Origin of the sequence: Achromobacter sp. LC458 (genome assembly GCF_001005835.2) — a bacterium.
Classification (GTDB): Bacteria; Pseudomonadota; Gammaproteobacteria; order Burkholderiales; family Burkholderiaceae_B; genus Achromobacter; species Achromobacter spanius_B.
This window is the reverse complement of the sequence record NZ_LBHW02000011.1, coordinates 1-55,251: the sequence shown is the minus strand read 5'-3', so window position 1 is coordinate 55,251 and position 55,251 is coordinate 1. Positions and strand designations below refer to the sequence as shown.

53 protein-coding genes are annotated in these 55,251 nt (G+C 65.4%); 28 read left to right on the top strand and 25 right to left on the bottom strand.

What is annotated here, in order from left to right; translation table 11 throughout:
* Positions 1-86: 86 nt before the first annotated feature.
* From YH64_RS11615 to YH64_RS11605, 3 genes are all read left to right on the top strand, one after another.
* A complete protein-coding gene (locus YH64_RS11615; protein WP_046804390.1) occupies positions 87-1,922 on the top strand; it encodes a gamma-glutamyltransferase family protein in 1,836 nt (611 codons plus the stop codon).
* A 132-nt stretch (positions 1,923-2,054) separates the two neighbouring features.
* A complete protein-coding gene (locus YH64_RS11610; RefSeq protein WP_046804389.1) occupies positions 2,055-3,029 on the top strand; it encodes a tripartite tricarboxylate transporter substrate binding protein in 975 nt (324 codons plus the stop codon).
* Positions 3,026-3,538 (top strand): GAF domain-containing protein, encoded by a 513-nt coding sequence (locus YH64_RS11605; RefSeq protein WP_046804388.1) that lies wholly within the window; start codon positions 3,026-3,028, stop codon positions 3,536-3,538. The genes YH64_RS11610 and YH64_RS11605 overlap by 4 nt, the downstream gene beginning before the upstream one ends.
* Here YH64_RS11605 and phnE read toward each other — a convergent pair.
* The 3 genes from phnE to phnC all read right to left on the bottom strand — a co-directional run bounded on the left by phnE (position 3,535) and on the right by phnC (position 6,250).
* Complete coding sequence (gene phnE, locus YH64_RS11600; RefSeq protein ID WP_046804387.1) at positions 3,535-4,329, bottom strand: phosphonate ABC transporter, permease protein PhnE; 795 nt, start codon at positions 4,327-4,329, stop codon at positions 3,535-3,537. The two genes, YH64_RS11605 and phnE, sit on opposite strands and share 4 nt — an antisense overlap.
* 29 nt (positions 4,330-4,358) lie before the next feature.
* Positions 4,359-5,342 (bottom strand): phosphonate ABC transporter substrate-binding protein, encoded by a 984-nt coding sequence (gene phnD, locus YH64_RS11595; protein ID WP_046804386.1) that lies wholly within the window; start codon positions 5,340-5,342, stop codon positions 4,359-4,361.
* A gap of 65 nt (positions 5,343-5,407) precedes the next feature.
* Positions 5,408-6,250, bottom strand: a complete 843-nt coding sequence (gene phnC, locus YH64_RS11590; RefSeq protein ID WP_046804385.1) for a phosphonate ABC transporter ATP-binding protein — start codon at positions 6,248-6,250, stop codon at positions 5,408-5,410.
* A gap of 204 nt (positions 6,251-6,454) precedes the next feature.
* On the opposite strand from phnC, the gene YH64_RS11585 reads away from it, so the two are divergent.
* The 3 genes from YH64_RS11585 to YH64_RS11575 all read left to right on the top strand — a co-directional run bounded on the left by YH64_RS11585 (position 6,455) and on the right by YH64_RS11575 (position 8,221).
* On the top strand, positions 6,455-6,892 hold the full coding sequence (locus YH64_RS11585; RefSeq protein ID WP_046804384.1) for a GFA family protein: 438 nt from the start codon (positions 6,455-6,457) through the stop codon (positions 6,890-6,892).
* 602 nt (positions 6,893-7,494) lie between these two features.
* Positions 7,495-7,758 (top strand): translation initiation factor IF-1, encoded by a 264-nt coding sequence (gene infA / locus YH64_RS11580; RefSeq protein WP_006221179.1) that lies wholly within the window; start codon positions 7,495-7,497, stop codon positions 7,756-7,758.
* A 175-nt stretch (positions 7,759-7,933) separates the two neighbouring features.
* Positions 7,934-8,221, top strand: coding sequence for a hypothetical protein (locus YH64_RS11575; RefSeq protein ID WP_046804383.1), 288 nt, complete (start codon positions 7,934-7,936; stop codon positions 8,219-8,221).
* Between the two features lie 33 nt (positions 8,222-8,254).
* On the opposite strand, the gene YH64_RS11570 is transcribed toward YH64_RS11575, so the two are convergent.
* The 3 genes from YH64_RS11570 to mog form a co-directional block, all read right to left on the bottom strand.
* Positions 8,255-9,076 carry a peptidoglycan DD-metalloendopeptidase family protein gene (locus YH64_RS11570; RefSeq protein ID WP_046804491.1) on the bottom strand — a complete coding sequence of 274 codons (822 nt, stop codon included), beginning with the start codon at positions 9,074-9,076 and terminating at the stop codon, positions 8,255-8,257.
* Positions 9,077-9,129: 53 nt separating this feature from the next.
* A complete protein-coding gene (locus tag YH64_RS11565; RefSeq protein ID WP_046804382.1) occupies positions 9,130-9,468 on the bottom strand; it encodes a hypothetical protein in 339 nt (112 codons plus the stop codon).
* 63 nt (positions 9,469-9,531) lie between these two features.
* Complete coding sequence (gene mog, locus YH64_RS11560) at positions 9,532-10,164, bottom strand: molybdopterin adenylyltransferase (RefSeq protein ID WP_046804381.1); 633 nt, start codon at positions 10,162-10,164, stop codon at positions 9,532-9,534.
* A gap of 289 nt (positions 10,165-10,453) precedes the next feature.
* Here mog and YH64_RS11555 point away from each other — a divergent pair, with 289 nt between their 5' ends.
* From YH64_RS11555 to YH64_RS11545, 4 genes are all read left to right on the top strand, one after another.
* Positions 10,454-11,578: a D-alanyl-lipoteichoic acid biosynthesis protein DltD gene (locus YH64_RS11555; RefSeq protein ID WP_052945998.1), complete on the top strand. Its 1,125-nt coding sequence runs from the start codon at positions 10,454-10,456 to the stop codon at positions 11,576-11,578.
* 52 nt (positions 11,579-11,630) lie between these two features.
* Entirely contained in the window at positions 11,631-11,756 is a 126-nt protein-coding gene (locus YH64_RS30515; protein ID WP_255221300.1) for a hypothetical protein, read from the top strand.
* Positions 11,757-11,863: 107 nt separating this feature from the next.
* On the top strand, positions 11,864-13,339 hold the full coding sequence (locus YH64_RS11550; RefSeq protein ID WP_046804380.1) for an inorganic phosphate transporter: 1,476 nt from the start codon (positions 11,864-11,866) through the stop codon (positions 13,337-13,339).
* A gap of 139 nt (positions 13,340-13,478) precedes the next feature.
* The gene (locus YH64_RS11545) at positions 13,479-14,135 is read left to right on the top strand and encodes a DsbA family protein (protein WP_046804379.1); all 657 of its coding nucleotides are present in this window, start codon (positions 13,479-13,481) and stop codon (positions 14,133-14,135) included.
* A 4-nt stretch (positions 14,136-14,139) separates the two neighbouring features.
* Here the strand turns inward: YH64_RS11545 and YH64_RS11540 are convergent, their stop codons facing one another.
* The 3 genes from YH64_RS11540 to YH64_RS11530 all read right to left on the bottom strand — a co-directional run bounded on the left by YH64_RS11540 (position 14,140) and on the right by YH64_RS11530 (position 16,083).
* Positions 14,140-14,754, bottom strand: a complete 615-nt coding sequence (locus tag YH64_RS11540; protein ID WP_046804378.1) for a glutathione S-transferase family protein — start codon at positions 14,752-14,754, stop codon at positions 14,140-14,142.
* A gap of 70 nt (positions 14,755-14,824) precedes the next feature.
* Positions 14,825-15,139, bottom strand: coding sequence for a chaperone modulator CbpM (locus tag YH64_RS11535; protein ID WP_046804377.1), 315 nt, complete (start codon positions 15,137-15,139; stop codon positions 14,825-14,827).
* A gap of 2 nt (positions 15,140-15,141) precedes the next feature.
* Complete coding sequence (locus YH64_RS11530) at positions 15,142-16,083, bottom strand: DnaJ C-terminal domain-containing protein (RefSeq protein ID WP_046804376.1); 942 nt, start codon at positions 16,081-16,083, stop codon at positions 15,142-15,144.
* A 223-nt stretch (positions 16,084-16,306) separates the two neighbouring features.
* On the opposite strand from YH64_RS11530, the gene YH64_RS11525 reads away from it, so the two are divergent.
* The 6 genes from YH64_RS11525 to fabI all read left to right on the top strand — a co-directional run bounded on the left by YH64_RS11525 (position 16,307) and on the right by fabI (position 23,428).
* Positions 16,307-16,636 (top strand): DHCW motif cupin fold protein, encoded by a 330-nt coding sequence (locus tag YH64_RS11525; RefSeq protein ID WP_046804375.1) that lies wholly within the window; start codon positions 16,307-16,309, stop codon positions 16,634-16,636.
* A 176-nt stretch (positions 16,637-16,812) separates the two neighbouring features.
* On the top strand, positions 16,813-17,448 hold the full coding sequence (gene yfcF / locus YH64_RS11520) for a glutathione transferase (RefSeq protein ID WP_082134442.1): 636 nt from the start codon (positions 16,813-16,815) through the stop codon (positions 17,446-17,448).
* 261 nt (positions 17,449-17,709) lie between these two features.
* The gene (locus YH64_RS11515; protein WP_143215338.1) at positions 17,710-20,361 is read left to right on the top strand and encodes a DUF3141 domain-containing protein; all 2,652 of its coding nucleotides are present in this window, start codon (positions 17,710-17,712) and stop codon (positions 20,359-20,361) included.
* Complete coding sequence (locus tag YH64_RS11510; protein WP_046804372.1) at positions 20,358-21,302, top strand: phosphate acetyltransferase; 945 nt, start codon at positions 20,358-20,360, stop codon at positions 21,300-21,302. The genes YH64_RS11515 and YH64_RS11510 overlap by 4 nt, the downstream gene beginning before the upstream one ends.
* A gap of 105 nt (positions 21,303-21,407) precedes the next feature.
* Positions 21,408-22,601, top strand: a complete 1,194-nt coding sequence (locus YH64_RS11500; RefSeq protein WP_046804371.1) for an acetate/propionate family kinase — start codon at positions 21,408-21,410, stop codon at positions 22,599-22,601.
* A 26-nt stretch (positions 22,602-22,627) separates the two neighbouring features.
* The gene (gene fabI, locus YH64_RS11495) at positions 22,628-23,428 is read left to right on the top strand and encodes an enoyl-ACP reductase FabI (RefSeq protein WP_046804489.1); all 801 of its coding nucleotides are present in this window, start codon (positions 22,628-22,630) and stop codon (positions 23,426-23,428) included.
* 2 nt (positions 23,429-23,430) lie between these two features.
* On the opposite strand, the gene YH64_RS11490 is transcribed toward fabI, so the two are convergent.
* Positions 23,431-25,122 carry a SulP family inorganic anion transporter gene (locus tag YH64_RS11490; protein ID WP_185975369.1) on the bottom strand — a complete coding sequence of 564 codons (1,692 nt, stop codon included), beginning with the start codon at positions 25,120-25,122 and terminating at the stop codon, positions 23,431-23,433.
* Positions 25,123-25,462: 340 nt separating this feature from the next.
* On the opposite strand from YH64_RS11490, the gene YH64_RS11485 reads away from it, so the two are divergent.
* A complete protein-coding gene (locus YH64_RS11485) occupies positions 25,463-26,446 on the top strand; it encodes a tripartite tricarboxylate transporter substrate binding protein (protein WP_046804370.1) in 984 nt (327 codons plus the stop codon).
* 101 nt (positions 26,447-26,547) lie between these two features.
* Here the strand turns inward: YH64_RS11485 and YH64_RS11480 are convergent, their stop codons facing one another.
* The 3 genes from YH64_RS11480 to tkt form a co-directional block, all read right to left on the bottom strand.
* Positions 26,548-27,744 (bottom strand): phosphoglycerate kinase, encoded by a 1,197-nt coding sequence (locus YH64_RS11480; RefSeq protein ID WP_046804369.1) that lies wholly within the window; start codon positions 27,742-27,744, stop codon positions 26,548-26,550.
* Between the two features lie 93 nt (positions 27,745-27,837).
* Positions 27,838-28,848 carry a type I glyceraldehyde-3-phosphate dehydrogenase gene (gap, locus tag YH64_RS11475; RefSeq protein ID WP_046804368.1) on the bottom strand — a complete coding sequence of 337 codons (1,011 nt, stop codon included), beginning with the start codon at positions 28,846-28,848 and terminating at the stop codon, positions 27,838-27,840.
* Positions 28,849-28,862: 14 nt separating this feature from the next.
* Positions 28,863-30,899 (bottom strand): transketolase, encoded by a 2,037-nt coding sequence (gene tkt / locus YH64_RS11470; RefSeq protein WP_046804367.1) that lies wholly within the window; start codon positions 30,897-30,899, stop codon positions 28,863-28,865.
* A 217-nt stretch (positions 30,900-31,116) separates the two neighbouring features.
* Between tkt and YH64_RS11465 the strand changes: the two genes are divergently transcribed.
* On the top strand, positions 31,117-31,848 hold the full coding sequence (locus YH64_RS11465; RefSeq protein ID WP_046804366.1) for a 16S rRNA (uracil(1498)-N(3))-methyltransferase: 732 nt from the start codon (positions 31,117-31,119) through the stop codon (positions 31,846-31,848).
* Between the two features lie 95 nt (positions 31,849-31,943).
* Here YH64_RS11465 and YH64_RS11460 read toward each other — a convergent pair whose 3' ends face one another.
* From YH64_RS11460 to YH64_RS11445, 4 genes are all read right to left on the bottom strand, one after another.
* Positions 31,944-32,411, bottom strand: a complete 468-nt coding sequence (locus tag YH64_RS11460) for a barstar family protein (RefSeq protein ID WP_046804365.1) — start codon at positions 32,409-32,411, stop codon at positions 31,944-31,946.
* A complete protein-coding gene (locus tag YH64_RS11455; RefSeq protein ID WP_370512738.1) occupies positions 32,408-33,637 on the bottom strand; it encodes a patatin-like phospholipase family protein in 1,230 nt (409 codons plus the stop codon). The genes YH64_RS11460 and YH64_RS11455 overlap by 4 nt, the downstream gene beginning before the upstream one ends.
* Positions 33,618-35,906: an NADP-dependent malic enzyme gene (locus YH64_RS11450; RefSeq protein ID WP_046804364.1), complete on the bottom strand. Its 2,289-nt coding sequence runs from the start codon at positions 35,904-35,906 to the stop codon at positions 33,618-33,620. Before YH64_RS11450 ends, YH64_RS11455 begins: the two co-directional genes overlap by 20 nt.
* A 144-nt stretch (positions 35,907-36,050) precedes the next feature.
* A complete protein-coding gene (locus YH64_RS11445; RefSeq protein ID WP_046804363.1) occupies positions 36,051-36,965 on the bottom strand; it encodes a hypothetical protein in 915 nt (304 codons plus the stop codon).
* Positions 36,966-37,009: 44 nt separating this feature from the next.
* Between YH64_RS11445 and YH64_RS11440 the strand changes: the two genes are divergently transcribed.
* On the top strand, positions 37,010-38,170 hold the full coding sequence (locus tag YH64_RS11440) for a pyridoxal phosphate-dependent aminotransferase (RefSeq protein ID WP_046804362.1): 1,161 nt from the start codon (positions 37,010-37,012) through the stop codon (positions 38,168-38,170).
* A 125-nt stretch (positions 38,171-38,295) separates the two neighbouring features.
* On the opposite strand, the gene YH64_RS11435 is transcribed toward YH64_RS11440, so the two are convergent.
* Entirely contained in the window at positions 38,296-39,114 is an 819-nt protein-coding gene (locus YH64_RS11435) for a lytic transglycosylase domain-containing protein (protein ID WP_046804361.1), read from the bottom strand.
* A gap of 83 nt (positions 39,115-39,197) precedes the next feature.
* On the opposite strand from YH64_RS11435, the gene YH64_RS11430 reads away from it, so the two are divergent.
* Entirely contained in the window at positions 39,198-40,742 is a 1,545-nt protein-coding gene (locus YH64_RS11430; RefSeq protein WP_046804360.1) for a UbiD family decarboxylase, read from the top strand.
* A 136-nt stretch (positions 40,743-40,878) separates the two neighbouring features.
* Here YH64_RS11430 and YH64_RS11425 read toward each other — a convergent pair whose 3' ends face one another.
* The 4 genes from YH64_RS11425 to YH64_RS11410 form a co-directional block, all read right to left on the bottom strand.
* The gene (locus YH64_RS11425) at positions 40,879-41,229 is read right to left on the bottom strand and encodes a hypothetical protein (RefSeq protein WP_046804359.1); all 351 of its coding nucleotides are present in this window, start codon (positions 41,227-41,229) and stop codon (positions 40,879-40,881) included.
* A gap of 3 nt (positions 41,230-41,232) precedes the next feature.
* Positions 41,233-41,646, bottom strand: coding sequence for a phage holin family protein (locus YH64_RS11420; protein WP_046804358.1), 414 nt, complete (start codon positions 41,644-41,646; stop codon positions 41,233-41,235).
* A gap of 66 nt (positions 41,647-41,712) precedes the next feature.
* Complete coding sequence (locus YH64_RS11415) at positions 41,713-42,030, bottom strand: YqjD family protein (protein ID WP_046804357.1); 318 nt, start codon at positions 42,028-42,030, stop codon at positions 41,713-41,715.
* A gap of 84 nt (positions 42,031-42,114) precedes the next feature.
* Entirely contained in the window at positions 42,115-42,840 is a 726-nt protein-coding gene (locus tag YH64_RS11410) for a hypothetical protein (RefSeq protein ID WP_082134441.1), read from the bottom strand.
* Between the two features lie 227 nt (positions 42,841-43,067).
* Between YH64_RS11410 and cysG the strand changes: the two genes are divergently transcribed.
* Positions 43,068-44,486 carry a siroheme synthase CysG gene (gene cysG, locus YH64_RS11405; RefSeq protein ID WP_046804356.1) on the top strand — a complete coding sequence of 473 codons (1,419 nt, stop codon included), beginning with the start codon at positions 43,068-43,070 and terminating at the stop codon, positions 44,484-44,486.
* A 141-nt stretch (positions 44,487-44,627) separates the two neighbouring features.
* Here the strand turns inward: cysG and upp are convergent, their stop codons facing one another.
* Both upp and dacB read right to left on the bottom strand, forming a co-directional pair.
* Entirely contained in the window at positions 44,628-45,266 is a 639-nt protein-coding gene (gene upp, locus YH64_RS11400) for a uracil phosphoribosyltransferase (protein ID WP_046804355.1), read from the bottom strand.
* Positions 45,267-45,407: 141 nt separating this feature from the next.
* A complete protein-coding gene (gene dacB, locus YH64_RS11395; RefSeq protein ID WP_046804354.1) occupies positions 45,408-46,856 on the bottom strand; it encodes a D-alanyl-D-alanine carboxypeptidase/D-alanyl-D-alanine-endopeptidase in 1,449 nt (482 codons plus the stop codon).
* Positions 46,857-47,049: 193 nt separating this feature from the next.
* Between dacB and queA the strand changes: the two genes are divergently transcribed.
* From queA to YH64_RS11360, 7 genes are all read left to right on the top strand, one after another.
* The gene (gene queA / locus YH64_RS11390; RefSeq protein ID WP_046804353.1) at positions 47,050-48,108 is read left to right on the top strand and encodes a tRNA preQ1(34) S-adenosylmethionine ribosyltransferase-isomerase QueA; all 1,059 of its coding nucleotides are present in this window, start codon (positions 47,050-47,052) and stop codon (positions 48,106-48,108) included.
* Complete coding sequence (tgt, locus tag YH64_RS11385) at positions 48,105-49,241, top strand: tRNA guanosine(34) transglycosylase Tgt (protein WP_046804352.1); 1,137 nt, start codon at positions 48,105-48,107, stop codon at positions 49,239-49,241. Before queA ends, tgt begins: the two co-directional genes overlap by 4 nt.
* A 250-nt stretch (positions 49,242-49,491) precedes the next feature.
* A complete protein-coding gene (yajC, locus tag YH64_RS11380) occupies positions 49,492-49,836 on the top strand; it encodes a preprotein translocase subunit YajC (protein WP_006221220.1) in 345 nt (114 codons plus the stop codon).
* A gap of 113 nt (positions 49,837-49,949) precedes the next feature.
* Complete coding sequence (gene secD / locus YH64_RS11375) at positions 49,950-51,830, top strand: protein translocase subunit SecD (RefSeq protein WP_046804351.1); 1,881 nt, start codon at positions 49,950-49,952, stop codon at positions 51,828-51,830.
* A gap of 54 nt (positions 51,831-51,884) precedes the next feature.
* Positions 51,885-52,820 (top strand): protein translocase subunit SecF, encoded by a 936-nt coding sequence (gene secF / locus YH64_RS11370; protein ID WP_046804350.1) that lies wholly within the window; start codon positions 51,885-51,887, stop codon positions 52,818-52,820.
* A gap of 248 nt (positions 52,821-53,068) precedes the next feature.
* Entirely contained in the window at positions 53,069-53,746 is a 678-nt protein-coding gene (locus YH64_RS11365) for a VOC family protein (protein WP_120156746.1), read from the top strand.
* Positions 53,747-53,781: 35 nt separating this feature from the next.
* Positions 53,782-54,519 carry an alanyl-tRNA editing protein gene (locus YH64_RS11360; RefSeq protein WP_046804348.1) on the top strand — a complete coding sequence of 246 codons (738 nt, stop codon included), beginning with the start codon at positions 53,782-53,784 and terminating at the stop codon, positions 54,517-54,519.
* A 63-nt stretch (positions 54,520-54,582) separates the two neighbouring features.
* On the opposite strand, the gene YH64_RS11355 is transcribed toward YH64_RS11360, so the two are convergent.
* On the bottom strand, positions 54,583-55,251 hold a 669-nt coding region (locus YH64_RS11355; protein WP_143215337.1), incomplete at its 5' end, for a phosphatase PAP2 family protein.

The following is a 55,251-nucleotide window of genomic DNA, read 5'->3' as shown; positions in this document are numbered from 1 at the left end:
GTTATTGAATCATGCCCATAAAGATGATTCCAGTTATTTCACGACCCTATACTGCGGTCGTTCCCCGCCTGTCACCGAGCCGCCCCATGAGCGCATCCTTTACCACCCGTCCTGAAATTCGCGGCACCTTTGGTGTTGTGTCGTCCACACATTGGCTGGCGTCGCAGGTAGCCATGGGCGTGCTGGAACGCGGCGGCAACGCCTACGACGCGGCCGTGGCCGGCGGCTTCACGCTGCAAATCGTCGAGCCCCACCTGAATGGCCCGGGCGGCGAAGTGCCCATCCTGCTCTGGAACGAAAACGAAAAGCGCATGCGCGCGCTGTGCGGCCAGGGGCCCGCGCCCGCGCTGGCCACGCCGGCCGCGTTCCGCGCGCTGGGCGTGGAGATGGTGCCCGGCATCGGGCTGCTGCCGGCCACCGTGCCTGGCGCGTTCGGCGCCTGGCTGACGTTGCTGCGCGACTACGGCACGTGGGAATTGGCCGACGTCTTGCGCCCCGCCGTCGATTACGCCCGCAACGGCTTCCCGCTGGTGCCGCGCGTGTCGCAGGCCGTGCTGGCCGTGCAGGCGCTGTTTCGTGATGAATGGACCACCTCGCGCGACGTCTGGATGCCCGACGGCCGCGTACCCGCGCCCGATTCGCTGTTCTGCACGCCCGCCATCGCCGATACGTACACGCGCATCCTGGACGAGGCGCACGCCGCCAGCACCGACCGGCGCGGGCGCATCGACGCCGCGCTGGACTGCTGGTATCGCGGCTTTGTGGCCGATGCCATCGACGCCTACTACACCAATGAGCCGGTGCGCGACACCACGGGGCAGCGCAACCGTGGCCTGCTGCGCAAGTCCGACATGGCCGATTGGCGCGCCACCTACGACGAACCTGTTACCACCCAGTACGGCCGCTACACCGTGGCCAAGTGCGGCGTGTGGTCGCAAGGGCCGGTGCATTTGCAGCAGCTGGCAATGCTGCGGCATCTGGGCATGGACGGGCTGGACCCGACCTCGCCGCAATTCGTGCACCGCATTGCCGAAGCCGCCAAGCTGGCCTTCGCGGACCGCGCCGCCTGGTATGGCGACCCCGACTTCACCCCGGTGCCGCTGGCCGCGCTGTTAAGCGACGCCTATGCCCGCGAACGCGCGGCATTGATCGGCGCCAACGCGTCGCCGGATTTCCGCCCCGGCAGCCCGGCCGGCCTGGCGCCCCGCCTGCCGGACCTGGACGCCGCGGCCCGCACGCTGGCCGCCTCGGACACCCGCTTTGGCGTGGGCGAACCCACGTTCGCGGCCTTGCCGCCCGTGGCCGAATGGGCCGCGCGCGAGATATTCGTGGGCGACACCTGCCAAATCGACGTGATTGACCGCGACGGCAACATGGTGGCCGCCACGCCGTCGGGCGGTTGGCTGTCGTCCAGCCCGGTCGTGCCGGGCCTGGGCTTTCCGCTGACGACCCGTTTGCAGATGACCTGGCTGGACGATGGCGTGCCCGGCCAGCTGCAACCGGGCAAGCGCCCTTGCACGACGCTGTCGCCAGGCCTGGTGCTGCGCGACGGGCAACCTTATATGGCGTTCGGCACGCCGGGCGGCGACCAGCAGGACCAATGGACGGTGGCGTTCTTCTTGCGTCACGCCATGGGTATGAATTTGCAGGAAGCCATCGACGCGCCGTCCTGGCACATCGATCACTTCCCGGGATCGTTCTGGCCACGCACGCAAACGCTGAACCGCCTGACGGTGGAATCGCGTCTGCCCGAGGCCACCATCGACGCGCTGCGCGCGGCGGGCCACGACGTCAAGGTCGGCCCCGCCTGGTCCGAAGGGCGCATCAGCGCGTGCACGCGTGAACCGGGCATGGGCGGCGGCTTGCTGCTGCGCGCGGGGGCCAACCCGCGCGGCATGCAGGGGTACGCCGTTGGCCGGTGACAACAGGCGGCATTGAACACGCATACGCAAACCACAAACCGCAAACCGCAAACCGCAAACCGCATTCACGAATCACATCCACTTTTTCAAACAGCCGGCGTCCAGACCGGCACTTACACAGGGGTAATCACCATGAAACTGTCTTTCCAACGACTGATGCGCGTGTGTGCGCTAGGCCTGGCCCTGGCCACGCCCGCCTTGTCCCAGGCCGCCTGGCCTGAAAAGCCGATCACGCTGATCGTGCCGTGGGCCGCGGGCGGGTCCACCGACATTCTGGCCCGCGTGCTGTCCGAAGGGCTGACGCAATCGCTGGGCCAACCGGTCATCGTGGAGAACCGGTCGGGCGCGTCCGGCAACATCGGCACCACCTTCGTGGCGCGCGCCAAGCCGGACGGCTACACGCTGCTGGTGGGCTCGATGAGCACGCACACGATGAACCAGGCGCTGTATTCCAACATGCCGTTCGATGGCGTCAAGGACTTCACGCCCATCGCCGAACTGGCGCTGGTGACGAACACGATGGTGGTGCACCCCTCGGTGCCCGTCAGCAACGTGAAGGAATTCATCGCCTACGTGAAAGACCGCCCGGATGCGGTGGCCTATGCCTCGGCCGGCCAAGGGTCGACCAACCACCTGAGCGCCGCGCTGTTCGAGAAAGCCGCCGGCGTGAAGATGATGCACATCCCCTATCGTGGCGGCGCGCCCGCGGTGCTGGACACCGTGGCCGGTCGTACGCAGGTGCTGTTCAGCGCCGGCACGCAAACCCTGCCGCACGTGCAGTCGGGCAAGCTGAAGCTGTTGGCCGTGACCGAAGAAAACCGTTCGCCGCTGTTGCCCGAGGTACCGACCGTGGCCGAAACGCTGCCGGGCTATGAGCTGTCGGTGTGGTACGGCGCGTTCGGCCCGGCCGGCATGCCGCCGGAGCTGACCGCGCGCCTGAACCGCGAGATCAACCTGATCCTCAAGCGCCCCGACGTGATCAAGAAGATGGGCGACATGGGCGTGCTGCTGACGGAAACGACGCCCGAGCAGTTCGGCCAGATCCTGGCGCGCGATGCCGACAAGTACGGCAAGCTGATCAAGGAACTGGGGATCACGGCGGAATGAACGCCACGCCGACTTCCGTGACGCCGGCGGCAGCCGGCGTGTCGGCCATTGCACAAGCCTACGCCGCCGCGGACGCGACGGCGGCCTTGCAGGCCATTGACGCCTACGCCCATGGCCGGCTTGAACATGCCTTGTGCACCGTCAACCGCTTTGACGCCGACACCATGCGCGTGGTGCGCTTGTACAGCTCGAACCCCGACGCCTATCCGCCGGGCGGCAGCAAGGACAAGCGCGGCACGCCGTGGGGCCAGCACGTGCTGCTGGACCAGCGCGTGTTCGTGGGCGAAGGCGAAGCCGCCATCCGCGAATTCTTCAACGACCACGACGCCATCCGCGAACTGGGCCTGCAATCGGTCATCAACGTGCCGGTGTCGTATGACGGGGTTTGTCTGGGCACCGTCAACTTCCTGATGCCGCGCCCCAAGGTGTCGGACGCGGATATCGACCACGCTAGGCTGGCGGGCCTGTTGGCCCTGCCCGCCCTGCTGGCGCTGCGCCGCGCCGACTAGATCAGCGCGCGCCGGATGCGCGAGGACAACATGTCGATGGCCACCACGAAGGCCACGATGATGATCATCACCGCGCAGGTTTCGGCGTAGCGGAAGCTGCGGATGATTTCCCACAGCACCGTGCCGATGCCGCCCGCGCCCACGATGCCGACCACCGAGGCCGAGCGCACGTTGGATTCAAAGCGGTACAGCGAATACGAGATCCACAGCGGCAACACTTGCGGGATCACGCCGTACACGATTTCTTCCAACGCGTTGGCCCCGGTGGCGCGCACGCCTTCGACCGGACGCGGATCGATGGCTTCAACGGCTTCCGAGAACAGCTTGGCCAGCACGCCGGTGGTGTGCACCCACAAGGCCAGCACGCCCGCGAACGGACCCAGGCCCACGGCCACGATGAACAGCATCGCGAACACCATTTCATTGATGGCGCGGCACGCGTCCATCAGGCGTCGCATGGGCTGGTAGACCCACGCCGGCACCATGTTCGACGAACACAGCAGACCCAGCGGCACGGCCACCACGATGGCCAGGAACGTGCCCCACACCGCGATCTGCACGGTGACGATCATCTCGTCCAGGTACATGCGCCAGTCGCGGAAATTCGGCGGGAAGAAGTCGGCGGCAAACTGCGCCATGTTGCCCGAGTCGCGCAACAGATCCATCGGCCGCATGTCCGCGCCGCCCCATGACATCACCAGCAGTGCAAGAACAAAGGCCCAGACCAGCAAGACCGGCAGCGAAGAACGCGGCGCGGTGGGCAGGCGAGGGGAATGGGTGGCTAGGCTCATGGCGGTCCGATGGATGGCGATCAGGAAAGTTATTGCTTGGCGACGGCGGGTTGGCCCAGCGCGGCCAGCTTGCCGTCCAGGTCGGCCAACTGCTTTTGCTTTTCGGCCTGGCCCAGCGTGCTGTCGCCTTCTACCTTGGCCTTTTCACGGGCCAATTCGATCTGGCGGATGGGCACGAGCTGCTGGTTATCCGACGCGCGGAAGCCCTGGTACGTCAGCGCCTTCAGGTTGGCCAATTCGCGCTGGGCGTCCTTGCCCTTGCCGTAGTTGACGAAGAAGTCGCGGATGCGGCCCTTCAAGTCGGCCGGCAGGTCCGATCGCATGACCAGCGGATCAGCCGGAATCAACGGCGACTTCCACAGCACGCGCACGCTGTCGTTGGCGTCCTTGCCCGTATTCAGGCGATAGCGCTCCAGCGCTTCCGTGTTGTTGACGGCAACATCCACCTGCTTGTTGATGACCGACAGCAGATTGGTTTCGTGGTTGCTGGCGCGCACCGTCTTGAAGAACGTCTTGGGTTCGATCTTGTTGGCGGCCCACAGGTAGTACCCGGGCACGGCGGTGCCGGACGTGGAGTTGGGGTCGCCCGCGCCGTAGCTCAGCTTGCCGCCGTTTTTCAGCACGTCGTCCAGCGTCTTCAGGTTGCTGTCCTTGTTGACGATCAGCAGCGACCAATAGCCGGGGTTGCCGTCCTTGTCGATCACCGACGCGAACACTTCGCCCTTGGCGCGGTCCACGGCTTCAATCGCCGACTTGTTGCCGAACCAGCCCATCTGCACCTTGTTAAAGCGCATGCCTTCGATGATGCCCGCGTAGTCCGAGGCGAAGAAGGGTTTGACCGGCACGCCGATGGCGCGGCTCAGGTCGTCGATGACGGGCTGCCAGACCGACTTCAGGTTGGTCGACGATTCGGTCGAGATGATGCCGAAGTTCAACGTCTTGGCGTCTTGCGCGACGGCCTGGGTGGACAGCGCGGCGGCGGCGATCAGGGTAAAGAAGGTTCTGCGTAGCATGGATGACTCCGGGGTGGATACGGTGAAAAGGCCGTGGGGTCGCGGCGTTGCAATCAAGGATCGGATCAGGCGGCGTGCGCCAACCGCGACAGCGGCGCCAGCGCCGGCATGGCGGGCGACTGCTGCGTGTATTCGGGAAGCAGCTCGGACAGTTCAGAGCCGTACAGGTCGCGCAGCATTTCGGGGGTCAGGTCGGCGGCGCGGCCGTCGTACACCACCTTGCCGTGGCGCAACGCCACTACGCGCGGGCAGTAGCGCAACGCCACATCCACCTGATGCAACGACACCACCACCGCCACCTTGCGCGTGCGGTTGATGTGGGCCAGCGTGTCCATTACGCGGCGCGACGATTCGGGGTCCAGCGATGCGATGGGTTCGTCGGCCAGGATCACGCGCGCGTTCTGCACCAGCGTGCGGGCAATGGCGGCGCGCTGCTGCTGCCCGCCGGACAGCGTCGAGGCGCGCTGAAATGCGTAGTCGTCTATACCAACCTGGGCGAGCGCATCCAGGCCCTGACGCACCTCGGCGCGCAGGAACCAGCGGGTCAGGCTGCGCCACAGCGGCACGCGCGGCAACATTCCGGTCAACACATTGGTAATCACCGGCAGGCGGCCCACCAGGTTGAATTGCTGAAACACAAAGCCGATGCCGGCGCGCGCGGCGCGCACGTTGCGGCTTAGCCGGCCATGCTGCTGAATAAGCTGACCGTTGACGGTCACGCTGCCCTGGCCCGCATCCCCGGCCACAAAGCCGGCCAGATGGCGCAGCAAGGTGGACTTGCCCGAACCGGACGCGCCCAGCAGCGCCACCATTTCGCCGTCGGCGACTTGCAGGCTGACGTTGTCCAGCGCCTTGGCTCCGGCATGGAAGGTCTTGCTCAAGCCCTGTACTTCAATGGCGACCGTCATCGCTGATCCCCTTGTCTGTGGTCATGGGCGCATTCTGTTTTCGCGGCATGACAGCGCGATGACCCGGCGGACAATTCGGATGGGATAAAAACCGGGGTCAGCAACGCACTGAAAGAGATCCGTCACAATCGCCGCCGCCGACGGCTTGCAGCCTGGGTCGGCGCGGGTATATTCAGTAAATCCCCCACTCGCTTGGCGCTCATCATGATTACCGGTTCCTGCCTGTGCGGCCGCGTGGCTTACGAGATCAACGGCCCCCTCACCAACGCCCTGAATTGCCACTGCATCATGTGCCGCAAGTCCCACGGCGCGGCTTTCCGCAGCCGTGCTTCCGTGCAAGTGTCTGATTTCAAATGGACCAAGGGCGAAAACCACGTCACCTGGTATGCCTCGTCACCCGGCAGTTATCGCGGTTTTTGCGAAGCTTGCGGCACGCCTTTGCTAAGCCGCTTTGATCAGACGCCCGACACCTATGGCCTGCCGCTGGGCGCGCTGGACGACGACCCGGGCGTCAAGCCCGCCGCGCACTGCCACGTGGCCAGCAAGGCGCCATGGTTCGACATCACAGACGACCTGCCGCAATACCCGGACGACTTCCCCGGCGTAGTCGAACCGGACGCGCAGGCGCAAAACGTCACCTAGGCATTGAAGCGGCGCGATTTGCCCCCATAAATAGAACAGACCGCGCGGGCTTGTGTGTTTGCCCCCGGGGCGCCCATGAGTCGTCCAGCAGCAACTATCGCGGCTTTGCCGCAGATAAATACTGGCTAATCGGCGCGCTTTGCAGTAACATAAGTCCGTGATTTTTCCGCAAAAACCGGGCTTCGGTCACTCTGCGTGCCAACCTGTACTCCTTCGGGTCACCCCCCAAGATACCCAGGCTGCCCCCGGTTTGGTTGAACCTTGCCGGGCGACCTTCCTACTGTCGGCGACGTCACGACTGTCCCACGCGCCGCAGCCCTCTGCGCCGCAAGGCACGCAGCAAAAGTTCCAACCCGCTTCTTCCGGTGCTGTGCATTTGCACGGTATCGCGACCAAGCCGCGCCGTGCGCGCACATTGCCCACGCTGCGCGAGTATCCGTCATTTCAGACATCCACCCGGGATGCCGTGGCCATTACCCGCGCTTGCCCGAACGTTTTACGTTCAACCGCTGGACCTGGTTATCTGTGTCCAACGCGCTTGCCGCTTCGTGCGGCGCGTCATGCCGCCGGCCTGGCTGCGCGTATTGATCAAGGAGTAGAGAATGGCTAAAGAAGAACTCATCGAATTGGATGGCATTGTTGACGAAGTGCTGCCCGATAGCCGCTACCGCGTCAAACTGGACAACGGCATCGAAGTTGGCGCTTACGCCTCCGGCCGTATCCGCAAGCACCGCATCCGCATCCTGGCGGGCGATCGCGTCACCCTGGAAATGTCGCCGTATGACCTGACCAAGGGCCGCATCAACTTCCGTCACAAAGACGAGCGCGCACCCGCGCCGCACCGTCCCCAGCAATACCGCCGTTAAGTCAGGACCTCAGGGCCGGCCACAAGGCCGGCTCCCTGTCTTTATGTCGCACCGGTCCGGGGCCTTACCGCCCTTAAGGCCAAACCGCGACATGCCGTAATGCGTGGAACGTCCGTTCGTGAAAAAATGGCAACCCGGTCAGGCGCAATGTCTGGCGGGATACGCATGAAGCAAGATGGATTTCACAGAAGAATTGCAAGCCGCTGCTGACCAGCTTTCCCGGACGCGAAGAAAATTCGCCAAAGGGGAGGAAGGGCTGCGCCTGCTGCGTCAATCGCGCGAGGCGTTCATCAACAGCCTGCGCAACACCGGCCTGACCTACGCCGAAGCCAAGATCAAGTACGACAACTGCCTGGACGAACAGGAAGCCGAACAGCTTCATGTGCGCCAGCAGATGGAATATGCCGAGCGCATGCATCAGTTCGTGCTGAACAAAATCGCGCAGCAGGCCGCCACGGCGTAACGCGCCGGCCGGGCAGCCACGCCCGGCGCTGCATCAGGGCTTGAACGCCCCGATGAAAATGGCGGGATCGACCCGCGCATCGTTCAGGCTGACATTCCAGTGCAGGTGTGGCCCGGTGGCGCGCCCGGTGGCGCCGACTTTGCCAACCACGCCGCCACGCGGCACCTCATCCCCCACCTTCACGTCAATGGCCGACATGTGGCAGAACATGCTGATGAAGCCCTGGCCATGGTCGACGAACACCGTCTTGCCGTTGAAGAAATAATCCCCCACCAACACCACCACACCCGCCGCCGGCGACTTGATCGGCGTGCCCGCGGGCACGGCAAAGTCCAGGCCCGAATGCGGGTTGCGTTCCTGCCCGTTGAAAAAGCGGCGCAGCCCGAACGGGCTGGATAGACGACCACCGCTTACCGGGCGGTCCAGCAACAGGTTGCTGGGCGTGACGCCGGCGCGGTAGGTCCGGTTGGCCGCGCTTTGCTCGGCCATTTCGCGTTCGATGCGCTTCATGTCGTCCGGGTTGGGGTCGACCTGACGCGGATTCTTCAAGGTGATGTGCTGCGCCACGTATTCCTTGGCGCCAACTGAGAACGACACCTTGCGTTCGCCGTTGGCATCGCGCACCACGGCCTGCTGCTCGCCCGGTTTGACGCTAAGCGGAATGCCAAGCACGGCGATCCACTGCTTGCCCTCTTCGCGCACCACCATCACGCGGCGGTCCAGGAAGGTGACCTCGGGCGCACGGTCGGCATCGCCCAGCGGCAGGATGGCAACGCCGCCCGGCACGGGCGCGTTCAGCTTGCGCGAAATAAAGCCTTGCTGCGTGGCGGCGCGCGCCGGCAGGCCGCAAGCCATGGCCGCCACCGCAAGGCCCAGGCGCAGAACGTCGCGGCGCAGGATCAGACGGCTTACAGGCACAGGTTCGCCGGTTCGATGATGCTTTGGTCGCGGCGGGCGATGCGCGTGGACAGGCGCGCTTCGGTTTTGCCCTTCCAGGTAGTCGTGCTGAGCACGGCTTCCACGCCCAGGCTGTCTTCCTGGACCAGTTCAAACCCGTTACGGATTTCCTGGCGCTTGAAGTTGACGCCCATGTTCTTCCAGGCGTCGGCCACGCACGTCGTGTAGTCGTCGGCCGTGCGCTGGGTGGCGCCGTAGAAAACGGGGTCGCGCTTGCGCACGTCTTGCACGTTGGCGCAGGCTGACAAGGCGGTCAGGACGGCGAGGGACAGGGCGATGCGAACCTTCATGACGGTAGGACTCTTTAGGCAAATAAGTGGACGGAACGGCCAAAACTATAACGCAGCAGCCGGTCAGGACTGCGGGGCGCGACGGGCCGATTTGGGACGGAAGGCGTCGATGATCTCGGGGCGGGTCTCGGCGTACGGCCCGCCGATCAGGTCGATGCAATACGGGATCGCGGCGAAGATGCCCGGCGCGATCACCGTGCCGTCATCGCCCTTCAAGCCTTCCAGCGTTTCACGGATGGACTTCGGTTGGCCCGGCAAGTTCACGATCAACGCGGCGTGCGACGGCGTTTCGCGGATGACGGCCACCTGGCGCGACAGGATCGCGGTGGGCACGAAGCGCAGGCTGATCTGGCGCATCTGTTCGCCAAAGCCGGGCATTTCCTTGGTGCCCACGGCCAGCGTGGCCTCGGGGGTGACGTCGCGGCGGGCGGGGCCGGTGCCGCCCGTGGTCAGCACCAGGTCGCAACCGCAGATGTCCACCAGTTCAATCAGTGTTTCGGAAATACGCGCGGGCTCGTCGGGAATCAGGCGGTCCACCGCCTGCCACGGCGACACCAGCGCCGTCCCCAGCCATTCCCGCAAGGCGGGCAGGCCCTGATCCTGGTAAACGCCGGTGGCGGCGCGGTCAGAGACGGACACCAGGCCGATGATCAGGTCGTCGGGATGGCGGCGGGCGATTCGGGTGGGCGTGGTCATAGGCGGTGGCGATGGCTGAAAGCGACAAGGGGGAACGGGTCCGCCGGGCAATAAGGCGGGCGGCGCGGCGGTCAATCATGGAAATCCAGAAGACGGCCGCGATGACGATGCTATCGCATTCTTTCCCAGGAAAAAGGCGTCCTCGCCCCCACCAACCCGCCCGCGGACGTGTGGCAAAAAAGCGAATCGTCCGTGGCCCCGGTTTCGCGCGCTTGTTTGCGTCATAGGGCCTGGATAACATCCGCTAACAAAATACTTCCCTGGCTGGCCCGTCGCGCCTGTTGTCTCCATGTTCAAACGCACTTTACGGCAGCACGCGCTGGCCGCCGCGCTGGCCCTGACGGCCGCGGTCGCCGCGGGATGGCTCGCCTGGCATACGCTGGCATTGAAAACGGAACCCGTGCCCGCCGCCGCCCCGGGCATCTACATTCCCAACCTGGGCAATACGCTGCAAGAACAGACGCGCAACCTGTCGCGCCTGAGCCAGGCACTGCGCACCGGCGACCGGGTGGTGATCCTGGGGTCTTCCGAGCTGACCAGCAACGACCTGCGCTTTGTCCCCTACCGCTATCTGGCCGACGAGTTACAGATGCCGGTGCTGGCCTACGGCCATTCGGGCTTCCAGTCCCTGGGGATGCAGCTGGTGCTGGCTGCATTGGCCGATGACCTGTCGCCCACCTCGCGCGTGGTGGTGATGTTGTCGCCCGGATGGTTCGACGGCGATGGCGGGCTGGGCGCTGACGAATTCAAGGAACACGCCAACCCGCTGCTGCCCCGGCTGCTCAAGCAACCCGAAGGCCGCGCCGAACTGGCACGCTGGCTGCGCGACAAAGGTGATGCGGGCGTGGCTTGGTCGATGATGACCGAGCAGGCCTATGTTTTCAGGCAACGGCTGGTCGACCTGTGGACACCGGCCCATGCCGCCCCCGCCCCCGAGCGGGAACGCGAGGGCCCCGCTGCTGCTGCCCGCGTGGTGGATTGGGACGCACTGGCCGAAGAGGCGCAACGCGCCGAGCAGGACTTGATGACCGGCAACCGCTACGCGGTGCGGGACGACTTCTTCAACAAATACCTGCGGACCCTTCCCGAGGGCGGCAAAACCGCGTACCTGCCGCAACCCCTGACAGGCCGCGACGAACTGCGCGAACTGACCGCCCTGATGGCGCTGCTGCACCAGCATGGCGTGAATGCGCTGTTTGTCATGCAGCCGCTGCACCCGATGGTCTTCAAGGACCTTAACCGTTTCCAGCCCGTGCAAGAGGAAGTGGGCGCCCTGTGCCGGCGCTATGCGATGACGTGCATGGATATGTACGACGCCCCCTTTGAAGTGGGCATGCTGCGCGACGTGCAGCATCTGGGCGAGCTCGGCTGGCTGCGGGTGAACCAGAAGATTGCCCAGGTGTTCCGGCCATGACCCCTGCCCGCCCCGCCCCTGGCCAGACCTTTCCCGGTGGAGGGATGCCGCGATGAAAAGAACGCTGTGGCTGTGCCTGCTTTACCTCGGCGTGTTCGCCGTGCTGCTGATCCAGGCGGACACCTCCGCCAATCTGGGCAAGCCGATGGAGATCGAGTTCCAGTATTCGAAATTCTGACGGCGCGCCCCCCAGGGCGGGGAAAATTGGTTTTCCGACGCAACCAGGGCCAGGTCACAAATCTGCAATAATCGGCTCCTCACGCCGGAACCTCGCCCCCCGCCTCCATGTTCGACCTCTTCCACGGCCTTGATCTCTGGGTCGGCCTCAGTCTTGTGCTGGCCCTGACATTCGTCCTGGCCTTCGAATTCATCAATGGTTTCCACGACACGGCGAACGCCGTGGCCACGGTCATCTACACCAAGGCCATGCCGCCGCATCTTGCGGTCGTGCTGTCCGGGATCTTCAATTTCCTTGGCGTGTTGCTGGGCGGGGTGGGCGTTGCCTACGCCATCGTGCACCTGCTGCCGGTGGAATTGCTGATCAACGTGGACACCGGCCGCGGGCTGGCCATGGTGTTCGCCATGCTGGCCGCCGCCATCGCCTGGAACCTGGGCACTTGGTACTTCGGTATCCCCGCGTCCAGTTCGCACACGCTGATCGGCTCGATTCTTGGCGTGGGCCTGGCCAATGCACTGATCACCGACCTGCCGCTGGGCGAGGGGGTCAACTGGGGCAAGGCCGTGGACATCGGCATGTCGCTGGTGGCCTCGCCAATAGCCGGCTTCATCGTCGCGGGCGGCTTGCTGTTGCTGCTCAAGCGCTGGCTGCCCACCTCCAAGATGCACAAGACGCCCGAACAGCGCCGCGCCATCGACAACAAGAAGCACCCGCCGTTCTGGAACCGGCTGGTGCTGGTGCTGTCGGCCATGGGCGTGAGCTTTGTGCACGGGTCCAACGACGGGCAGAAGGGCATCGGACTGATCATGCTGGTGCTGATCGGCATCGTGCCGGCCAACTTCGTGCTGGATACGACCAGCACCACCTACCAGATCGAACGCACCCGCGACGCCGCGAACCACCTGAACGTGTTCTACCAACGCAACGAAGCCATGTTGGGTGACTTCCTGGCGCTGAAGCGGGCGCCGGCCGCGTCCGACCTGCCGCGCAACTTTCGCTGCGACCCCGAATTGACCGTGCCCACCATCGCCGCGCTGCACACGGACCTGGCCGGTGTCGCCAACTACGCCGACCTGTCGGCCGACAAGCGCATTGACGTGCGCCGCTACCTGCTGTGCCTGGACGACACCGCCAAGAAGGTGGCGCGCATCGAAGGGCTGCCCGCCCGCGAACGCGCCGACCTGCAACGCCTGCGCGCCGACCTGACCGCCACCACCGAATACGCCCCCTTCTGGGTGATCGTGGCAGTGGCCCTGGCGCTGGGCGCCGGCACCATGGTGGGATGGCGCCGCGTAGTGCTGACGGTGGGCGAAAAGATCGGCAAGCAGGGCATGACCTACGCGCAAGGCATGTCGGCGCAAGTGACGGCCGTGGCGGCCATCGGGCTGGCCAACGTGTTCAGCCTGCCGGTATCGACCACCCACGTGCTGTCCTCGGGCGTGGCCGGCACCATGATCGCCAACAAGAGCGGCCTGCAAGGCAATACGGTGCGCAACATCCTGCTGGCCTGGGTGTTGACGCTGCCCGCCTCGATGGCATTGGCGGCCGCGCTGTTCTGGATCGGCGTGCAGTTCACCGGCTGACCGGCTGACCGGCTGACCGGCTGACCGGTTGACCGGCTGACGTCTTTGCCGGCCGTGCGGGCAATCTGCACGGCCGATGCAACACTCTGGCGATCACGTCAGGCTTTTTCCGCCCGCAGCCCGCGTCTACCATCACGCCATGGCTACCCCGACCCCCACCCTGCATTACATCTTCGACCCGCTTTGCGGCTGGTGCTACGGCGCCGCGCCGCTGGTGGACGCCGCCTGCGATATCGCCGGCCTGCACGTGGCGCCGCACGGCGGCGGCATGATGACCGGCGGCAACCGCCAGCCCGTCACCGACGCCCTACGCCGCTATGTCATGCCGCACGACGAACGCATCGCCGGCCTGACCGGCCAGGTCTTCGGCAAGGACTATTTCGACGGCCTGCTGCGCGACAGCGGCGCGGTGTTTGACTCCGAGCCCCCCACCACCGCCATCCTCGCCGCCGAGCAGCTTGACGGGCGCGGGCTGGACCTGCTCAAGCGCTTGCAGCACGCCCACTACATAGAGGGCCGCCGCATTGCGGACCCGGCCGTGCTGGGCGTCCTGGCGCGCGACATCGGACTGGACGGCGCAGCGTTCGACGCCGCCTATGGCGCGGCGCAAGGCGCCGACACGGCAGCGCACATCGCGGCCAGCCGGCAGTTGCTAGCCCGGGTAGGCGGCAGCGGTTTCCCCACGTTTGCGCTGGAGCTCGGCGGCGTTTACACGCTGCTGGAACCGGCTCGCTACCTGGGCCGCCCAGGCCAATGGCAGGCCGACCTGCGGCAACGGATCCAAGCGGCGGCTTAGGCGGTCAGGACTCTTCGATGTCGCCGTCGCGTTGCAGGGCCCGGTGCATGGCCGGGCGCGCGGCCAGGCGTTCGATGTAGCCGTTGAACACGTCCGATTCGGCAATCACGTTCACCTGCATCATGTATTGCAGCGAACCGCCCAGCACGATGTCCACGGCTGAAAACGCGTCGCCCAGGAAAAAGGGCCGGGCTTGCAGCACGCGGGTCAGGACCTGTTCGACTTCGTCGGCCGACCCCCACCCCGGTGCGCCGGCATGATGCGGCTGCTTGAAGGCGCGTTCGACCATGGCCGGCTCGAACACCCCGGTGGAATACGCCAACCAGGTCAGATACGGGCCACGATTGGGGTCGCCGATGCGCGGACCCAAGCCTTTCTCGGGGAACAGATCCGTCAGGTACAGCGCGATGGCAGGGGTTTCAAAGATGGGCACACCGTCGTGCACCAGGGCCGGCACCTTGCGGTGCGGATGAATGTCGATGTAATCGGCGGGCATGTGCCCGGCGCTGTCGGTGCCCCGGATGGACACCATTTCGGTGTCGTACGGCACACCCAGTTCTTCAAGCAGCCACAGAACCCGGAACGAGCGCGAACGCGGCGCATGGTAGAGCGTAAGCATGGTCGGCCTCCTTTGGACACCGACCATTTTGCCTGGGCTTGCGCACGGGCGAAAGACGCCAGATTGCGGATTATTCCGCCGCGCCCAAGGCCCGCAATTGCGCTTTCAGCCGCCGCACTTCCTGGCTCAGGTCCAGGATCAGCGCCACGGCATCCAGGCTGGCGCCGAAATCGTGCTCCAGCTTGCGAGCATGCAGCGCACGCTGCAAGTCCATGCTGTAGAAGCACCATTGCTCGGGTTGGCGGCCGTCGGCGTTGACGATGCCGACCTCGACCAATTGGGCTACCCATTCCACTTCCGCGTTGCAGGCGCGCGCCAGGTCATGGGCGCTGAGCGGCTGGGATTTGCCCACGACGGTGGCGCTGGTGATGACAACTTTGTTCATGGTCAAACCCCCATGTGGCGTCGCGGGTTGAACGGCGCATCCTGTTGCAGCTTGCGGTAGGCCGCCTTGGCCGCCTCGCTATCGGCGGGCGGCAACACCAGGTCCAGCACCAGATACAGGTCGCCCGGGGGATCACCGGGAATGCCGCGGCCGCGCAGGCGCAGCTTGCGGCCGTTGCCTGACCCCGCCGGAACCGAGACTTCGACCGTGCCGCCGGGCGTGGGCGCGTTCACTTTCGCGCCCAGCGCGGCTTCCCAGGGCGCCACCGGCAGGGTCATGTAAAGATCACGGCCATCGGCCCGGTAGCGCGAATTCGGCTTGAAGCGCACCTCCAGATACAGGTCGCCGTTTTCGCCGCCGCCGTAGCCGGGCATGCCTTGCCCCGACAGCCGGATGTACTGGCCTTCGCGTACGCCCGGGGGGATGCGCACGCTCAGGGTGCGCGTTTTCATGTGCGGGCGTCCCTGCTCGTCCATTTCCATGGACCGCAGGCTGATGTCGCGCGTGGCGCCCTTGAGCGCGTCTTCCAGGTCCACTTCGATGGCGGCGTGATGGTCGTCCCCGCGCGCACGAAACTCCTGCTGGCGCGCGCCGCCGCGTTGCCCGCGGCCGCCGAACAACGACGAAAAAAAGTCGCTGAACTGCGCCTCGTCGCCGGGCGCCGCGCCTCGGTGGAATTCGAAACCTTCGTCCCATCCGGGCGGGGGCTGAAAGCCGCCGTCGGGCGACACGCCGGCGGCCAGGTTGTCATAGGCCAGCCGCTTTTCCTGGTCGCGCAAGACGTCATAGGCTTCGTTGACGTCGCGCATGCGGGTCTCGGCGTCGCTTTCCTTGCTGACGTCGGGATGGTATTTGCGGGCGAGTTTGCGGTATGCGCGCCGGATCTCGTCTTCCGACGCGCCGCGCTCCACCCCGAGAATGCTGTAGTAGTCCTTGAACTCCATATGCCAGCTCACCTTAAGGGTTTCGGCCGCCGCGGGCTGTGCCGTATCCGGCCTGGGATATCAAGAAGATAGGGGTTGCGGACCGATTTATCAATGCGCAATATCAGACCAAGTCGCGGATGCGGCCTGTCACCCGAGTGGCGTAGTATCTGTTTTTACCGGTGCTGTTACCGGCGTTTTACCGGTGGCCCCGCCACCGCCCTACCCCCACGCAGGATCCACGATGAAGATGAGCAACATCCCCTTCGGCACCACGGATTGGTCCGAAGTCGAACGCACCGAACACGCTGGCGACACGGGCATGGCCTATTGGCGCACCCGCCAGTTTGGCGATGTGCGCGTGCGCATGGTCGAATACACGGCGGGCTACCTGGCCGACCACTGGTGCACCAAGGGACACATCCTCTTCTGTCTGGAAGGCGAGCTGCACACTGAACTGGAAGACGGCCGCCAGTTCGTGCTGACCCCCGGCATGAGCTACCAGGTGGCCGACCAGGCCGAGCCGCACCGTTCGTCCACCACCACGGGCGCCAAGCTCTTCATCGTGGATTGATCCCGCCAGCGCAACGAGCGCAGCGAGCGCAACGATGCAATGCCACGGGGACGCACTGACGCGGCCACGCGACACGCAAAATTGCAGTTGCGTTACGCTTTGAAAATCATGCGGCACACCGCCGCGTGTCGATGCATTGCCACCTGCCAGACCCCTCGCCTGACCGGAGACTAGATTTGGGCGCCCCGATTACGCTTTACGTTGATTCCCAGTTCCTTAGCCCCTACGCCATGTCGGTGTACGTGGCGCTGACCGAAAAGCAATTGCCTTTCGAAGTGCGCCCCATCGACCTGAACGCCGGTGAGCAACGGATGCAGCCCTACCAATGTCGGGCGCTGACTGCCCGGGTCCCCGCGCTGACGCATGACGATTTCAACCTGACGGAATCCAGCGTCATCGCCGAATACCTGGAAGAGGTTTTTCCCGCGCCCAAGCACGCCGCGCTGTATCCGTCGGGGGTGCGCGAACGCGCCCGCGCCCGCCAGTTGCAGGCGTGGCTGCGCAGCGACCTGGCCCCCTTGCGCCAGGAGCGCCCCACCGAAACCGTGTTCTACGGCACCCCGGGGCAGCCCTTATCGGACGCCGCGCATGCTGCCTCGGCCAAGCTGACACAGGTGGCCAGCTATCTGATCGGCGTGGGCCAGACCACGCTGTTCGACGATTGGTGTATTGCTGACCTGGACCTGGCCGTGATGCTCAAGCGCCTGGCGCTGGATGATTTGCCCGACCCGTTGCGCGCCTACGTCGACGCGCAGTGGCAACGCCCGTCTGTCCAGAAATGGCTGGAGCACAACGCCGCCGCGCGCGACTAAGCGCCTGTTCACGCCACGGCGCCGTGGCAGCAGCCACTGCACGACCGTCTTGCAAGCGACGCTGCCGCCCACCGGGGTCCGGCAGCGTTGTCGGACACATCTGAAAAGCAGGGACGCTTAACGCTTTTTTGCAGGCCCCCCTCCGACTTATGTTGCGGCGCAGCATTCGTTGCGGTGTAATGGGGAGGTCAACTTGGCCGGTTCCACTCGGGGCCGGCCCGGCGGCACGTCGCCGCCGGAAGCAACTTACAGGAGATCGCCATGGCCGATTCCGGCAACGATCGCGTCCCCGCCCCGCCCATGAACCCCTGGACGGCCGCCTACGAATACGCCCTGGATGCCTGGCAACGCGGCGTGCTCTACGCCGACGTGCTGCGCCAGCGCGGCAACCAGTACCACGACCACATGGCCAAGCGCGCGCCCAACGTGCTGAGCATGGAGTCCGAGTTTGTGCTGGACGGCCGCGAGCTGCCCCGCCCCGTCAACTACGGGCTGCTGCGCATCAAGCCGCCCGAAGGCGTGGAAACCGACCCGATCAAGCGCCCTTTCCTGGTGGTTGACCCGCGCGCCGGGCACGGCCCGGGCATCGGCGGCTTCAAGCCCGAAAGCGAAATCGGCGTAGCCATTCGTGCCGGCCACCCCTGCTACTTCGCCACCTTCCTGCCCCAGCCCATGCCGGAGCAGACCGTCGAAGACGTGATGATGGCCGAAGCGCGCTTCCTGGAAGAAATCATCGCGCTGCATCCCGATGCGGAAGGCAAGCCCGTGGTGGTGGCCAACTGCCAGGCCGGCTGGCAGATCATGATGACCGCCGCCATACGCCCCGAACTGTTCGGCCCGATCATCGTGGCCGGCGCCCCGCTGTCGTACTGGGCGGGCTGGCGCGGGATGAATCCCATGCGCTATTCCGGCGGCTTGCTCGGGGGCAGCTGGCTGACGGCAATGACCAGCGACCTGGGTAACGGCAAGTTCGACGGCGCCTGGCTGGTGCAGAACTTCGAAAACCTGAATCCCGCCAATACGCTCTGGTCCAAGCAGTACAACCTGTATTCCAAGGTGGACACCGAGGCCCAGCGCTACCTGAGCTTTGAAAAATGGTGGGGCGGCCACGTCTTCTTGAACGGCCCCGAAATCCAGTACATCGTGGACAACCTGTTCGTGGGCAACCGCCTGGCCACGGCCGGCCTGGTCACCTCGGACGGCATCCGCATCGACCTGCGCAATATCCGTTCGCCCATCGTGGTGTTCTGCTCGAAGGGCGACAACATCACGCCCCCGCCGCAAGCACTGGGCTGGATCCCCGACCTGTACCAGAACGAAGCCGAAGTGCTGGCTCATGGCCAGACCATCGTCTATGCCGTGCACGAAAGCATCGGCCACCTGGGCATCTTCGTGTCGGGCAGCGTGGCCCGCAAGGAACACCAGGAGTTCACGTCGAACATCGACATGATTGACGTCCTGCCGCCGGGCATCTACGAGGCCGAAATCGCCGACAAGACGCCCGACACGCCCAACGCCGACCTGGCATTCGGCAACTACGTGCTGTCGTTCGAGCAGCGCACGCTGGATGATGTGCGCACCATTGTCGACCGCAAGGAAGAGGACGATCGGCGCTTTGCCGCCGTGGCCCGCATTTCGGACATCAACCTGGGCATGTACCGCAGCTTCGTGCAACCGTGGCTGCGCGCCATGGTCACGCCGCAGTCGGCGGAATGGGCGCAACGCCTGCATCCGCTGCGCCTGCCCTACGAGCTGATTTCGGACCGCAACCCGGCCATCGCGCCCATTGCGAAGGTGGCGGAACAGGTTCGCGCGCACCGCCAGCCGGTGTCCGAGTCGAACCCGTTCCTGATGGCGCAGGAAATGTTCTCGAACTGGGTCGAAACCAGCCTGAACATCTGGCAGGAAATGCGCGACTCGGCGGACGAACGCACCTTCATGGGCGTGTACGGATCGCCGCTGGTGCAGGACCTGGCCGGGCTGGGCGCACGGTCCGGCCCCCCGCGCAAGCACCCGGGCGTGTCGCCCGAGCATCGCCGCTTCATGGAAGAACGCACGGCGGACCTGCGTTCGCTGCTCCAGGAAGGCGGCCTGCGCGTGGCCGCGATCCGCATGCTGCTGTACGTGTCCGGCGCGGAAGGCGGTCTGGACGAACGCAGCTTCGCACTGATCCGCAAAGTGCGCGCCGAGTCCGACAACGCCATGACGCTACAGGAGTTCAAGGACACCATACGCGACCAGGCCCTGATCCTGACGCTGGATTCCGATGCGGCCATTCAGGCGATGCCGCGCCTGCTGGACAAGTCATCGCCGGCCGCGATTCGCGACGCGCTGAACACCATGAAGCACGTGCTGGAAGCGGCCGAACCGCTGAGCCCGGCCGCGCGCGAAAGCCTGACGGAAATGGAGCGCATCTTCGAAGCCGCCGAACGCCGCGCACAGAAGCGCGAGCAGACCCACGCGCCCGCGCAGCTGACGTTGGCCCCGTCGCCGACCGCGCCTTCGTTGAGCTTGATCGACGCAGCCGCCCAGGTACCGGCCAAAACCGCCAAGCCGCACCCGGCAGCCGCCAAATCGGCGGAAGACTCGGTGGCGAAGTCGGCACCGAAGTCGGCACCGAAGTCCGCTGGAAAGCCCGCCGCAAAGTCGGCTGCAAAGTCGGCTTCAAAGTCCGCTGCAAAGTCTGCCGCAAAGTCCGCAACCCAGGCCGCCGCAAGGTCCGATGCCAAGCCTGCCGCGAACAGCACCGGCAAGACAGCCGGGAAGCCGGCTGACACGGCCGGGGCCAAACCCGCCGCAAAGACCGCGGCCAAGCGCGCGGCAAAGCCCGCCGCCAAGTCCGCGTCCAAGTCCGCGTCCAAGTCCGCCGGCCACGCCGGCGCCGGTCAACCCGCCAAGGCCAAGCGCGCATGACACTGCCCACCTCGACGCATTACGACAAGCTGATCGCGCGCGCCCAGACGCTGGAGCCCGCCTTTTGCGCCATCGCCCACCCTTGCGACGAACCGTCTTTGTCGGCCGCCCTGGAGGCGCGTGATCTGGGCTTGCTGCACCCCATCCTGGTGGGGCCGGAACAGAAGATCCGCGATACCGCCGCGCAGTTCAAGCTGAACCTGGGCGATGCCCGTATCGTGGATGCGCCGCACAGCCACGCTGCCGCCGAAACCGCCGTGGCGCTGGTGCGCAACGGCGAGGCCACGCTGCTGATGAAGGGCAGCCTGCACACCGACGAACTCATGCACGAAGTCGTCGCGCGCACAACGGGGCTGCGCAGCGGCCGGCGCATCAGCCATGTGTTCATCATGGAGGTGCCCACCTATGCCGGCCCGCTGTTCATCACGGACGCGGCCATCAACATTTTTCCGGACCTGGAAACCAAGGCCGACATCATCCGCAACGTGATCGACCTGCATCACGGGCTGGGGCTGGGCGAGCCCCGCGTGGCGATACTGTCGGCGGTGGAACAGGTCACGCCCAATATTCCCAGCACCATCGAAGCGGCGGCCTTGTGCAAGATGGCCGATCGGGGGCAGATCGCGGGCGGCCTGCTGGACGGCCCCCTGGCGCTGGACAACGCCATCAGCCCCGAGGCGGCGCGCATCAAAGGCATTCGGTCGCCCGTGGCGGGCGTGGCGCAGGTATTGGTCGTGCCCGATCTTGAAGCGGGCAACATGCTGGCCAAGAACCTGACGTTCCTGGCCAACGCCGAAGCGGCGGGCATCGTGCTGGGCGCACGCGTGCCCATCATCCTGACCAGCCGCGCCGACAGCCCGCGTTCGCGGCTGGCCTCGTGCGCGGTGGCGGCCATCTACGCGCACCACCTGAGCCAGCTGGCAGCCCGCCCGCTGATCTGACGCGCGCCTATTGCCGCAAGTATTGCCGCCCCTGTTGCCGCCCCTGTTGCCGCCCCTATTGCCGCACCTCTCGCCGCTCCCCTACCACCACCGGAACCCAGAGCCATGAGTGACACCCGCGACACCATCCTCGTCATCAATGCCGGCAGTTCCAGCATCAAGTTCTACCTGTACGACGTCGACGGCAACGAGCAACTTGCGCCGCGCCTGGGCGGGCAGCTTGAGGGCATCGGCACGTCGCACCCCAAGCTGCGCGTGCGTGACGCGGGGGGCCAGACACTGGTGGAACGCGACATCGCGCCCGGCCATGCGCCCGACGTGCCCAACGCGCAGGAAGTCGTGGGCACGTGGCTTAGCGGCCATCTGGGCGGCACGCCGCTGGCGGTGGGCCATCGGGTGGTGCATGGCGGGCCTGATCTGTCCGAACCCGTGCTGATCGACGACGGTGTGCTGGCCAAGCTGGACACGTTCACGCCGCTGGCTCCGCTGCATCAGCCCAACAACCTGGCGCCCATCCGCGTCATCCGCGAGCGTCGGCCGTGGATACCGCAAGTGGCGTGCTTCGATACCGCGTTTCATCGCAGCCATTCCGACGTGGCCGACCGCTACGCGCTGCCCGAATCGCTGTACCAGGAAGGCGTGCGCCGTTATGGCTTTCACGGCCTGTCCTATGAATACATCGCGCAGCGCTTGAAGCAGGCACTGCCCGAACTGGCCATGGGCAAGATCATTGCCGCGCACCTGGGTTCCGGCGTGTCCGCCTGCGCAATGCATGAAGGCAAAAGCGTGGACAGCACGATGGGCTTCACGGCGTTGGAAGGCCTGCCCATGGGCACGCGCCCGGGCCGGCTGGATGCGGGCGTGGTGCTGTGGATGATGGAACGCGGCATGGACCACGACCAGATCGAACACCTGCTGTATCACGACTGCGGCATGAAGGGCCTGTCCGGCATCAGCAACGACATGCGCGAACTGCTGGCCAGCGACGCGCCGTCGGCCCAGCTGGCGCTGAAGTATTTCGCGTGGCGCGTGGCCGAAGGCATCATCGGCATGGGCTGCGCCATGAACGGCATCGACGGCATCGTCTTTACCGCCGGCGTGGGCGAGAACTCGCCTCAGATCCGGCAGATGATCGTGGACCACTGGGGCTGGCTGGGCATCAAGCTGGACCCCGAGCGCAACGCCCATCAAGGCCCGCGCATTTCCAGCGACGACAGCCGCATCGGCGTCTACGTGGTGCGCACAAACGAAGAGCTGATCATCGCGCAGCACGCGCTGGCTTTGGTGCGCCAACGATGAGCAAGCCAACAATGAGCAAGCCGACGATGAACTCCCCCGCCCCCGCCCCCTCCTCTAGCGCGGCGCTGCCGCTGGCCGGCAAGCGCGGCCTGGTCACCGGCATCGCCAACGCCGATTCCATTGCCTGGGGCTGCGCCAAGGCGTTTCGCGCCATGGGCGCCGAACTGGCCGTGACCTATCTGAATGACAAGGCGCTGCCCCACGTCGAGCCCCTTGCGCGCCAGGTGGATGCGCCCTTGCTGATGCCGCTTAACCTGCTGAACGACGGCGAACTCGAAGCCGTGTTCGACCGCATCACGGCCGAATGGGGACAGCTGGATTTCGTGCTGCATTCCATTGCGTTCGCCCCGCGCGCCGACCTGCACGGCCGCGTTACCGACTGCTCGCGCGAAGGCTTCCTGCAAGCCATGGACGTGTCGTGCTGGTCTTTCATCCGCATGGCGAAACTGGCCGAACCGTTGATGAAAAAAGGCGGCGCGCTGTTCTGCATGAGCTACTACGGCTCGCAGATGGTCGTCGAGCACTACAACATGATGGGTCCGGTCAAGGCCGCGCTGGAATCCGCCACGCGCTACCTGGCTGCCGAGCTTGGGCCGCAGGGCATCCGGGTGCACGCGATTTCGCCCGGGCCATTGAAAACGCGCGCCGCATCGGGCATTGCCGAATTCGATGCCCTGCTGGACCGCGCCCAATCCAAGGCGCCCGCGCGCAGCCTGGTGTCCATCGACGACGTGGGCGAAGCCACCGCCTGGCTGGCCACCGACGCCGCGCGCCTGATGACGGGCCAGACGCTGTATATCGACGGCGGTTATCACATCATCGATTAGGCTCAGGCCAAGGTGGCCGGCGGCGCCTGGCGCCAGCGCTCGATCGCATCGACCGCCTGTTCCGGGGTGCCGAAGATCTTGTCGCGGCCGATCTTCTTGACCAGCCCCGAACGCTCCAGCGCCATGCGGAACTGGCCGTGCCCGCCCGCCAGCAACAAGGTGATGTTGCGGGCATCCAGCTCGCGCTTCAGTTCATAAAGCGCTTCCACCGCATCGGCATCCGCCTGCGTCATGGCCTCGGCATCCAGCACGAACCACTGGGTGTCGGCCGCCGCCTGCTCGATAACGTCGCGCGCGCGGCGCCGAAACGCATCGGCGTTGAAAAACCAGATCGACGATTCAAACAACCAGATCACCGTGCCGGGCACGGGATGCGCATCTGGATTCAGGTGCAGCTTGCCCAATACGGACTCGCCGGGCAGCCGGCCCAGCAGCGCATCGCGCGGGTTGCCCGACACATACATCGCGTACAGCAAGGTCGCCCCCACCGACACCGCCACGCCCCGCAGCACGCCAAAACCCACCACGCCCACGGCAGCCAGGATGCCAAACGCCAGTTCGATGCGGGAAATTCGCGCCAGGCGCAGGAAGGCCTTGACGTCGAACAGGCTGGCGGCGGCCAGCAACAAGATGGCCGACAGCACCGCCTGCGGCAGCCAGAACAAGGGCGCGCTCAACAGGCCCACCACGATGGCCAACGCCAAGGCGGCGCTGACGCTGACCAGCGGCGACGAGCCGCCCGCCACCAAGCCCACCGCCGTCCGCGAATCCGCGCCCGTCACCACAAAGCCCTGGAACAGACCGGCCGCCACATTGGCCGCGCCGAAGCCCACCAGCTCGCGGTTGGGGTCCACGTGTTCGCCCGTGCGCGCCGCAAAGCTGCGCGCGGTGACGATGCCGCTGGAAAAGCTGACCACCAGCACGCCCGCCGCGCCCAGCAGAATGCTGTCGACCCCCTCAAGCCGAACCGGCAGGCTGATGCCCGGCAAGCCGGCGGGCACCTCGCCCACCACCGCGATGCCCAGGCTGGGAAAATCGAATAGCCATGACAACAGGCAGCCGCCCACCACCAGCAGGATCGGCCCCGGCCAGGTCGGGCGCCAGCGCTTGAAGGCCACCAGCAACAGGCAGGACGCCAGCCCCAGGCACAGTGTGGGAATCTGGATCTCCTGGATACGGCGCGATAGCTCAAGGAAGGGGTGCACCAGCCCGCTGTTGCGCAGCCCCACCCCCGTCAGCCCGCTCAGTTGCGACAGCCCCAACGTGATCGCCACGCCCGCCATGTAGCCGATCAGCACGGGGCGCGACAGCAGGTTGGCCAGAACGCCCAGCCGCAGCACGCGCGCAATCAGGCAGCCGACGCCCACGGTCAATGCAATGCCGGTAGCGGCCACCAACCGGTCTTCGGGGGAGGTCAGCGCCATGCCGGTCAAGGTGGCGGCGATAAGGGTGCAGGTGGCCGTGTCCGGCCCCACGATCAGCGTGCGCGAAGAGCCGAACAAGGCATAGCCCAACATTCCCGCAATGGCGGCCCACAGCCCGGCCACGGGCGGCACGCCCATCATCGCCGCGTAGGCCAGACCCACCGGCAGGCCGACGGCGGCCACGCTTAAGCCGGCCATGATGTCGCGTCGTGCCGATTCCCGCGTCATGCCGCGGAAATTATTCAGGCCGGGAAAAAAACGTAGGTTCATGATGCTGCAAGCGACCTGATCGAAGAGACTGCGCGACAACACGCATAGACGGTCAAGGCTACACCAAGGCCAAGCCACGGCAACGGCTTCAGATCAAGTCGCCACGAAATCAGGCGGGCTTTTTCGCCAGCTTCAGAAAAACACGCCGGGGTTCGACGATCCAAAACATTCCCAAAAGGAATGAAGATCGTTGCGTTTTTATCTCTTTTATCGAAATGCCGGATTGCGTAGAGTCCTTCGGCATAAGAAAAGCGGCGCCACGCCGCACCATCGCACACCGACACGGCCTACCGCCCTTGCCACCCGGCGCGGACCCAAGGCCGGCATTTCAGGAGACTCCATGTCCTTGCCCATTCTTCGGCGCGTCAGCCGCGCCCTGGTTCTGACCGCGCTTGCCGCCGGCATCGCCCCCGCTGTCCACGCCCAGACTTACCCCGAGCGCCCCATCAAGCTCGTGGTGCCCTGGCCCCCGGGCGGCGCCACCGATTCCCTGGCGCGCCTGCTGGCGCAACGCCTGACCGTCCGCTTGGGCCAGACGGTGATCGTGGACAACAAGGCGGGCGCGGGCGGCAATATCGGCACGGCGTCGTTCGTGCGCGAAAAGGCCGACGGCTACACGTTGCTGATGGCCACCAGCTCGACCAACGCGGCAAACCCGCATCTGTATTCCCGCCTGGGCTTCGATGCGTCCAAGGACTTCGCGCCTGTAGCATTCGTGGCCGAGATCCCCAACATTCTGGAAGTGCCCAAGCAATCGCCCTTCAAATCGGTGGCCGACTTGATCGCCGGCGCCAAGGCCGAACCCGGCAAGTTGAACTACGGTTCCGGCGGCGTAGGGTCTTCGCAGCATCTGGCGGGCGCGATGTTCAAGCATCTGACCGGCGCCGACGTGCTGCACATTCCGTACAAGGGCAGTGGCCCCGCCGTGTCGGATCTGCTGGCCGGGCAAGTCGACATGATGCTGGACACCGGCTCGCTGTCGCAGGTTCAGGCGGGCGCGTTGCGCGCGCTGGCCGTCGCGTCGCACCGGCGTCTGCCGGCACTGCCGGACGTGCCCACGTTCGAGGAAGCGGGGGTGCCCAAGATGATCGCGTCGGCCTGGTACGGCATCGTTGCCCCCGCCGGCACGCCGCCCGCCGTGATGCAGCGCCTGAATAAGGAAGTGAACGCCGTGGTGGCCGAGCCCGAGGTCAAGCAGCGCATGGAAAGCATGGGCGCGCTGGTACCGGCGGGTCAAACCGCCGAGCAATTCGGCGCCTTCATCCAATCGGAAATCGCGCGCTACGCGGACATCGTGAAAATTTCGGGCGCCAAGTTGGAATAAGCGCTCCGGACACAGATGAAAAAAAACGCCCCGAAACAAGGGGCGTTTTTCATGGCGAACGGCGCGCGGCAAGCGCCACGACTTGGGCGCTGCCGCCTGCCTTACTCCGCCGCGCGCGCTTCCAGCACGGCCACGGCAGGCAGGGTCTTGCCTTCCAGGAATTCCAGGAACGCGCCGCCACCGGTCGAGATGTAGCCGACCTGTTCGCCGATGCCGTACTTGGCGATGGCAGCCAGCGTGTCGCCGCCGCCGGCGATCGAAAAGCCGTCCGATTCCGCGATTGCGCGCGCCACCACTTCGGTGCCGTTGGCGAACTGGTCGAATTCAAACACGCCCACCGGACCGTTCCACACAATGGTGCCGGCCTTCTTCAGGATCTCGGCCAACTGCGCCGCGGTCTGCGGGCCGATGTCCAGAATCATGTCGTCATCGGCCACGTCGGTGGCCGCCTTGACAGTGGCTTCGGCGTCCGCGCCGAATGCCTTGGCGCACACCACGTCCACCGGAATCGGCACGGCCGCGCCGCGCTGCTTCATCATGTCGATCACGGCGCGCGCCTGCTCAACCTGGTCGGGTTCCGCCAGCGACTTGCCGATGGGCAGGCCGGCAGCCAGCAGGAAGGTGTTGGCGATACCGCCGCCCACGACCAACTGATCGACCTTGTCGGCCAGCGATTGCAGGATCGACAGCTTGGTCGACACCTTCGAGCCGCCCACGATGGCGACCAGCGGGCGCTTGGGTTCGTGCAGCGCACGGCCCAGGGCGTCAAGCTCGGCTTCCAGCAAGGGGCCGGCGCAGGCCACGGGCGCAAAGCGCGCGATGCCGTGGGTGGTGGCTTCGGCGCGGTGGGCGGTGCCGAATGCGTCGTTGACGTACACGTCGCACAACGCGGCCATCTTCTTGGCCAGCGCTTCGTCATCTTTCTTTTCGCCGACGTTCACGCGGCAGTTTTCCAGCAGCACGACCTGGCCGTGATCGACCTGAACGCCGTCGACCCAATCGCGCACCAGCTGCACGGGCATGCCCAGCAATTCGGACAGGCGCTGGCCGACCTTGGCGAGCGAATCGGCGTCGGTCAGCACGCCTTCTTTCGGGCGGCCCAGGTGGGACGTAACCATCACAGCGGCGCCGGCGTCCAGCGCCAGGCGGATGCCGGGCACGGATGCACGGATGCGCGTGTCTTCGGAAATGCGGCCGGCGTCATCGAACGGCACGTTCAAGTCGGCGCGGATGAACACACGCTTGCCGGACAGGGCGCCGGACTTGGCCAGCGCGGACAGGGTATTAACCTTGGACATATTTGCTTTCCTACGATAGGCGAACAAAGGGGACGAACCCATTTTCCGCATTGGCGGAAAACAAATCCGTCCCCTATGGACTGACCGTGTTGCTTACTTGGCCGACATCAGCGCGACGGTGGTGTCGAGCATGCGGTTCGAGAAGCCCCACTCGTTGTCGTACCAGGACGAGACCTTGACCAGGCGGCCCGAGACCTTGGTCAGCGACGCATCAACGGTGCTGGAGGCCGGGTTGTGGTTGTAGTCCACCGAAACCAGGGGCTCGGTGTTGTAGTCCAGGATGCCCTTGAGCTCGCCTTCCGACGCGGCCTTCAGGATGCTGTTCACTTCTTCGGCGGTCGTGTCGCGGCTGGCCACGAACGACAGGTCGACTAGCGACACGTTGATGGTCGGGACGCGGATGGCGTAGCCGTCCAGCTTGCCGTTCAGTTCCGGCAGCACCAGGCCCACGGCGGCGGCAGCGCCGGTCTTCGTGGGGATCATGCTCATCGTGGCCGAACGCGCGCGGCGCAGGTCTTCGTGGTAGACGTCGGTCAGGACCTGGTCGTTGGTGTAGGCGTGAACGGTCGTCATCAGGCCGTTTTCCAGGCCCAGCTTGTCGTTCAGCGGCTTGACCAGCGGGGCCAGGCAGTTGGTGGTGCACGAAGCGTTCGAGATGACCGTGTCGGTCGACTTGAGCACGCCGTGGTTCACACCGAACACGATGGTGGCGTCCACATCCTTGCCGCCCGGGGCCGAGATGATGACTTTCTTGGCGCCGCCCTTGATGTGCGCGCCGGCCTTTTCCTTGGTCGTGAAGAAGCCCGTGCATTCCAGCACGACGTCAACCTTCAGGTCGCCCCAGGGCAGTTCAGCCGGGTTGCGGTTGGCCAGCACGCGGATCTTGTCACCGTTGACGACCATGAAGTCGCCGTCGACTTCGACGGTGCCCGGGAACTTGCCGTGGGCGGTGTCGTAGCGCGTCAGGTGCGCGTTCGTCTTGGGATCACCCAGGTCGTTGATGGCGACGATTTCGATATCGTGCTTCTTGCCACCTTCGTAGTGGGCACGCAGGATGTTGCGGCCGATGCGACCGTAACCGTTGATGGCGACGCGAATAGTCATACTAAGCTCCTTTTTTACAAAACCTGTTTGACGGTCTCGGCCACCTTGTCGGCGGTCAGCCCGAAGAACTTGAACAATGCGCCGGCCGGGGCGGATTCACCGTAGCGGTCGATGCCGACCACGGCGCCTTCCAGGCCCACGTACTTGTGCCAGAACGCGGTCACGCCGGCTTCGACAGCCACGCGCGGCAGGCCCTTGGGCAGCACGGATTGCTTCCAGGCGGCGTCCTGCTTGTCGAACACGTCGGTGCTGGGCATGGAAACCACGCGCACGGCGATGCCTTCCTTGGCCAGCTGCGCCTGCGCGTCCAGCGCAATGGCCACTTCGGAGCCGGTGGCGATGATGACGGCGCGGGCGCCTTCGGCATCGCGCAACACGTAGCCACCGCGCGCGATAGCGTCCACGGTGGCGGCATCACGGGGCACGAACGGCAGGTTCTGGCGCGACAGCAGCAGCGCGGTCGGGCCGCCCTCGTGCACGTCCATGCCGATGCTGGTCGGGCGCGTCACGGCGGCGTTCCAGGCCACGGCGGTTTCAGCCGTATCGCAAGGGCGCCACAACGACAGGTTGGGGATCAGGCGCAGGCTGGCAGCGTGTTCGATGGATTGATGGGTCGGGCCGTCTTCGCCCAGGCCGATCGAATCGTGCGTGAACACGTGCACCACGCGCTGTTTCATCAGCGCGGCCATGCGGATGGCGTTGCGCGAGTAGTCCGAGAACGTCAGGAACGTGCCGCCGAAGGGCAGGTAGCCGCCGTGCAGCGCCACGCCGTTCATGATGGCGGCCATGCCGAATTCGCGCACGCCGTAGTTGATGTGACGGCCGAACTGAATGCCCTTGTCGCCGGCGCGAACGGCGCCCACGCCCTTCCAGTCGGTGAAGTTGGAACCGGTCAGGTCGGCGGAACCGCCCAGCATTTCGGGCAGCAACGGCGCCAGCGCGGCGATTGCGAATTGCGAGGCCTTGCGGGTGGCGACGGTTTCGGCCTTTTCCAGCGTTAAGGCCAGGAAAGCCTTGAACTGGTCGGCGTAACCCTCAGGCATTTCGCCCTTCATGCGGCGCGTGAATTCAGCCGCTTCGGCGGGGAACGCGGCGCTGTAGGCGTCAAACGCGGTCTGCCATTCGGCTTGCGCGGCGGCGCCCGACTTGCGGCCATCCCAGCCGTCATACACGTCTTGCGGAATCTGGAACGGTTCCGACGACCAGCCCAGCGCGGCGCGCGTGGCGGCGATTTCGTCCTTGCCCAGCGGCGCGCCGTGCACGTTGTGCGTGCCGGCCATGTTGGGCGAACCCTTGCCGATAACGGTGCGGCAGATCACCAGCGTGGGCTTTTCCGACTGCGAACGCGCGGCCTTGATGGCGGCGTCCACGGCGGCGACGTCGTGGCCGTCAACGCCCCGGATCACGTTCCAGCCGTAGCCTTCGAAGCGCTTGGCGGTGTCGTCGGCAAACCAGTGTTCAACGTGGCCGTCGATCGAGATGCCGTTATCGTCATACAGCACGACCAGCTTGGACAGCTTGAGCGTGCCGGCCAGCGAGCACACCTCGTGCGAGATGCCTTCCATCAGGCAGCCGTCGCCGGTGAAGGCGTAGGTGTGGTGGTCGACGATGGTGTGGCCGGGCTTGTTGAATTCAGCGGCCAGCAGCGCTTCGGCCAGCGCCATGCCCACGGCATTGCCCAGGCCCTGGCCCAACGGGCCGGTGGTCGTTTCCACGCCCGGGGTGATGCCCACTTCGGGGTGACCCGGCGTCTTGGAATGCAACTGGCGGAAATTCTTGAGTTCGTCGATCGACAGGTCGTAGCCCGTCAGGTGCAGCAGCGCGTAGATCAGCATCGAGCCGTGGCCGTTGGACAGCACGAAGCGGTCGCGGTTGGCCCAGGCGGGATCTTTGGGGTTGTGGCGCAGGTTGCCCGTCCACAAGGCCTGGGCGATTTCCGCCATGCCCATGGGAGCACCCGGATGCCCGGAGTTCGCTTGTTGCACTGCATCCATCGCTAGGGCGCGGATGGCATCCGCCAAGGCAAGTTTAGGGGCGGTCGGATTGCTCATTCGGAAGGCTCTTTGAAGCTGGCGCGCCTACGGGAAATATAGGGGCCAGTTGAGTGGGTTGCGAAGCAGACGATTTTAGCATCAGGGGATTTCCCTCACGCCATCGCCCTTAAGCCCGATGTAAACAAGCGTGTCCTCGGGAATCAAAGTGGTAGGCTACGCGCTCGAATAATCCGATTGCCCGCGCCCTCGTAGCCGCCCTCTTCGCCCGAACCTCATGTCCGCCCCCCGCTTCTTCTGCGACATCGCCCTTTCCGCCGGTACCCGCATCGCCTTGCCCGACGCCCTGGCGCACCACGCGCTGCGCGTGCTGCGCTTGAAAGCGGGCGAAACCGTTGTGCTGTTCAATGGCCAGGGCGGCGAATACCCGGCCGTGCTTGAAGTCGACGGCAAGGCGGGCTACGCCACGCTGGGCGACTTCAACCCGCGCGAAGCCGAGCTTGCCGGGCGCATCACGCTTGTGCAGGGTCTGCCGTCCGGCGACAAGATGGATTGGGTGGTGGAAAAAGCGGTTGAGCTGGGCGCCGCCCGCGTCAGCCCCATTGCCGCGCAACGCAGCGTGTTGCAGTTATCCGGCGCCCGGCTGGACAAGCGCGTGGCGCATTGGCAGCGCATTGCGCAATCGGCCGGCGAACAATGCGGCCGCAACCGCTTGATGGTGGTAGATGCGCCGCAAACGCTTGCCGATTGGCTGGCCCAGCCGGCGGACGGCCTGCGGCTGCTGTGTCACCCGGAAGCCGGCGACGATCTGGCCGGCAAGCTGCGCGCCACGCCGGAGTTGCAGGCGTTGACCTTGCTGGTCGGCCCCGAAGGCGGCTGGTCGGACAAAGAACTGGAACTGGCCCGCCAGGCCGGCGTCCAGGCGGTTCGCTTCGGCCCGCGCGTGCTGCGCACCGAAACGGCCGGGCTGGCGCTGCTGGCGGCGGTCAGCGCGTTGATGAGCTGGTAGCGGAAGGATGCGCGGTTAATCGTCCGCGCCCGCAGAGAATCGTTTTAGGCCGCGGTTAATCGTTTTCGGCCGCGGTTAATCGTTTTCGCCCGCGGTTAATCGTTTTCGCCATAGGGCGCTGCGGCGATGCCGGGTTCCGGGTCGGGGTGGCGGCCCGCGTGTTCGATCACAAACGCAAAGATGCGGCCGTTTTCACGCGCAAAGTCGGCAGCGTCCGAACACACGGTTTCAATTTTTGCGGCGTCTTCTTCCAGCACCGGGTCGCCGGAGTGCAGGCGGTACAGCCACAACACCACGCCCGTCTTGTGGTCCAGGACCGTGTCGCACAGGCAGTCGTACAGCGCATCCAGGTTGCCGCCGAAGTACTCGGGGAAATCCACCGCCTTGACGATGGCGCGAAGCACCGCTGAACGACTGCGGGCGGGGTCACAGTTGGCAACGAACAAGGACAAGCCAAGCTCGTGCGAGGCGTCCACGACGGCCTTCTTGTCCAGCCCCTCATGAGGCAGCGCTCCCCCGCGCAGAAGCTGCTTCTGCAACGTAGATTGGCCATTGCGCGTCATGCCTGAGCCTCCTTGAAAAAGGCGATCACTTCTTCGTTACGCTGCATCGTATCGGCATAACCCAGTTCGATCAATCGCTTGGTGTAGCTGGATTCGAATAGCAGATACGACATCAGCGCACCGCCGCCAGGACGGCCTGGGTCGGACGATACACCGAGTACGCGGAAAAGAGCACGGGCTTGCGCGGGCATGTCATCCAAGTGCTCAAGCGCCATCGTATCCAGCGACTGGCTGGGGGTGATGGTCAGCACCTGGATGCGGCGCACGTTGATCTGCGCGCCCTCCGGCGTCGCGTGGTCCATCAGGTAGTTGATGCGTTCCAGGCGCTCGACGTCCACCGACAGGCCGTCCAGGAAAATGCTGGACAGCGCATGCCCGCCCACCTGGGCCAGCGACGGATAGGGCGGAGAATCTTCCCGGTTCTCGGGATGGGTGTCATCCCGAAAGCCCGTGCCGATCACCAGCACGCGATGGGCGCCCAGGTGTATGGCGGGGCTGATCGGCGCCAGTTGCCGCATGGACCCGTCGCCGCACCATTCGCCCTTGCCGTGCACCGGCACCTGGCGCGCGGGAAACACGAACGGGATGGACGACGAGGCCATCAGATGGTCGATGCCGATAGGCGTGGGTATGGCCAGCCGCAAGTAGCGATGCCAGGGTTCGATGGGCGTGTGCGCCTGGTAGAACGTAAGGTGCTCGCCGCTGGTGTAGCCCGACGCCGTGATCGCCAGCGCCGACAGCGACCCGCGCTCGAGGTTGCCGCGCAGGTGGTCGAAGTTCAGCACGCGGCCCAGCAGCGCCTCCATGGGGCTGTTGTCCAGCAGCGACTGCGGCCGCTTGCGCGTCAGGCCCGAATACATCCAGCCCAGCGCCAGCAACCCCAGCCAACGCACACCCGTGCGAATCAGGCCGGGCGCGTCGGCGCGGTAAATCATGTCGGTGTTCAGCGACGACCACAAGCGGCGGATACGGCGCACACCCAGGTGCGGGCGGTCGGCGCGGCACGCCAGCGCAGCGGCGTTGATGGCCCCCGCCGAGGTGCCGCAGATGATGTCGAAGGGATTCTGAAAGCGCGAATGCCAGTCAGGGTCCAGCAAGTCCATGATGGCGCTTAGCACGCCCACCTGGTACGCGGCCCGCGCGCCCCCACCCGTCAGGACCAGACCGGTCGGCGTGCGTGGGCACGCCGGACCGGCGGGACTGACTTCAACGTGGCGTGTTGACATCGACCACAGTCATCGCGGTCATGTTCACAATGCGGCGCACGGTCGAGCTTGAGGTCAGGATGTGCACCGGCGCGTTGCAGCCCAGCAGGAACGGGCCAACCGCCACGTTGCCGCCCGCCGCCGTCTTGAGCAGGTTGTAGGCGATGTTGCCGGAATCCACGTTCGGGCACACCAGCAGGTTGGCCTCGCCTTTGAGCGTGGACGACGGCAGGATGCGCATGCGCAGCGCTTCGTCCAGCGCGCAATCGCCGTGCATTTCGCCGTCGATTTCAAGCTCGGGCTCTTTTTCGCGCACGATTTCAAGCGCGCGACGCATCTTGGCGCCCGACGCGGAACTGCCCGATCCGAAATTCGATCGCGACAGCAGCGCCACCTTGGGAGCCAGGTACATACGGCGCATTTCGTTGGCGGCCGCGATAGTGAATTCGGCGATCTGCTCGGCGGTAGGTTCGTCGTTGACGTGCGTGTCCACCAACACCACCGTGCGCTCGTTGAGCAGCAGGATGTTCATGGCGGCATACACGTTGTGGCCCGGGCGCCGGCCGATCACTTCGTCCACGAACCGCAGGTGATCGTGGTAGGCGCCCACCGAGCCGCAGACCATGCCGTCGGCATCGCCCAGGTGCACCATCATCGCGCCGATCAAGGTCATGCGGCGGCGCATTTCCACGCGCGCCATTTCCTTGGTGATGCCGCGCCGGCACATGCGTTCCCAGTACGTCGTCCAGTATTGATGGAAGCGTTCGTCGTATTCGGGGTTGGTCACTTCAACGTCTTCACCCAGGCGCAGGCGCAGACCCAGCTTTTCGATACGGGTCAGCAGCACCGATGGGCGGCCCACCAGGATGGGGCGGGCCAGGCCTTCGTCAACCACGACCTGCACCGCGCGCAGCACGCGTTCGTCTTCGCCTTCCGCGAACACGATGCGCGCCGGGCCGCCTTCGCGCACGATGCGCTTGGCGGCCGAGAACAGCGGCTTCATGAACGCGCCCGAGTGGTACACGAACTGCTGCAACTGTTCTTCGTAGGCTTCCAGGTCGGCCAGCGGGCGCGTGGCCACACCGCCTTCCATGGCGGCCTTGGCCACGGCCGGCGCGATACGCACGATCAAACGCGGGTCGAACGGCTTGGGGATCAGGTATTCCGCGCCAAAAGAGATATCGAACGTGCCGTAGGCCGCGGCCACGACTTCGTTCTGTTCTTCCTGGGCCAGCTGGGCAATGGCGTAGACCGCCGCCTTTTCCATTTCACGCGTGATGGTGGTGGCGCCCACGTCCAGCGCGCCCCGGAAAATGTACGGGAAGCACAGGACGTTGTTGACCTGGTTCGGGTAGTCGGAACGGCCCGTGGCCATGACCACGTCATCGCGAACGGAATGCGCCAGTTCGGGCAGGATTTCCGGCGTGGGATTGGCCAGCGCCAGGATCAGCGGACGCGTGCCCATGGCCGCAACCATCTCGGGCTTGAGCACGCCACCGGCGGACAGGCCCAGGAACACGTCGGCGTCCTGAATCACTTCAGCCAGCTTGCGGGCATCGGTCTTTTGCGCGAAGCGCGCCTTGTCCGGGTCCATGAGTTCGACACGGCCTTCGTAGACCACGCCTTCAATGTCGGTAACCCAGATGTTTTCCAGCGGCAGGCCCAGGTCCACCATCAAGTCCAGGCACGCCAGGGCAGCAGCGCCCGCGCCCGAGGTCACGACCTTGACCTTCTTGATGTCCTTGCCCACGACCTTCAAGCCGTTGATGAACGCGGCCGATACCGTGATGGCGGTGCCGTGCTGGTCGTCGTGGAACACGGGAATCTTCATGCGCTCGCGCAGCTTGCGCTCGACGGTGAAGCATTCGGGCGCCTTGATGTCTTCCAGGTTGATGCCGCCGAAAGTGGCTTCCAGCCCGGCAATGATCTCGACCAGCTTGTCCGGATCGGTTTCATTGATTTCGATGTCGAACACATCCAGGCCGGCAAACTTCTTGAACAGCACCGCCTTGCCTTCCATGACGGGCTTGGAGGCCAGCGCGCCGATGTTGCCCAGGCCCAGCACAGCTGTGCCGTTGGTGATCACGCCCACCAGGTTGCCGCGTGCGGTGTAGCGAAACACATTGGCCGGATCCGCCACGATTTCTTCACAGGCCGCCGCCACGCCGGGCGAATACGCCAACGCCAGATCGCGTTGGTTGGTCAGCTGCTTGGTCGGGGTGACCGAGATTTTTCCGGGGCGACCGTGCTCGTGATATTCAAGGGCGGCTTTGCGAAGGTTGGCATCCATAGGGGCGGCTACTGGCTATAAGTGAAACAGAGGGAGGAATTCTATTCCCATGGCGCGCGCCGCGATACGTTTGCGAAAGCGCTGGTGAAAGCTCGCCCACCGGACGGGGCAGGCGCCGAAATCTTACAGCAACCTGAACACATTTCAGGTTTCATTGGGCAGGAATAAGGGAAAACGACCCGCGGGATCGAACAGCGTCTTGACGCGGGCGTCCAGCCGAAACGTCGCCAAGCCGGGGGTCGCCGGGGACGGCACATGGGCGCCCGGCTGCGGCTCGGGCTGGGGCTTGCTAGAGGGCGGCACATCAATCAGCGTGACGCTTTGCACCCAGGCCAGCGTACCGCCATGCCCCAACAGCAAATGCGCCAGGTTCACCGTGGCCGGCGCCTGCGGCTTCAGGGCGTCCAGCCGATAGCGGCCCAGCCAGTGATAGCCGTCGTTCGTTGCGAACGCGTCGCCGCCCGAGGCCAGCTGGAACAGCGCGGGCACCAGGGCCTGCACGGTGGCTGATCGCAGGGGCTGCACGTCGGCCTCGCCAAACGGCCCCAAGGTTTCCTCAACGCCGTCGGCCAGCATCACGTCCACCCCGAGCACGCCCGAGGCCGCGCAGCAACCCGCGGGCCACGGCGCCGGTGCGGCCAGCCATTCGGCCAAGGTCATGGCGTCAGGAAAACCGGCGAACTGCCGCAGCCCGGCCTGGGCCAGCGCGGCCATCGGCACGCCGGGCTGCGCGCGCCAGCGCGGGGTGTCGCCGGCCAGGCGCGCCAAGCCCGCCAACCGCGACGGGTCGATACGCAAACGCGGCGCGCTGCTCGCCGCGTAAGGCCCCGTTGCGCCCTCCAGCGCCATCACGACGCGATATTCGGCGCACAGCGCGCGGGCGTGCGCCACGTCGCCGTCACGCGCGGGCGTCAGAATGGCTTGCGCGCCACCCGGGCCGTTCTCGCCCAGATCAACAACCTGGCCTTGGCAAAGCAGCGTCAGCCGCTGCATGAAAGCGGCCCATGGCGTTTGCGCGGGCCGCCTGCCAAGCAGGAAAGCGCGCCGGGATGGCTGCATGACTACAATTCCTTTTTGCTTCAAAGACGCTTTTCGAGAATCCAATGCCCCGCCTTGCCGCTCGCACTCAAGACTTTCTGACATTCCAGGTAGTGGAACTATTCAAGCAGGCGCAGGCGCTACAGGCGGCGGGCCACGACATTATCAGCCTGGGCATCGGCGAACCGGACTTTACCGCGCCGCCCCAGGTGGTGGAAGCGCTGGAACGCGCCGCCCGCGCCGGGCTTAGCGGCTACGGCCCGCCCGCCGGGCTGATGCCGCTACGCGAGGCCATTGCGCAGTTCTACCACGACAAGTTCGGCGCCAAGATCAATCCGGCGCGCGTTATTGTCACGGCCGGCGCATCCGGTGCACTGACGCTGGCGTGCGCGGCGCTGGTCAACCACGGCGGCGAAGTCCTGATGCCTGACCCGTCCTACCCGGCCAACAGCAACTTCGTGCTGGCGGCGGGCGGCGTGCCGCGCTTGATTCCCAGTTCCGCCGCCAAACGCTTCCAGCTGTCGGCGGACGACGTGGCCCGGCATTGGACGCCCGCGACGCAGGGCGTGCTGGTGGCGTCACCCAGCAACCCCACCGGCACATCCATCGCACACGAAGAACTGGCGCAACTGCTGGCGCAGGTTCGTGCGCGCGACGGCTTTGCCATCGTCGATGAAATCTACCTGGGATTGTCGTATGAAAACGCGCCGCGATCCGCGCTAACGCTGGACGATGACATCATCGTCATCAACAGTTTCTCGAAATTCTTTCACATGACCGGCTGGCGCCTGGGCTGGATGATCGTGCCGGAAGACATGGTGGCGCCCGTGGAAAAAATCGCCGCCAGCCTGGCGATCTGCGCGCCCACGCTGGCCCAGCACGCCGCGCTGGCATGCTTTACCGAACAGGCGATGAAAACCTTCGAGCACCGGCGTGAAGCGTTCAAGCAGCGGCGCGACTACCTGTTGCCCGAATTCGAACGCCTGGGCATCCACGTACCCGTCAAGCCAGACGGCGCGTTCTATATCTATGCCGACATCAGCAACCTGGGCATGGACAGCGCCACGTTTTCGCAGCAGCTGCTGCTGCAAGCCGGCGTGGCTGCCGTGCCGGGACTGGATTTCGGGCCGGCCCACGGCAAGCACACCATGCGCTTTTCCTACGCGACGGGGCTGGACCGCCTGGAGGAAGCCGTGGCCCGCATCGGCAAGCTGCTGCAACGCTGATCCGCCATTTGCCGGCGCAGCCGGCGGTCGTTGCGATACCGTCCCAATGAAAAAGCGCGCTCGGTAAAGAGCGCGCTTTTTCGTCTGGCCGGCCGGGCGGTATCGGGCGTACCGGGTGTCCGGTATCAGTCCCGTGCCAGGGCAATGCCCGATGCCAGGGCCAAGCGCCGGCGTTCCGCCTGGACCTTGGCGCCGTAGCCGTTGTCGTCCGGCCCCGTGGAACCCACGTAGCAGGCCAGCCCGGCGTCGACCGAACCGCGCCGGTTGATACAGTCGCGCAGAATCGTCGCCCCGACGCCGATGTTGGCGGCTGGGTCCAGGGCGGTCTTGCCCACGGCGTCGAATTTGTCCTGGTGCACGCTGGTCATCACCTGCATCAGGCCTTGCGCGCCCACATGGCTTTCGGCCAGCGGGTTATAGCGCGACTCGATGGCGATGACCGCCAGCACCAGCAAGGGGTCCAGCTGCTTTTCGCGGCTGACCTTGTAGACGGTGTTCAACAGCGGGCCGGTAGCGTCATACGCCACCTTGTATTTGCGCGAGATATAGTTGCGCAACGCTTCTGCCTGCGGGCCGGTCGCCGACAAGGCGGGCTTCTTGGGCACCGGCGGCGCGACGCGCGCCGGCCCCAGCATGCCGGTGGCATTGCTGGCAGGAGCGGTTGGTACGGCCATGGCAATTGCCGACGCCGTGTCGGAACCCAGTTCGGAGCCGGTGTCGGGTTCGACGCCGGTTTGCATGGATGAAGGCGCTAGGGCGGTCAACAAGGCTTTGTGCACTTGCAATGCCTGGTCGCGCAAACCTGGCAGGGCAAATCCCATGCTTACCGTCACAATCACTGCAATGCCCAGATAGACTGAGCAAATACGCAAGGACTCGGCAAGATATTCGTGCACTCCTTGGGCCATATTCCTGAACAGGCTGGCCACTGACGCATCGGGCATGAAAACCTCCTGCGTGGAAAAAGAGGGAGTCAATGTTAACCTCTCTTTCGACCTCAAATGTAACCAAATCGCTGGGATCTGTAGTGAAATACCGCGACCTTAGAGACTTCCTCGCCCAACTTGAACGCATGGGCGACCTCAAACGCATTGCCGCGCCGGTGTCCACCCGGCTGGAAATGACCGAGATTTCCGACCGCGTGCTGCGCGCCGAAGGCCCGGCCCTGCTATTTGAAAAAGCGCTGCACGACGGCCAACCGGCGCAGATGCCGGTGCTGACCAATCTGTTCGGCACGCCGTCCCGGGTGGCGCGCGGCATGGGCGCCGACAACGTCAGCGCACTGCGCGATATCGGCGAACTGCTGGCGTCGCTGCGCGAGCCCGAAGCCCCCAAGGGCCTGCGCGATGCGCTGGCCAAGGTGTCGATGCTGAAAGCGGCGCTGTGGGACATGAGCCCGAAAAACGTCAAGAGCCCGGCCTGCCAGGAAATTGTCTGGGAAGGCAAGGATGTGGACCTGACCCGCTTGCCGATCCAGACCTGCTGGCCCGGCGATGTGGCGCCGCTTCTGACCTGGGGCCTGGTCATCACGCGCGGCCCCAACGCCAAGCGGCAGAACCTGGGCATCTATCGCCAGCAGCTGCTGGGCCCGAACAAGCTCATCATGCGCTGGCTGTCGCATCGCGGCGGCGCGCTGGATTTTCGTGACCACGCGCTGGCCAACCCCGGCACGCCGTTCCCCATCGCCGTCGCTCTGGGCGCCGACCCGGCCACCACGCTGGGCGCCGTGACGCCCGTGCCCGACAGCCTGTCCGAATACCAATTTGCCGGCCTGCTGCGCGGTTCGCGCACCGAAGTTGCCCAGGCGCTGGGCAGCAACCTGTCGGTACCGGCGTGGGCCGAGATCGTGCTGGAAGGCCATCTGCTGCCCTCCTCCGACCCGCGCGCCGTCAAGCCCGTGGTGCCGGACGGCGTGAACCCGCCGCCCAACAGCGACTACGAGATGGCGCTGGAAGGACCGTACGGCGACCACACCGGTTACTACAACGAGCAGGACTGGTTTCCGGTGTTCACCGTCGAACGCATCACGATGCGGCGCAACCCCATTTACCATTCCACCTACACCGGCAAGCCGCCCGACGAGCCCGCCGTGCTGGGCGTGGCGCTTAACGAAGTGTTCGTGCCGCTGCTGCGCCGCCAGCTGCCGGAAATCGTCGACTTCTACCTTCCACCGGAAGGGTGCAGCTATCGGCTGGCGGTGGTGTCGATCCGCAAGCAATACGCGGGGCACGCCAAGCGCGTCATGTTCGGGCTGTGGAGCATTCTGCGCCAGTTCATGTACACCAAGTTCATCGTGGTGGTGGACGAAGACATCAACCCGCGCGACTGGAAGGAAGTAGTCTGGGCGATGACGACGCGCATGGACCCCGTGCGCGATACGCTGCTTGTCGAAAACACCCCCATCGACTATCTGGACTTCGCCTCGCCGGTCTCGGGGCTGGGCGGCAAGATGGGCTTGGACGCCACCAACAAATGGCCCGGCGAAACCCAACGCGAATGGGGCACGCCCATCACGATGGATGCCGACGTCAAGAAACGTGTGGACGATATCTGGGGTCAGCTGGGCCTGTAGTTGTGGCTGTGGCGTGCAGCCCGTGGCCGCACGGTCAGGCTTTGGTACTGACCAAAAAAAACCCCGCGATGCAGAGGCATCGCGGGGTTTTTTGTGGCGCTTTTTTATGGCGCAAGCCGAAGCAAGGTTGAACGCGTTATTCGTCGTCCTGGCGCGAGCTTTGCCACATCTTGAACAGCTGCCAGCCGACCAATGCGCCGCCCGCGATCTTGAGCAGCTTGAAGCGCTTGCCGCCGCGCATCAGCAAGGTCGAGACGGACGAGGTGACGACCGGATAACGACGCGCCAGCGTGATGGCCTGCAAGGCCCAGCGCGACGCCCCGCCCGCAGCCAGCCGGGGTAAAAGTCCCCGGATGATCGCGGCGGGTTCCAGCCGATGGCCGGTCGTCACGATGTCATGCACCAGCGATTCGCGTTCGATGGCGGCGCGGGCGCGCAGCAATTCGATGCGCACGGCGCGATCCACGGTGGGAGACCTTTTCGACATGGTTCAGTCCTCCTCGCGTCGGCGCGCCGGGGGCTCGTCGTCTTGCGCGTCGCGCACCCGTTCAAGCAGTTCCGCGTCGCGGCTCAGCTCGTCAAGGGTGGCCGCAAAGGGCACCGCGCCATAGACCAGGCCATGGCGCACGACCAGCAACAACGCAATGCCCACAATGCCGTAGAACGCCGCCAGCAGGCCCAGGGCCATGTAGCGGTCTTCGGTGGGCCAGAACAGCACCGCCACCGTTACCGTGAACACCAGCACCGCAAGCGTCAAAAAGAGCAACGCCGCGAAGGCCATGCCCAGCAGCTTGAGCAGGCGCGCCTTTTCGTCGGCGGCTTCCAGCGCAAGCAGCTCCAGGCGGGTGCGCAGCAGCCCGACCAGGCTGGACGCGACGCCGAAAACAGATTTTCGTAGACCCATGTTGTCAGGAACGGCGGGCGGGCAGCGCCGGCATGCCGACGTTGCCCGCCCGATCGTTCAAACCAATCAGCGGCGGCTGATCAGCAAGCCGAGCAGCAGGCCGGTCACGCCTGCGATGCCGATGGCTTGCCAGGGGTTGTCATGCACGTAGTCGTCGGTGGCGCGAGCGGCTTTGCGGCCACGTTCCAGCACGGCGTCTTGCGCTTCATAAAGGGCTTCGCGGGTGCGCTTGAGCGAGGTCATGGCGCGCTCGCGCAATTCGTTGGCCTTTTCGCCCGTGGTGCCGGCCGCTTCGCGCAGCAGGTTTTCGGCGTCGTTCAGGCTGGTCTTGACACTGTCGATCAGTTTTTCTTTTGCGACTTCTTCGGATTTTCTCGTGGCCATTTTTTTGAGCTCCTGTTGTGTGTCTATGACAAAAATATAATACCAGCCGCCCTGCCCGCAGCAAGACGTGCTTGATACCGTGTGCTACTTGATCTGCGTAATTTCAACCGCTGATTTCACGCCTGATTGATCTATGTCTTGCTTCATCACCAGGTTCACCGCCGGGCAATACCAATCGGTGACCGTCGTGTTCATGCCGGGTATCGGAATGGTCAGGCCCTGGAACGTGGCCATGGTGGGGTCGGAGTTGCGCGTGTAGGTGACCGGGTGGCAGGACTGGTTGCCCAACGCCGTGTTCAACGACGTTTTCTGGCCCACGCTTTTCTCGCCGATGCGCACCGTGGTGCTGGGCTGGCCCCCGACCGGCGCTTCTTTGCCGATCTTCAAGCGGAACGACGAGCCGGGCAGCTTTTGCCCGGCGTTCAGTTTGCCGTCGTAGGCAAACAAGCCCAGCATGCGCAGGTCGAACTGGCCCTCGGAAGGCTTGGGGGCTTCGCCCGCCGAGGCATAGCGCAGGAAGGTGGCCTGCCCGCCCTTGACCGTCATCAGGTAATCCAGCTTGGACTTGCCCGGCGGCAGGCCCGCGTAGCCAAACGTGGCCACGCCTTGCACGCGCGCCCGGCAGTTATCGCCATTGCTTTTGGTAACTTCGGTGAAGGTCAGGTCCGCGCCCAGGGACAGGTTGCCCGAGCCGGTCAACTGCACCGCGCCACCGTCGTGCATGAACTGGGCGTCGCAAACGCCCGCCTGCACCGACGCCGAGGCGCCCACCGCGCCCATGCACAACACCAAGGATGCGATTTTTTGCATCGTCAATTACCACTCCAGAATTCGGGACTTGCCACCCACGGCTGGCGGCGGCTGGGTTGATACTACACCGGTTGCCGTGCCCGACATATGTCCACTCGTGTCGGCTAATCGCTGCCCGCCAAATAAATTCTGGATATATGAATTCAAGAAATCAAAAGTTGTGGGGATGAAGGCCCGTCCCTATGATCGGGGGATATTTTGCCGGGTACGCCCGAGGCGGGCACACGATGAAGCTTTTCCCGATTTTTGCTGACCTGAAGGGTCGGCGGGTGCTGGTGGTGGGTGGCGGCGCGGTAGCCGAACGCAAAACGCTGGCACTGCTGGAAGCCTCCGCCCAAGTGGTGCTGGGCGCGCCGGAACTGACGCAGGCATTGACCGAACTGGTGGCCCAGGGCCGCGTTGAACATTTGCCGGGCCGCTTTGACGCCGCCTGGCTGGAGGACGTCTGGCTGGTGGTGGCCGCCACCGACGACCGCGCGGCCAACGCCGCCGTGTCCGAGGCGGCCGGCGCGCGCCGCATCTTTACGAATGTGGTGGACGACCCGGAGCTATCGTCGTTCCAGGTGCCGTCCATCGTCGACCGCTCGCCGGTCATCGTCGCCATTTCGTCGTCGGGCGTCGCGCCCGTGCTGGCGCGCCGCGTGCGCGAGCGCATCGAATCCCTGTTCGACCACACGTTGGGCCAGCTGGCCGCGTTGGCCGCAACCTATCGCAAGCGTATCCGCGCCAGCCATCCCGACCTGGGCGCGCGCCGCCGCTTCTATGACTGGCTGCTGGACGGCCCAGTGGCCGGCCTGCTGCGCCAGCAACAACCCGCCCAGGCCGAAGCCGCGCTGAGCCAGGCGCTGGACAAACCGCTTGCGCCCGCTGAAGGCAGCGTCGTGCTGGTGGGCGCCGGCCCCGGCGACCCCGGGCTGCTGACATTGAAGGCGCTGCGCGCGCTGAACGAAGCCGACGTCATCCTCTACGACCGCTTGGTCAGCGACGCCGTCATGTCGCTGGCCCGCCGCGACGCCGACCGCATTTGCGTGGGCAAGCTGCCCGGCGAAAACCATCACGCTACCCAGGCTCGCATTCACGCCCTGCTGGTCGAGCACGCGCAAGCAGGCAAGCGCGTGGTGCGGCTGAAAGGGGGCGACGCCTTTATTTTTGGCCGGGGCGGCGAAGAACTGGAACATCTGCGCGCGCATGGCGTGCGCTTTGAAGTGGTGCCCGGCATTACGGCGGCGCTGGCCTGTGCGGCCTATGCCGGCATTCCGCTGACGCATCGCGAGCACGCCCAATCGGTGCGGCTGATCACGGCGCATTGCCGCGAAGACGAAGACAACCTGGACTGGCCCGCGCTGGCGCGTGAAAAGCAGACCTTGGCTTTCTATATGGGCGTGGGGCAGCTGGAACTCTTGACCCGGCGCCTGCTGGGCCATGGCCGCGCAGCCGACACCCCGTTCGCGTTGATCGAAAACGGCAGCCGGCCGGAACAGCGGGTGCTGTCGGGCACGCTGCAAGCGCTGCCCGAACTCGCGGCCGAACATGGCATCCGGTCCCCCGCCCTGTTGATCGTGGGTGAGGTGGCCGGGCTGGCACCAAAGCTGCGATGGTTCGGCCAACACATCGACGGGGAAGCGGTTAGCGCACCTGGCGCGTGAGCTGCGTTGCGCAGGCCCCGGCTGCCGGATCGGCAGGCGGCCGAGACGCTAGCTAGCCGGATCACTAGCTAGCCGGTTCACTAGCTAGCCGGATCGCCAGACAGCCTGGCCGACAGACAGTCGCCCGCCGGGCTCCCCCCGTCAGACCGTCTTCTGGGTCGTACCGAAGATGCGGTCGCCCGCGTCACCCAGGCCGGGCATGATGTAGCCGTGTTCGTTCAGGCCGTCATCGATGGACGCCGTATAGATATGCACGTCGGGGTGCTTGGACAGCACGGCGTCGATGCCCACGGGCGCGGCCACCAGTACCAAGGCGCGGATTTCCTTGCAGCCGGCGCGCTTGAGCAAATCAATAGCGGCGACCATCGAACCGCCAGTGGCCAGCATCGGGTCGACAATCAGCGCCAGGCGCTGGTCCAGCTCGCCGACCAGGCGTTCCAGGTAGGTATGGGCTTCCAACGTCTCTTCGTTGCGGGCCACGCCCACCACGCTCACCTTGGCGCCGGGAATCAGGCTGAGCACGCCGTCCAGCATGCCGATGCCGGCGCGCAGGATCGGCACCACGGTGACCTTCTTGCCGGCGATCTTCTCGACCTGGACCTGTCCACACCAGCCCTCGACGGTGGCGGGCGCCAGCGGCAGGTCCTTGGACGCTTCGTACGTCAGCAGCGCGCCCACTTCCTGCGACAACTCTCGAAAGCTCTTGGTGCTGAGGTCGGCGCGACGCATGATCCCGAGCTTATGGCGGATCAGCGGGTGGCGGATTTCGTGCACGGGCATGTGCGTAATTCTCCAGAATATTGAAATACAGGGTTTGTCGCCTCAGGCGGCCGTTCGCATGCCGCAACTGAGGATCGTAATCGGTTTAAAGCCCTTGGGGGGCAGCAAGCGCACATCGTGCGCGCCGCGTGGGGGCCACCTTCATTGATCGGCCAGCCATGCGATCAGGGCGTCGTCGAAAGCCCGGACGGCCCCCGCCTGTTCGTGGTTCACGATGCTGACGACCACGTAGCGCTTGCCGCTGGCTCCCAGCACGTAGCCGGCGATGGATCGCACGTCGCGCAGCGAGCCGGTCTTCAGGTGCGCCATGCCCTGCGTGCCATCGCCCTTCAGGCGGCGGCGCACCGTGCCATCCACCCCGGCAATGGCAAAGGACGAAATGTACTCGGGCATGACCGGCGAATTCCACGCCACGGTCAACATCGAGGCCAGGCTGTCGGCCGACACCCGGGCCTCGCGCGACAGGCCCGCACCGTTGTCGATGACCAGTTCGGGCATGTCCAGGCCCTGCTTGACCAAGGCGCCCTTGGCCGCCGCTTCGCTGCTGGTCACCGTGGCCGGCCGCCGGCCGCGCTCGGCGCCCAGCGTTAGCAGCAGCGTGCGCGCCATGACGTTGTTGCTGCGCTTGTTGATCTGGCGGATGACCTCGGACAAGGTCGGGGATTCATGCGAGGCCAGCACCACGGCGTCCGCCGGCACCATGCCCGATTTGACCTGCCCCTTGAACGTGCCGCCCAGCTCTTTCCACAACATGCGGAAGATTTCGGTGGCGTAATCCGGCTGCGACAGCGCCAGCCGATACAGGCTGAATTCGCCGCAAGACCCGGCCACCTTGCCGCCGACCCGGATCGTCACGCCCTGCTGGGTAATGAGGGGTTCCGTCGTGACGACCGGGGGGCCGGGACAGCGGACGTCGCTCCATTGCACGCTGCCTTCAATCTTCAGACCGGGCAAGGGCGGGTCGATCAGCGGCACCCATTTCTGGGCCACGGGGTCGGGCGTGAACAACAGGCGCAGCGCGCCAAAACCCACCATTAGCGCATCGGGGCTGGCGTTGTAGGCGCGGTCCGGGGCGCCGTCGAAAGCGCCCGGGTCCGTGGCGACCTGGCCGAAAATGCTGCGGTCGATGACCAGGTCATTGATTTGCTTGACGCCGCGCAGACGCAGTTCGCGCAGCAGCGCCCACAGGTCCTGCATCAGAAACTGGGGGTCGCCGCCCGCACGCAGGTACAGGGGGCCGGCCAGGACGCCGCGGGCGTCGGGCCGGGCGCCGGGGGCCGTCATGAATTCGGTGCGCCAGACGTAATTCGGGCCCAGCTCGGACAACGCGGCCCACGTCGTGACCAGTTTCATCACCGACGCCGGGTTGCGCGGTTCTTTCGCGTTCAGCGCGATCAGCCGCTGCCCGCCCAGTTCTTGCACCACCAGCGACAGCGAACTGTCGGGCAACTTGCTGGCCTTCCAGGCGTTCACGACGTTGGGCGGCAGGCCCTGGACCTGCGCGCAGGCGCTGCCGGCCGACAGGGCCACCAGCGCGCCGGCCAGCCACCGCTTCAGCTTGCCCCACCGCTTCATCGCTTGTCCCGTCATGCCTTGTCCACCGGTTGCTATTGCTCTCAAGACCGAGAGCATACAAAACCTGGGACGGTTGCGGGCGGCGGGCAGATCCGACCCTGATAACCTTCGCCTTTACAATAGCCGGTTGCCCCGAGCTAGCCCGGCCGCCGCCATCAGCGTTTACCGGGCCGCCCCTCCTGACAGACAGATACCCGCAGATACCCGCGTGACCCAGTCCCTGACCGTTTCCGACTTCAATTACGAGCTGCCGCCAGAACTTATCGCGCAGACGCCCGCCGCCCAGCGCACGGGCAGCCGCCTGCTGCATATGGACGCAGCCAGCCAGCTGCACGACCGCCAGTTCGCCGACCTGGTCGGCCTGTTGCGGCCGAACGACCTGCTGGTGTTCAACGACACCCGCGTCATCAAGGCGCGGCTGGCGGGCCACAAGATCACCGGCGGCAAGATCGAAGTGCTGGTCGAACGCATCACCGAGTCCGACCGCGTGCTGGCCCATGTGCGCGCCAGCAAATCGCCGGGGCCGGGAATGGTGCTGCGCCTGGCCGATGCCTTTGACGCCACCGTGCTGGGCCGCGAAGGCGAGCTCTTCGATATCCGCTTTCCCGGCCCGGTCCTGCACCTGCTGGACGCGCACGGCGCCACGCCGCTGCCGCCCTACATCACGCACGCGGCCGACGCGGGCGACGACGATCGCTACCAGACCGTCTACGCCCGCGAGCCCGGCGCGGTGGCCGCCCCCACGGCCGGCCTGCACTTTGACCAGCCCACGCTGGACCGACTGGCCGACCTGGGCATCGCACGCGCTTTTGTCACGCTGCACGTGGGCGCGGGCACCTTCCAGCCGGTGCGGGTCGACAACCTGGCCGACCACATCATGCACGCCGAATGGTTCACGGTGCCGCAAGCCACGGTGGACGCCATCGCCGCCACCCGCGCCAAGGGCGGCCGCGTGATCGCCGTGGGCACCACCAGCGTGCGCGCGCTGGAATCGGCGGCGGCGCAAACCGAAGGGCGCACGGCCCCCGGCCTGCCGCTGGCCGCCGCCCAGGGCGACACCCGCCTTTTCATCACCCCCGGCTACCGGTACCGCGTCGTGGACGCCCTGGTCACCAACTTTCACCTTCCCCAGTCGACCCTGCTGATGCTGGTGTCGGCGCTGGCCGGCGTCGAGCCGATCCGCCGCGCCTACGCCCATGCGGTGGCCCAGCGCTACCGCTTCTTCAGCTATGGCGACGCCATGTTTATCGAGTCCCCCGCCCCATGACCGGTCTGAACTTTGAACTGCTAGCCACCGACGGCGGCGCCCGCCGCGGCCGCATCACGCTGAACCATGGCGTGGTCGAGACGCCCATCTTCATGCCCGTGGGCACCTATGGCAGCGTCAAGGCCATGATGCCGCACGAGCTTAAAGAGATTGGCTCGCAGATCGTGCTGGGCAACACGTTTCACCTGTGGCTGCGTCCGGGCACGGACATCATGGAAAAGCACGGCGGCCTGCACGGCTTCATGCAATGGGACAAGCCCATCCTGACCGACTCGGGCGGCTTCCAGGTGTTCAGCCTGCAAGGCATGCGCAAGATCACCGAGGAAGGCGTGAAGTTTGCGTCGCCCATCGACGGCGCGCGGCTGTTCCTGACGCCCGAAGAATCGATGCGTATCCAGCGTTCGCTCAATTCCGACATCGTGATGGTGTTCGACGAATGCACGCCGTACGAAATCGACGGCCGCCCCGCCACGGTCGAGGAAGCCGCCCGGTCCATGCGCATGTCGTTGCGCTGGGCGCGCCGCTCGCGTGACGAATTCGACCGCCTGGGCAACCCCAACGCGCTGTTCGGCATCGTGCAGGGCGGCATGTACGAATCGCTGCGCGACGAATCGCTGGCCGGCCTGCAAGACATCGGTTTTCACGGTTACGCCATCGGCGGCCTGTCGGTGGGCGAGCCCAAAGAAGACATGATGCGCATCCTGGCGCACGTCACGCCCAAGCTGCCGGCCCAGGCGCCGCGCTACCTGATGGGCGTGGGCACGCCGGAAGACCTGGTCGAAGGCGTCAGCCGCGGCGTGGACATGTTCGATTGCGTCATGCCCACCCGCAACGCGCGCAACGGCTGGCTGTTCACGCGCTTTGGCGACGTCAAGATCCGCAACGCCAAGTACCGCGACGACACCCGCCCGCTGGACCCCAGCTGCGGCTGCCACACCTGCGGCAACTTCTCGCGCGCCTACCTGCACCACCTGCAACGGGCCAACGAGATCACCGGCGCGCGCCTGAACACGCTGCACAACCTGCATTTCTACCTGACGATCATGCAGGAAATGCGCGAAGCCATCGGGCAAGGACGCTTTGACGCCTGGCGCGCGCAGTTCGCCGCCGACCGGGCGCGCGGCATCGAATAACCGGGCCTTTTTCCAGGGGGGGTCTTTTTTATCGGGATTCCGTCCCCATAGATTGGGATCCATCCCTAGTGAAAGGCCGGCAATAACATAGATACAATAGTCGGCTTGCCCTATCCATGGCTCGCGCGGGGATGGGCGCATAACAACACAGCTAAGGGGTTTGGCAATGACCCACGGTTACATAGAGAACCCGGGCATGGCTGGCCGTAGCAACAAACAACCCACACAGACTTAAACGCAGGAGAATTCAATGTCCGTTATCGATACCGCAAGCCTCGTCGTGGCACAAGCCGCCGCCCCTGAAGGTAATGCGTTGATGGGCATGTTGCCCATCGTCCTGATGTTCGTGATCCTCTACTTCCTGATGATCCGCCCGCAGATGAAGCGTCAGAAGGAACACCGCAACCTGATCGCCGCCCTGGCCAAGGGCGACGAAGTGGTCACGGCCGGCGGCATGCTGGGCAAGGTCACCAAGGTCAACGACAGCTACGTGACCGTTGAAGTGTCCGAACTGGCCGACAAGCCCGTTGAAGTCATCATGCAGAAGTCGTCGGTTTCGACGGTGCTTCCTAAAGGAACCATCAAGGCCCTTTAAGCGTCTAATAGGAGCCCCGTCGGGCTCTTATTACGTTTGACGGGACCCACCGCCGCCCGCCGCGTTCATCGCCCGGGCGGCCCTTTTATCACCCTGACATGAAGTAGCCGGCAATGAACCGCTATCCCCTCTGGAAGTACATTACGGTCCTGATCGCGGTCATCATTGGCCTCTTGTACACGCTTCCGAATTTCTACGGCGAGTCGCCCGCGGTCCAGGTTTCCAGCGCCAAGGCCACCATCAAGGTGGACGCGGCGATGTTGAACCGGGTCGATCAAATCCTGACCGACGCCAAGATTCCGAACGAAGGCGTCTTCTACGAACAAAACGGCACGCTCGGCACCGTGCGCGCCCGTTTCCCCTCGACCGACCTGCAACTGCAGGCGCGCGACCTGCTCGACAAAACCCTGAACACCGTTGCCGGCGACCCGCACTACACCGTGGCGCTGAACCTGCTGCCCGCCTCGCCCGCCTGGATGCGCGCGATGGGCTGGTTCGCCCCCAAGCCCATGTACCTGGGCCTGGACTTGCGCGGTGGCGTGCACTTCCTGCTGCAAGTCGACATGCAAGGCGCGCTGACCGCCCGCTACGACTCCCTGGCCGCCGACGTGCGCTCGGTGCTGCGTGACCAAAAGGTCAACGTGGCCGGCGTCGAGCGCTCGGGCATGGGCGTTGCCGCCACGTTCGCCAACACCGACGACCGTGACCGCGCCATCGCCACCCTGCGCACCCGCCTGCCCGACCTGGAATTCACGGAACGCGAAGAAGGCGGCAAGCAAGTGCTGCTGGGCGCCCTGAACCCGGCCGCCGTCCAGCGCGTGCAGGATTCCGCGCTGAAGCAGAACATCAACACCCTGCACAACCGCATCAACGAACTGGGCGTGGCCGAACCGGTCATCCAGCAACAAGGCGCGGACCGCATCGTGGTGCAGCTGCCCGGCGTGCAGGACGTGGCCAAGGCCAAGGAACTGCTGGGCCGCACCGCCACGCTGGAAATCCGCATGGTCGACGACACCCCCACCGCGCAAGCCGCGCTGCTGGGCGGCACCGTGCCCTTTGGCCTGGAACGCTACAACGACCGCGACGGCCGTCCGATCCTGGTTCGCCGCCAGGTCGTGCTGACGGGTGAAAACCTGCAAGACGCGCAGCCGGGCCGTGATTCGCAAACCCAGCAAGCCGCCGTCCACCTGACGCTGGATTCCAAGGGCGCGCGCATCTTCCGCGACGTCACGCGCGACAACATCGGCAAGCGCATGGCCATCCTGCTGTTTGAAAACGGCAAGGGCGAAGTGGTCACCGCGCCGGTCATCCGCAGCGAAATCGCGGGCGGCCAGGTGCAGATCTCGGGCAGCATGAGCTCCGAAGAAGCCGCCGACACCGCCCTGCTGCTGCGCGCCGGCGCGCTGGCCGCACCGATGTCGATCATCGAAGAACGCACCATCGGCCCCAGCCTGGGCGCCGACAACATCTCGAAGGGCTTCCATTCGACGCTGTACGGTTTCCTGGCCATCGCCGTCTTCATCATCCTGTACTACCACCTGTTCGGTGTGTTCTCCACGGTGGGCCTGACGCTGAACGTGCTGCTGCTTCTGGCGCTGCTGTCCATGCTGCAAGCCACGCTGACCTTGCCGGGTATTGCCGCTATCGCGCTGACGCTGGGCATGGCCATTGACTCGAACGTGCTGATCAACGAGCGGATACGGGAAGAACTGCGCGCCGGGGCAACCCCGCAGCAGGCCATCCACCAAGGTTTCGAACGCGCCTGGGGCACGATTCTTGACTCGAACCTCACGACGCTCATCGTCGGCCTGGCGCTGCTGGCCTTCGGTTCGGGCCCGATCCGGGGCTTCGCGGTGGTGCACTGCCTGGGCATCCTGACGTCGATGTTCTCGTCGGTGGTGGGCGTGCGCGCCCTGGCCAATCTGTACTACGGCCGCAAGAAGAAGCTCTCTTCGATCTCCATCGGCGAGATCTGGAAACCGAAGGCAAACTGACAATAAGGCGGACGGCCCACAGCCGTCCGCCATAAAAAGAACCGAAGGCGAAAAATGGAATTTTTCCGTATTCACCGCACCATCCCGTTCATGCGCCATGCGTTGGTGCTGAACATCATCAGCCTCGTCACGTTCGCGCTGGCGATCTTCTTCATCGTCACGCGCGGCTTTCACCTGTCGATCGAGTTCACCGGCGGCACGGTCATGGAAGTCAACTACGCCCAGACGGCGCAGTTGGAAAACGTGCGCGGCGTGGTGTCCAAGCTGGGCTATTCCGACTTCCAGGTGCAGAACTTCGGCACCTCGCGCGACGTCATGATCCGCCTGCCGCTGCAGGAAGGCCAAACGTCGGCCACGCAAAGCGAAAGCGTGCTGGCCGCGCTGAAAACGGCCGATTCCAGCGTCGAACTGCGCCGCGTGGAATTCGTCGGGCCGCAGGTGGGCCAGGAACTGCTGCACAACGGCCTGATGGCCCTGCTGGTCGTGGTCATCGGCATCATGGTGTACCTGGGCTTTCGCTTCGAATGGAAATTCGCCGTCGCCGGCGTGATCGCCAACCTGCACGACGTGGTGATCATCCTGGGCTTCTTCGCGTTCTTCCAATGGGAGTTCTCGCTGGCGGTGCTGGCGGGGGTGCTGGCCGTGCTGGGTTACTCCGTGAACGAATCGGTCGTCATCATGGACCGTATCCGCGAGAACTTCCGCAAGTACCGCAAGGCAGACGTCACCGAAGTCATCAACAGCGCCATCACCCAGACCATTTCGCGAACCATCATCACCCACGGTTCGACGCAGATGATGGTGCTGGCCATGCTGTTCTTCGGCGGCCCCAGCCTGCACTACTTCGCCATGGCGCTGACCATCGGCATCTGGTTCGGCATCTATTCGTCGGTGTTCGTCGCCGCCGCGCTGGCCATGTGGATGGGCGTCAAGCGCGAAGACCTGATCAAGCCGGTCAAGAAGGAAGGCGAAGAAGGCGAAGTCGCCTGATTCCTGCCCGCTGACCCCCATCCCGATCCCGGTCGGGCTGCAAACAAAAACCCGTCGCATGCGCGACGGGTTTTTGCTTTTGGGGCGGCGTGCAAGGCACGTCGACAATCCGCGGCCGCTACGACTAGCCGCGTTGGCCCCAAGTGCTTACCTTCGCCGTTCTCGCCGCGGGGCGTATTGACGGTTATATCCGAACAGATATATTCATGCGGGTACGAATCCGCCGGCATTCGCTACCATAGGTCCCCATGAAACTCACCATTGATCATCTCGTCATCGCCGCGGCGGACCTTGCCAGCGGTACGGAATATGTCGCCGGGCTGCTGGGCATCGCGCCACAAGGCGGCGGCGCGCATCCGCGCATGGGCACCCACAACCGCGTGCTGGGCATGGCGGGCGGCATGTATCTGGAGGTCATCGCCATTGACCCGGACGCGCCCGCACCCGAGCGGCCGCGCTGGTTCGGGCTGGACCAGGGCGACATGCGCGCGCGCTTGCAACAGGGCCCTTTCCTGGCGCATTGGGCCGCGCGCGTTCAAGCGCCGCTGGACCTGACGCGCATGCAGGCCGAACACCCCGAACGTATCGCCCCCGTCATCCCCATGACGCGCGGCGATCTGCGCTGGCGCTTGACGGTGCCGGACGACGGCAGCCTGCCGGCGTGGCGCGAAGCGGGTCACACGGCCGGCGACGGCTTGCTGCCTACGCTGATCCAATGGGATGTGGACGCCTACCCTGGCGTCAGCCTGCCGCCGCAACCGTTGACGCTGGTGCGCCTGACGGGATGCCACCCGCAGGCCGGCCTGCTGCGCCAGGGGCTGACCTGGATGGGTGCGGACACCCTGATCGACCTGGAACAAACCGACGGGCAGCCGCGCCTGACCGCGCTGATCGACACGCCGCAAGGGCAGAAGACCCTGGCGTAACCGCCCGCACATCGCATTCAAACCGGAGACCCCGCATGACAGCCACCGCCACAGCCACAGCCACCCGCAAACGTTTCGACGACGAACCCTATCTGGACCAATGCCAGGCCACCATCACAGCCGTCAGCCCCGAAGGCGTCGAGCTGGACGAGACCGTTTGCTATGCGCGTAGCGGCGGGCAGGCGGGGGACAGCGGCACGGTGACGCTGACGGACGGACGCGTGCTGACGTTGGCGGACACGGTCTACGCGGACGACCGCCAGCGCATCCTGCACGTGCTGAGCCTGGCCGACGGCGACACGCCCCCGCAAGTGGGCGACCGCGTCACCGTGGCCATCGACTGGCCGCGCCGCCATCGCCTGATGCGGCTGCACACCTGTCTGCACCTGCTGGGCGCGCTGGTGCCCGCCCCCGTGACCGGATGCAGCATCTCGGCCGACTCCGCCCGCATCGATTTCGACCTGCCCGAATCCACCCTGGAAAAGGCCGAGCTGACCGAGCGCCTGAATGCGCTGATCAACCGTGGCCTGGACGTCACCGTCACCGGCATCACCCCGGAAGAACTGGCCGCGCAGCCCGACCTGGTGCGCACGGTGGGCGCGGCGCCCCCGACGGGCACGGCCAAGATCCGCATTGTGGATATCCCCGGGGTGGATCGCCAGCCCTGTGGCGGCACCCACGTGCGCAACACCGGCGAAATCGGCGCGGTGACCATCGCCAAGATCGAAAAGAAAAGCCGCACGAATCGACGCGTGGTCGTCAACTTTGCATAAGCAACGCGCGATAAAAAAAGGGCCGCGATGTTATCGCGGCCCTTGTTTGACGAGCGCCAGGGTTCAAGCTTTCTTCCACCAACGCCAAGGCGCGCGCAGCGGCCATTGATACTGGCTGCCCAACACGCGGGGCGCCAGCAGATGTCCTACCAGCACCGCGATGCCGGCCGCAGTCATCACGTCGGAAAGGTAGTGGTCCAGGTTGACCAGCCGGCTCATCGCCACCAACGCGGCCAGCAGCAGAAACACCACGCGCCAGCGCGGCGCCAGGATGCTCAGCACCACGGCCACGGCAAAAGCCGCATAGGTGTGGCTGGACGGAAAGGAATTGAACTGCTGCGCGCGTGAAAACGATTCGCCTAGCCCGTAGATGCCCTTTTCGAAGAACAACTCGGGACGCGCGCGCGCCACCGACCGCTTGAGCAACAACACGACCACCCCGCCCACGGCCATGGTCGACAGCATCAGCAAGCTGCCGCGCGCCATGCTGGAATAGCTCATGCGCAGCGGGTTGCGCCAGCCACGCGCCAGGCCGATCAAGCCGACCACGTAGAAAGCCAGCGCCACGCCGATATACGGGCCGCTTTCGCCCAATTCGCCCACCCATTCAAAAGATTCGTTCACGCCGGCGGACACCGACTGCTTGATCCAGATGGCCAGGGGCAGGTCCACCCAGCGCGCACTCGCGCCGGCCAGCAACGCCAGGGCCGCGGCCAGCAACAGCCAGGTCGT

Excerpts from the sequence above, each read along its gene's own strand:
- YH64_RS11615 (WP_046804390.1), top strand. The coding sequence starts at position 87 with ATGAGCGCATCCTTTACCACCCGTCCTGAAATTCGCGGCACCTTTGGT.
- phnE (WP_046804387.1), bottom strand. The coding sequence starts at position 4,329 with ATGAGCCTAGCCACCCATTCCCCTCGCCTGCCCACCGCGCCGCGTTCT.
- YH64_RS11420 (WP_046804358.1), bottom strand. The coding sequence starts at position 41,646 with ATGGGTCTACGAAAATCTGTTTTCGGCGTCGCGTCCAGCCTGGTCGGG.
- YH64_RS11465 (WP_046804366.1), top strand. The coding sequence starts at position 31,117 with ATGTCCGCCCCCCGCTTCTTCTGCGACATCGCCCTTTCCGCCGGTACC.
- YH64_RS11415 (WP_046804357.1), bottom strand. The coding sequence starts at position 42,030 with ATGGCCACGAGAAAATCCGAAGAAGTCGCAAAAGAAAAACTGATCGAC.
- gap (WP_046804368.1), bottom strand. The coding sequence starts at position 28,848 with ATGACTATTCGCGTCGCCATCAACGGTTACGGTCGCATCGGCCGCAAC.
- YH64_RS11440 (WP_046804362.1), top strand. The coding sequence starts at position 37,010 with ATGCCCCGCCTTGCCGCTCGCACTCAAGACTTTCTGACATTCCAGGTA.
- YH64_RS11500 (WP_046804371.1), top strand. The coding sequence starts at position 21,408 with ATGAGTGACACCCGCGACACCATCCTCGTCATCAATGCCGGCAGTTCC.
- secD (WP_046804351.1), top strand. The coding sequence starts at position 49,950 with ATGAACCGCTATCCCCTCTGGAAGTACATTACGGTCCTGATCGCGGTC.
- YH64_RS11480 (WP_046804369.1), bottom strand. The coding sequence starts at position 27,744 with ATGTCCAAGGTTAATACCCTGTCCGCGCTGGCCAAGTCCGGCGCCCTG.
- YH64_RS11460 (WP_046804365.1), bottom strand. The coding sequence starts at position 32,411 with ATGACGCGCAATGGCCAATCTACGTTGCAGAAGCAGCTTCTGCGCGGG.
- YH64_RS11435 (WP_046804361.1), bottom strand. The coding sequence starts at position 39,114 with ATGCCCGATGCGTCAGTGGCCAGCCTGTTCAGGAATATGGCCCAAGGA.
- YH64_RS11490 (WP_185975369.1), bottom strand. The coding sequence starts at position 25,122 with ATGAACCTACGTTTTTTTCCCGGCCTGAATAATTTCCGCGGCATGACG.
- YH64_RS11450 (WP_046804364.1), bottom strand. The coding sequence starts at position 35,906 with ATGGATGCCAACCTTCGCAAAGCCGCCCTTGAATATCACGAGCACGGT.
- YH64_RS11365 (WP_120156746.1), top strand. The coding sequence starts at position 53,069 with ATGAAACTCACCATTGATCATCTCGTCATCGCCGCGGCGGACCTTGCC.
- YH64_RS11555 (WP_052945998.1), top strand. The coding sequence starts at position 10,454 with ATGTTCAAACGCACTTTACGGCAGCACGCGCTGGCCGCCGCGCTGGCC.
- YH64_RS11360 (WP_046804348.1), top strand. The coding sequence starts at position 53,782 with ATGACAGCCACCGCCACAGCCACAGCCACCCGCAAACGTTTCGACGAC.
- phnD (WP_046804386.1), bottom strand. The coding sequence starts at position 5,342 with ATGCTACGCAGAACCTTCTTTACCCTGATCGCCGCCGCCGCGCTGTCC.
- dacB (WP_046804354.1), bottom strand. The coding sequence starts at position 46,856 with ATGACGGGACAAGCGATGAAGCGGTGGGGCAAGCTGAAGCGGTGGCTG.
- YH64_RS11530 (WP_046804376.1), bottom strand. The coding sequence starts at position 16,083 with ATGGAGTTCAAGGACTACTACAGCATTCTCGGGGTGGAGCGCGGCGCG.
- YH64_RS11485 (WP_046804370.1), top strand. The coding sequence starts at position 25,463 with ATGTCCTTGCCCATTCTTCGGCGCGTCAGCCGCGCCCTGGTTCTGACC.
- YH64_RS11565 (WP_046804382.1), bottom strand. The coding sequence starts at position 9,468 with ATGAAGGTTCGCATCGCCCTGTCCCTCGCCGTCCTGACCGCCTTGTCA.
- YH64_RS30515 (WP_255221300.1), top strand. The coding sequence starts at position 11,631 with ATGAAAAGAACGCTGTGGCTGTGCCTGCTTTACCTCGGCGTGTTCGCC.
- YH64_RS11540 (WP_046804378.1), bottom strand. The coding sequence starts at position 14,754 with ATGCTTACGCTCTACCATGCGCCGCGTTCGCGCTCGTTCCGGGTTCTG.
- secF (WP_046804350.1), top strand. The coding sequence starts at position 51,885 with ATGGAATTTTTCCGTATTCACCGCACCATCCCGTTCATGCGCCATGCG.
- YH64_RS11510 (WP_046804372.1), top strand. The coding sequence starts at position 20,358 with ATGACACTGCCCACCTCGACGCATTACGACAAGCTGATCGCGCGCGCC.
- cysG (WP_046804356.1), top strand. The coding sequence starts at position 43,068 with ATGAAGCTTTTCCCGATTTTTGCTGACCTGAAGGGTCGGCGGGTGCTG.
- YH64_RS11525 (WP_046804375.1), top strand. The coding sequence starts at position 16,307 with ATGAAGATGAGCAACATCCCCTTCGGCACCACGGATTGGTCCGAAGTC.
- YH64_RS11585 (WP_046804384.1), top strand. The coding sequence starts at position 6,455 with ATGATTACCGGTTCCTGCCTGTGCGGCCGCGTGGCTTACGAGATCAAC.
- YH64_RS11605 (WP_046804388.1), top strand. The coding sequence starts at position 3,026 with ATGAACGCCACGCCGACTTCCGTGACGCCGGCGGCAGCCGGCGTGTCG.
- YH64_RS11575 (WP_046804383.1), top strand. The coding sequence starts at position 7,934 with ATGGATTTCACAGAAGAATTGCAAGCCGCTGCTGACCAGCTTTCCCGG.
- YH64_RS11455 (WP_370512738.1), bottom strand. The coding sequence starts at position 33,637 with ATGTCAACACGCCACGTTGAAGTCAGTCCCGCCGGTCCGGCGTGCCCA.
- upp (WP_046804355.1), bottom strand. The coding sequence starts at position 45,266 with ATGCCCGTGCACGAAATCCGCCACCCGCTGATCCGCCATAAGCTCGGG.
- phnC (WP_046804385.1), bottom strand. The coding sequence starts at position 6,250 with ATGACGGTCGCCATTGAAGTACAGGGCTTGAGCAAGACCTTCCATGCC.
- fabI (WP_046804489.1), top strand. The coding sequence starts at position 22,628 with ATGAACTCCCCCGCCCCCGCCCCCTCCTCTAGCGCGGCGCTGCCGCTG.
- YH64_RS11545 (WP_046804379.1), top strand. The coding sequence starts at position 13,479 with ATGGCTACCCCGACCCCCACCCTGCATTACATCTTCGACCCGCTTTGC.
- infA (WP_006221179.1), top strand. The coding sequence starts at position 7,495 with ATGGCTAAAGAAGAACTCATCGAATTGGATGGCATTGTTGACGAAGTG.
- YH64_RS11610 (WP_046804389.1), top strand. The coding sequence starts at position 2,055 with ATGAAACTGTCTTTCCAACGACTGATGCGCGTGTGTGCGCTAGGCCTG.
- YH64_RS11570 (WP_046804491.1), bottom strand. The coding sequence starts at position 9,076 with ATGGCTTGCGGCCTGCCGGCGCGCGCCGCCACGCAGCAAGGCTTTATT.
- yajC (WP_006221220.1), top strand. The coding sequence starts at position 49,492 with ATGTCCGTTATCGATACCGCAAGCCTCGTCGTGGCACAAGCCGCCGCC.
- YH64_RS11535 (WP_046804377.1), bottom strand. The coding sequence starts at position 15,139 with ATGAACAAAGTTGTCATCACCAGCGCCACCGTCGTGGGCAAATCCCAG.
- tgt (WP_046804352.1), top strand. The coding sequence starts at position 48,105 with ATGACCGGTCTGAACTTTGAACTGCTAGCCACCGACGGCGGCGCCCGC.
- YH64_RS11410 (WP_082134441.1), bottom strand. The coding sequence starts at position 42,840 with ATGCAAAAAATCGCATCCTTGGTGTTGTGCATGGGCGCGGTGGGCGCC.
- tkt (WP_046804367.1), bottom strand. The coding sequence starts at position 30,899 with ATGAGCAATCCGACCGCCCCTAAACTTGCCTTGGCGGATGCCATCCGC.
- YH64_RS11425 (WP_046804359.1), bottom strand. The coding sequence starts at position 41,229 with ATGTCGAAAAGGTCTCCCACCGTGGATCGCGCCGTGCGCATCGAATTG.
- mog (WP_046804381.1), bottom strand. The coding sequence starts at position 10,164 with ATGACCACGCCCACCCGAATCGCCCGCCGCCATCCCGACGACCTGATC.
- YH64_RS11445 (WP_046804363.1), bottom strand. The coding sequence starts at position 36,965 with ATGCAGCCATCCCGGCGCGCTTTCCTGCTTGGCAGGCGGCCCGCGCAA.
- YH64_RS11550 (WP_046804380.1), top strand. The coding sequence starts at position 11,864 with ATGTTCGACCTCTTCCACGGCCTTGATCTCTGGGTCGGCCTCAGTCTT.
- YH64_RS11515 (WP_143215338.1), top strand. The coding sequence starts at position 17,710 with ATGGCCGATTCCGGCAACGATCGCGTCCCCGCCCCGCCCATGAACCCC.